Source organism: Nonomuraea basaltis (assembly GCF_005893125.1).
GTDB classification, from domain to species: Bacteria; Actinomycetota; Actinomycetes; order Streptosporangiales; family Streptosporangiaceae; genus Nonomuraea; species Nonomuraea basaltis.
Window position 1 is genome coordinate 1 of record NZ_VCJS01000048.1, and the last position, 57,159, is coordinate 57,159.

At 69.3% G+C, this 57,159-nt stretch carries 49 protein-coding genes, 5 tRNA genes and 1 riboswitch (1 of these 55 only partly in view); of the genes, 23 read left to right on the top strand and 31 right to left on the bottom strand.

The features are described from left to right. Positions 1 to 238 precede the first annotated feature (238 nt). The gene (locus EJK15_RS23140) at positions 239 to 481 is read left to right on the top strand and encodes a hypothetical protein (protein WP_138712557.1); all 243 of its coding nucleotides are present in this window, start codon (positions 239 to 241) and stop codon (positions 479 to 481) included. Further along, entirely contained in the window at positions 478 to 855 is a 378-nt protein-coding gene (locus EJK15_RS23145; RefSeq protein WP_138712558.1) for a hypothetical protein, read from the top strand. The genes EJK15_RS23140 and EJK15_RS23145 overlap by 4 nt, the downstream gene beginning before the upstream one ends. Here EJK15_RS23145 and EJK15_RS72920 read toward each other — a convergent pair. After that, positions 845 to 1,291, bottom strand: a complete 447-nt coding sequence (locus EJK15_RS72920) for a hypothetical protein (RefSeq protein WP_206061055.1) — start codon at positions 1,289 to 1,291, stop codon at positions 845 to 847. The two genes, EJK15_RS23145 and EJK15_RS72920, sit on opposite strands and share 11 nt — an antisense overlap. 578 nt (positions 1,292 to 1,869) lie before the next feature. Here EJK15_RS72920 and EJK15_RS23155 point away from each other — a divergent pair. From EJK15_RS23155 to ligD, 3 genes are all read left to right on the top strand, one after another. Then, the gene (locus EJK15_RS23155) at positions 1,870 to 2,619 is read left to right on the top strand and encodes a crotonase/enoyl-CoA hydratase family protein (RefSeq protein WP_138712559.1); all 750 of its coding nucleotides are present in this window, start codon (positions 1,870 to 1,872) and stop codon (positions 2,617 to 2,619) included. 156 nt (positions 2,620 to 2,775) lie between these two features. Continuing rightward, on the top strand, positions 2,776 to 3,063 hold the full coding sequence (locus EJK15_RS23160; protein WP_138712560.1) for a helix-turn-helix domain-containing protein: 288 nt from the start codon (positions 2,776 to 2,778) through the stop codon (positions 3,061 to 3,063). A gap of 105 nt (positions 3,064 to 3,168) precedes the next feature. Continuing rightward, complete coding sequence (gene ligD / locus EJK15_RS23165) at positions 3,169 to 4,380, top strand: non-homologous end-joining DNA ligase (RefSeq protein WP_138712561.1); 1,212 nt, start codon at positions 3,169 to 3,171, stop codon at positions 4,378 to 4,380. Here the strand turns inward: ligD and EJK15_RS23170 are convergent. Continuing rightward, positions 4,377 to 5,270: an SDR family oxidoreductase gene (locus EJK15_RS23170; RefSeq protein ID WP_138712562.1), complete on the bottom strand. Its 894-nt coding sequence runs from the start codon at positions 5,268 to 5,270 to the stop codon at positions 4,377 to 4,379. The two genes, ligD and EJK15_RS23170, sit on opposite strands and share 4 nt — an antisense overlap. A gap of 67 nt (positions 5,271 to 5,337) precedes the next feature. Between EJK15_RS23170 and EJK15_RS23175 the strand changes: the two genes are divergently transcribed. After that, on the top strand, positions 5,338 to 7,104 hold the full coding sequence (locus tag EJK15_RS23175; protein WP_138712563.1) for a thiamine pyrophosphate-dependent enzyme: 1,767 nt from the start codon (positions 5,338 to 5,340) through the stop codon (positions 7,102 to 7,104). On the opposite strand, the gene EJK15_RS23180 is transcribed toward EJK15_RS23175, so the two are convergent. Next, complete coding sequence (locus EJK15_RS23180; RefSeq protein ID WP_138712564.1) at positions 7,073 to 7,846, bottom strand: IclR family transcriptional regulator; 774 nt, start codon at positions 7,844 to 7,846, stop codon at positions 7,073 to 7,075. The genes EJK15_RS23175 and EJK15_RS23180 overlap by 32 nt on opposite strands. 80 nt (positions 7,847 to 7,926) lie before the next feature. On the opposite strand from EJK15_RS23180, the gene pobA reads away from it, so the two are divergent. Together pobA and EJK15_RS23190 are read left to right on the top strand one after the other, a co-directional pair. After that, entirely contained in the window at positions 7,927 to 9,090 is a 1,164-nt protein-coding gene (gene pobA, locus EJK15_RS23185) for a 4-hydroxybenzoate 3-monooxygenase (protein WP_138712565.1), read from the top strand. A 72-nt stretch (positions 9,091 to 9,162) separates the two neighbouring features. Further along, positions 9,163 to 9,429 (top strand): DUF6401 family natural product biosynthesis protein, encoded by a 267-nt coding sequence (locus EJK15_RS23190; RefSeq protein ID WP_138712566.1) that lies wholly within the window; start codon positions 9,163 to 9,165, stop codon positions 9,427 to 9,429. Between the two features lie 253 nt (positions 9,430 to 9,682). On the opposite strand, the gene EJK15_RS23195 is transcribed toward EJK15_RS23190, so the two are convergent. Then, positions 9,683 to 10,504: a mechanosensitive ion channel family protein gene (locus tag EJK15_RS23195; RefSeq protein WP_420847083.1), complete on the bottom strand. Its 822-nt coding sequence runs from the start codon at positions 10,502 to 10,504 to the stop codon at positions 9,683 to 9,685. A 125-nt stretch (positions 10,505 to 10,629) separates the two neighbouring features. On the opposite strand from EJK15_RS23195, the gene EJK15_RS70800 reads away from it, so the two are divergent. Continuing rightward, positions 10,630 to 10,812, top strand: coding sequence for a hypothetical protein (locus tag EJK15_RS70800; protein ID WP_171074487.1), 183 nt, complete (start codon positions 10,630 to 10,632; stop codon positions 10,810 to 10,812). Between the two features lie 4 nt (positions 10,813 to 10,816). Here EJK15_RS70800 and EJK15_RS23200 read toward each other — a convergent pair whose 3' ends face one another. Both EJK15_RS23200 and EJK15_RS23205 read right to left on the bottom strand, forming a co-directional pair. Then, a complete protein-coding gene (locus tag EJK15_RS23200) occupies positions 10,817 to 11,602 on the bottom strand; it encodes an ABC transporter permease (protein WP_138712567.1) in 786 nt (261 codons plus the stop codon). 45 nt (positions 11,603 to 11,647) lie between these two features. After that, on the bottom strand, positions 11,648 to 12,670 hold the full coding sequence (locus EJK15_RS23205) for an ABC transporter substrate-binding protein (protein WP_138712568.1): 1,023 nt from the start codon (positions 12,668 to 12,670) through the stop codon (positions 11,648 to 11,650). Between the two features lie 94 nt (positions 12,671 to 12,764). Here EJK15_RS23205 and EJK15_RS23210 point away from each other — a divergent pair, with 94 nt between their 5' ends. Together EJK15_RS23210 and EJK15_RS23215 are read left to right on the top strand one after the other, a co-directional pair. Then, positions 12,765 to 13,526: an ABC transporter ATP-binding protein gene (locus EJK15_RS23210; protein WP_138712569.1), complete on the top strand. Its 762-nt coding sequence runs from the start codon at positions 12,765 to 12,767 to the stop codon at positions 13,524 to 13,526. A 239-nt stretch (positions 13,527 to 13,765) separates the two neighbouring features. Continuing rightward, positions 13,766 to 14,965, top strand: a complete 1,200-nt coding sequence (locus EJK15_RS23215; RefSeq protein ID WP_138712570.1) for a cytochrome P450 family protein — start codon at positions 13,766 to 13,768, stop codon at positions 14,963 to 14,965. 159 nt (positions 14,966 to 15,124) lie between these two features. Here the strand turns inward: EJK15_RS23215 and EJK15_RS23220 are convergent, their stop codons facing one another. Beyond that, positions 15,125 to 16,903, bottom strand: coding sequence for a PA14 domain-containing protein (locus EJK15_RS23220; RefSeq protein WP_171074488.1), 1,779 nt, complete (start codon positions 16,901 to 16,903; stop codon positions 15,125 to 15,127). 450 nt (positions 16,904 to 17,353) lie between these two features. On the opposite strand from EJK15_RS23220, the gene EJK15_RS23225 reads away from it, so the two are divergent. Beyond that, positions 17,354 to 17,752, top strand: a complete 399-nt coding sequence (locus EJK15_RS23225; protein ID WP_171074489.1) for an STAS domain-containing protein — start codon at positions 17,354 to 17,356, stop codon at positions 17,750 to 17,752. A 374-nt stretch (positions 17,753 to 18,126) separates the two neighbouring features. On the opposite strand, the gene EJK15_RS23230 is transcribed toward EJK15_RS23225, so the two are convergent. Further along, a complete protein-coding gene (locus tag EJK15_RS23230) occupies positions 18,127 to 18,807 on the bottom strand; it encodes a DUF4142 domain-containing protein (protein WP_138712573.1) in 681 nt (226 codons plus the stop codon). A gap of 175 nt (positions 18,808 to 18,982) precedes the next feature. Next, positions 18,983 to 20,203, bottom strand: a complete 1,221-nt coding sequence (locus EJK15_RS23235) for a BNR-4 repeat-containing protein (protein ID WP_206061056.1) — start codon at positions 20,201 to 20,203, stop codon at positions 18,983 to 18,985. A gap of 304 nt (positions 20,204 to 20,507) precedes the next feature. Here EJK15_RS23235 and EJK15_RS23240 point away from each other — a divergent pair, with 304 nt between their 5' ends. The 3 genes from EJK15_RS23240 to EJK15_RS23250 are packed head-to-tail and all read left to right on the top strand — an operon-like array spanning position 20,508 to position 23,453. After that, the gene (locus tag EJK15_RS23240; RefSeq protein ID WP_171074490.1) at positions 20,508 to 21,767 is read left to right on the top strand and encodes an ABC transporter substrate-binding protein; all 1,260 of its coding nucleotides are present in this window, start codon (positions 20,508 to 20,510) and stop codon (positions 21,765 to 21,767) included. Then, the gene (locus EJK15_RS23245) at positions 21,734 to 22,633 is read left to right on the top strand and encodes a carbohydrate ABC transporter permease (protein ID WP_138712575.1); all 900 of its coding nucleotides are present in this window, start codon (positions 21,734 to 21,736) and stop codon (positions 22,631 to 22,633) included. The genes EJK15_RS23240 and EJK15_RS23245 overlap by 34 nt, the downstream gene beginning before the upstream one ends. Then, the gene (locus EJK15_RS23250; RefSeq protein WP_138712576.1) at positions 22,623 to 23,453 is read left to right on the top strand and encodes a carbohydrate ABC transporter permease; all 831 of its coding nucleotides are present in this window, start codon (positions 22,623 to 22,625) and stop codon (positions 23,451 to 23,453) included. Before EJK15_RS23245 ends, EJK15_RS23250 begins: the two co-directional genes overlap by 11 nt. A gap of 35 nt (positions 23,454 to 23,488) precedes the next feature. Here the strand turns inward: EJK15_RS23250 and EJK15_RS23255 are convergent, their stop codons facing one another. The 6 genes from EJK15_RS23255 to EJK15_RS23280 form a co-directional block, all read right to left on the bottom strand. Further along, the gene (locus EJK15_RS23255) at positions 23,489 to 25,324 is read right to left on the bottom strand and encodes a glycoside hydrolase family 97 protein (protein WP_206061057.1); all 1,836 of its coding nucleotides are present in this window, start codon (positions 25,322 to 25,324) and stop codon (positions 23,489 to 23,491) included. A gap of 224 nt (positions 25,325 to 25,548) precedes the next feature. Next, positions 25,549 to 25,620 (bottom strand) — tRNA-Val (locus EJK15_RS23260). 19 nt (positions 25,621 to 25,639) lie between these two features. After that, a tRNA-Gly gene (locus EJK15_RS23265) sits at positions 25,640 to 25,711 on the bottom strand. A 49-nt stretch (positions 25,712 to 25,760) separates the two neighbouring features. After that, positions 25,761 to 25,831, bottom strand: a tRNA-Cys gene (locus EJK15_RS23270). A gap of 15 nt (positions 25,832 to 25,846) precedes the next feature. Next, a tRNA-Gly gene (locus EJK15_RS23275) sits at positions 25,847 to 25,918 on the bottom strand. 91 nt (positions 25,919 to 26,009) lie between these two features. Beyond that, on the bottom strand, positions 26,010 to 28,376 hold the full coding sequence (locus EJK15_RS23280) for an N-acetylmuramoyl-L-alanine amidase (RefSeq protein ID WP_240777158.1): 2,367 nt from the start codon (positions 28,374 to 28,376) through the stop codon (positions 26,010 to 26,012). A gap of 325 nt (positions 28,377 to 28,701) precedes the next feature. On the opposite strand from EJK15_RS23280, the gene EJK15_RS23290 reads away from it, so the two are divergent. The 8 genes from EJK15_RS23290 (at position 28,702) to EJK15_RS23325 (ending at position 37,676) form a co-directional block, all read left to right on the top strand. Then, entirely contained in the window at positions 28,702 to 28,977 is a 276-nt protein-coding gene (locus EJK15_RS23290) for a hypothetical protein (RefSeq protein ID WP_138712578.1), read from the top strand. Positions 28,978 to 28,991: 14 nt separating this feature from the next. Then, complete coding sequence (gene glmS / locus EJK15_RS23295) at positions 28,992 to 30,812, top strand: glutamine--fructose-6-phosphate transaminase (isomerizing) (RefSeq protein WP_138712579.1); 1,821 nt, start codon at positions 28,992 to 28,994, stop codon at positions 30,810 to 30,812. Positions 30,813 to 30,872: 60 nt separating this feature from the next. Continuing rightward, positions 30,873 to 31,655, top strand: a complete 783-nt coding sequence (locus EJK15_RS23300) for an SAM-dependent methyltransferase (protein ID WP_240777159.1) — start codon at positions 30,873 to 30,875, stop codon at positions 31,653 to 31,655. A gap of 133 nt (positions 31,656 to 31,788) precedes the next feature. Next, positions 31,789 to 32,736, top strand: a complete 948-nt coding sequence (locus EJK15_RS23305; protein ID WP_171074491.1) for a Bug family tripartite tricarboxylate transporter substrate binding protein — start codon at positions 31,789 to 31,791, stop codon at positions 32,734 to 32,736. Positions 32,737 to 32,740: 4 nt separating this feature from the next. Beyond that, positions 32,741 to 32,936: riboswitch (cobalamin riboswitch) on the top strand. Positions 32,937 to 33,048: 112 nt separating this feature from the next. Next, positions 33,049 to 35,241, top strand: a complete 2,193-nt coding sequence (locus EJK15_RS23310) for a ribonucleoside-diphosphate reductase subunit alpha (protein ID WP_240777160.1) — start codon at positions 33,049 to 33,051, stop codon at positions 35,239 to 35,241. Positions 35,242 to 35,292: 51 nt separating this feature from the next. Then, positions 35,293 to 36,288, top strand: a complete 996-nt coding sequence (locus EJK15_RS23315) for a ribonucleotide-diphosphate reductase subunit beta (protein WP_138712582.1) — start codon at positions 35,293 to 35,295, stop codon at positions 36,286 to 36,288. 18 nt (positions 36,289 to 36,306) lie between these two features. Beyond that, the gene (locus EJK15_RS23320; protein ID WP_138712583.1) at positions 36,307 to 37,389 is read left to right on the top strand and encodes a mechanosensitive ion channel family protein; all 1,083 of its coding nucleotides are present in this window, start codon (positions 36,307 to 36,309) and stop codon (positions 37,387 to 37,389) included. A 211-nt stretch (positions 37,390 to 37,600) separates the two neighbouring features. Then, positions 37,601 to 37,676 (top strand) — tRNA-Pro (locus tag EJK15_RS23325). 134 nt (positions 37,677 to 37,810) lie between these two features. Here the strand turns inward: EJK15_RS23325 and EJK15_RS23330 are convergent. From EJK15_RS23330 to EJK15_RS23405, 16 genes are all read right to left on the bottom strand, one after another. Further along, positions 37,811 to 38,524, bottom strand: a complete 714-nt coding sequence (locus EJK15_RS23330; RefSeq protein WP_138712584.1) for an alpha/beta fold hydrolase — start codon at positions 38,522 to 38,524, stop codon at positions 37,811 to 37,813. 144 nt (positions 38,525 to 38,668) lie between these two features. After that, positions 38,669 to 38,902: a LuxR C-terminal-related transcriptional regulator gene (locus EJK15_RS72925; RefSeq protein ID WP_206061063.1), complete on the bottom strand. Its 234-nt coding sequence runs from the start codon at positions 38,900 to 38,902 to the stop codon at positions 38,669 to 38,671. 13 nt (positions 38,903 to 38,915) lie between these two features. Next, complete coding sequence (locus tag EJK15_RS72930; RefSeq protein ID WP_206061058.1) at positions 38,916 to 39,155, bottom strand: hypothetical protein; 240 nt, start codon at positions 39,153 to 39,155, stop codon at positions 38,916 to 38,918. A gap of 546 nt (positions 39,156 to 39,701) precedes the next feature. Then, complete coding sequence (locus EJK15_RS23345; protein ID WP_138712585.1) at positions 39,702 to 42,485, bottom strand: ATP-binding protein; 2,784 nt, start codon at positions 42,483 to 42,485, stop codon at positions 39,702 to 39,704. Between the two features lie 12 nt (positions 42,486 to 42,497). Then, on the bottom strand, positions 42,498 to 45,338 hold the full coding sequence (locus tag EJK15_RS23350) for an AAA family ATPase (protein ID WP_138712586.1): 2,841 nt from the start codon (positions 45,336 to 45,338) through the stop codon (positions 42,498 to 42,500). Continuing rightward, positions 45,263 to 48,157 (bottom strand): helix-turn-helix transcriptional regulator, encoded by a 2,895-nt coding sequence (locus tag EJK15_RS23355; RefSeq protein ID WP_138712587.1) that lies wholly within the window; start codon positions 48,155 to 48,157, stop codon positions 45,263 to 45,265. Before EJK15_RS23355 ends, EJK15_RS23350 begins: the two co-directional genes overlap by 76 nt. A gap of 533 nt (positions 48,158 to 48,690) precedes the next feature. After that, on the bottom strand, positions 48,691 to 49,368 hold the full coding sequence (locus EJK15_RS23360; protein WP_138712588.1) for a response regulator: 678 nt from the start codon (positions 49,366 to 49,368) through the stop codon (positions 48,691 to 48,693). Then, the gene (locus EJK15_RS23365; protein ID WP_138712589.1) at positions 49,365 to 50,525 is read right to left on the bottom strand and encodes a sensor histidine kinase; all 1,161 of its coding nucleotides are present in this window, start codon (positions 50,523 to 50,525) and stop codon (positions 49,365 to 49,367) included. The genes EJK15_RS23360 and EJK15_RS23365 overlap by 4 nt, the downstream gene beginning before the upstream one ends. Positions 50,526 to 50,656: 131 nt before the next feature. Next, positions 50,657 to 50,938, bottom strand: coding sequence for a YciI family protein (locus tag EJK15_RS23370; protein WP_138712590.1), 282 nt, complete (start codon positions 50,936 to 50,938; stop codon positions 50,657 to 50,659). 104 nt (positions 50,939 to 51,042) lie between these two features. After that, the gene (locus EJK15_RS23375) at positions 51,043 to 51,951 is read right to left on the bottom strand and encodes an amidohydrolase family protein (RefSeq protein WP_138712591.1); all 909 of its coding nucleotides are present in this window, start codon (positions 51,949 to 51,951) and stop codon (positions 51,043 to 51,045) included. 5 nt (positions 51,952 to 51,956) lie between these two features. Then, positions 51,957 to 53,072 (bottom strand): vWA domain-containing protein, encoded by a 1,116-nt coding sequence (locus EJK15_RS23380; protein WP_138712592.1) that lies wholly within the window; start codon positions 53,070 to 53,072, stop codon positions 51,957 to 51,959. Further along, positions 53,065 to 53,922 (bottom strand): AAA family ATPase, encoded by an 858-nt coding sequence (locus tag EJK15_RS23385; RefSeq protein WP_138712593.1) that lies wholly within the window; start codon positions 53,920 to 53,922, stop codon positions 53,065 to 53,067. The genes EJK15_RS23380 and EJK15_RS23385 overlap by 8 nt, the downstream gene beginning before the upstream one ends. Then, positions 53,912 to 54,928, bottom strand: a complete 1,017-nt coding sequence (locus EJK15_RS77175) for a xanthine dehydrogenase family protein molybdopterin-binding subunit (protein WP_138712594.1) — start codon at positions 54,926 to 54,928, stop codon at positions 53,912 to 53,914. The genes EJK15_RS23385 and EJK15_RS77175 overlap by 11 nt, the downstream gene beginning before the upstream one ends. Positions 54,929 to 54,931: 3 nt before the next feature. After that, complete coding sequence (locus EJK15_RS77180) at positions 54,932 to 56,311, bottom strand: xanthine dehydrogenase family protein molybdopterin-binding subunit (RefSeq protein WP_138712595.1); 1,380 nt, start codon at positions 56,309 to 56,311, stop codon at positions 54,932 to 54,934. Continuing rightward, the gene (locus tag EJK15_RS23400) at positions 56,311 to 56,814 is read right to left on the bottom strand and encodes a (2Fe-2S)-binding protein (protein ID WP_138712596.1); all 504 of its coding nucleotides are present in this window, start codon (positions 56,812 to 56,814) and stop codon (positions 56,311 to 56,313) included. The genes EJK15_RS77180 and EJK15_RS23400 overlap by 1 nt, the downstream gene beginning before the upstream one ends. A gap of 11 nt (positions 56,815 to 56,825) precedes the next feature. Beyond that, a protein-coding gene (locus EJK15_RS23405) for an FAD binding domain-containing protein (RefSeq protein WP_138712597.1) crosses the window boundary here: on the bottom strand, positions 56,826 to 57,159 show its 3' end. It continues 464 nt past the right edge of the window; the window shows 334 of its 798 coding nt (coding positions 465-798); its start codon lies beyond the right edge, outside the window; the stop codon is at positions 56,826 to 56,828.

The window sequence follows — 57,159 nt, forward strand, 5'->3', positions numbered from 1 at the left end:
TGGCAGAACGGCCGTTCTCACGCGCAACGCGTTACGCGATCGCTACCACCCTCCATGCAGCCCCGGCCTCACTCGCGCCTGGAAGTCGCACTCCGTGACCGCTCCCCGGCAAATGCACCAGACCCACTTATCGCCGAAAGTCACATGCGCGACTATTGGCGACGGCGAGGCAGGAGCTTTGCAGCAGGGCCGTCTACTTCACTAGGAAGGGCCCTCCTAATGGAGTATTCTCATCGACATGACCGACGGCCTTCCTCCGCACCTGCGCCAGCTCGCCGAGGTCGCGGCGATAGTAGCCGCCGCAGGTGCCACGGCTGACTGGCTGTACCACCTCAAGGGCGACATGTGTGCGCTGCGCGTGATAAAGGATGGCATCATCTCGGTTCCCGTTATGATCCCTGCCGACCCGGATCGCGATCCGGAGCTCTTTCGTGAAGCCCTTAAGCGCCTGGAGGCGGTCACAGAAAGGATGGGCCGATGAGTAAGGCGATCACCTATGTCATCACTTACGAGAACGGGCGGTGGGTGTCGCGTTGTCCCACCGGGGAGATCGAGGGTGTCGGCGTGGCCGGATCCTTGTCGCAACTGGAGCGTGACCTGGCGGAGATCCACGTCTGGGCTTGGCCGGAGAACACCCCTGGCGTGGAGGTCATCTTCGACCTGCCCGTGGACGTGGCCGATGTGGTAACCGAATATCGCCGCGAAAAGGAACTGGCCGAGGCTCACGCCAAGCGCGCCGCAGAGCTGGCCGTCAAGGCTGCAAAAGTTCTCACGAGCCACTGGTCGGAGCCGGACACCGCACGTGTCATGGGCCTGTCCAAGCAGCGCGTCCACCAGTTGAAGGTCAGCGCTTGACGGTGGTCACGGCGCGCGACACCTTTGGCGCCGTCGCTGAGGCCAGTGCCGATCCACGCAGACGCGGGGTGGGGCGAGCAGTGAACATCGCGAGATTCTTGCGGTCCTGCGCGATCCGGGCGGAGAGCCCCTGGGAGTCCAGGACGACGGTTTCGACGTGCTCGATCACGCCGCGCTCGCCGGACCGCCGGGGTCCGCCGTCCCGAAGAGCCTGGCGCCCGTCCGGCGGGGCGAAGTGCCATGCCATGGAGTAGACGTCGGTGCTGGCGAGTTTGTGGATGCGCAGGCGTACCGGCCAGGGCACGTGGCCGGCGTGGGCTCCCTGGGCGAGGGCGGGCAAGAAGTGCTTGCAGACCGCTTCTTTGAATGGCGCGTAATGCTCTGAAGGCAGCCGTGAGAGATCCTGCAGAAACGAGTCGGACCGCTCGTACTTCAAGCGGACGTCCCCCCGCGAATGGCGTCGCTCCCGGCGAAGAGGTCATCCATGCTGTCGAAGCGTCGGCTCCGGCCGTCTCGAAAATCCGCGTCGGCCTCGGCTTCGGCTGCCTGCCAGCCGGGCGCCCAGTACCAGGCGTCGTCGGCGGAAACTATGGCGGCCACTCCGCGGCTGTGATCGGTCAGGTAGGGGATCGCGCCATCGCTCGGAGGCGCCACTGATTACCTCGGGCAGGTGGCCGTCGGTGTAGGTCAGGGCATATCCGGGGGGACACACTGCATAGTGTAGCCACTCGATTGCTGAATGTATGCGGTTGGTCGGCCTTTCTCACCTCCTCCACGCTGTGATTGTTAGTCGTGCAGAAACGGTCACATCTCGCACAAGTGAGAAGGGGATCGATCAGGGCGAAGCAGGACACGGCGGGAGGACGTGCGGATCGCGGCCCGCCGCGCGGCATCGCCACCCAGCCGGCGATCGCTCCGGTCTGTCGCTGGCCCGAACCCCGGCGTGAAGCGTACGCTCGGCACGTTCCCCGAGGAGAATTCCGAGTTCCGGCACGTTCCCCCGAGGAGGGTCGCATGACCGTACGCGTGGAGCGCCAGGGCCTCGTCACCACCGTGGTGATCAGCAGGCCGGAGATGCGCAACGCCGTCGATCGCAAGACCGCCGACGCGCTGGCGGACGCGTTCCGTGACTTCGAGGACTCCGACGCCGACGTGGCGGTGCTGTGGGGCGAGGGCGGCACGTTCTGCGCCGGTGCCGACCTCAAGGCGCTCGACAACCACGTCGGCGAGGAGGGCGACGGGCCGATGGGCCCGACCAGGATGCGCCTGGCCAAGCCGGTCATCGCCGCCGTCGCCGGGCACGCCGTCGCGGGCGGGCTGGAGCTCGCCCTCTGGTGCGACCTGCGGGTGGCCGAGGAGGACGCGGTGTTCGGGGTGTTCTGCCGCCGGTGGGGCGTGCCACTGATCGACGGCGGCACGGTACGGCTGCCCCGGCTCATCGGGGAGTCCAGGGCCATGGACATGATCCTCACCGGGCGGCCGGTGGGCGGGCCGGAGGCGTACGGGATGGGGCTGGCCAACCGGCTCGTCCCCACCGGGACGGCGCGGCGGCACGCCGAGGAGCTGGCCAGGGAGATCGCCCGCTTCCCGCAGACCTGCCTGCGCGGCGACCGATTGTCCGCGCTGGAACAGGACGGACTCGACGAGGAGGAGGCGATGCGCAACGAGCTGCGGCACGGGCTGGTGTCGCTGCCCGACGCCGTCGGCGGTGCCGCCAGGTTCGCCGAGGGAGCGGGCCGCCACGGTGACTTCGGCGCGATCTAGGGACTGTTTGGACGAACGATCGAGGAGTCCACGCCCATGTCCCATGTGATGAGTTGACGTACTGGAAAATAGCGCAGCCGCATCAGGAAGGCGCTGGTGTCATCGTACGGCGACAAGTATTCTGATGTCGCCGAACGATGACAAATTTAGGTTTCCATGTACGCGAAAACTCCGATTGAGCTCGGCGCGCTCGTACGCCAGCGGCGCCGCGCGCTTGGCCGGACCCAGCAGGCGGTGGCCGACGAGGTCGGAGTGAGCCGTCAGTGGATCGTCCGGCTTGAGGCCGGCCGGGCCACGCTGGAGCTCGGCCTGGTCATGCGGGCGCTGGGCGTGCTGGGACTCACTATGGAGATCAACGATCCTGCCGCGCCCAGGCGGGCGATGTTCCCCGGCAGTCCCATCGACCTGGATGAGGTCCTCGCCGCCGTACGGAGGAACACCTGATGCCCGGCAGCACGCTGATGGTTTCCCGCCTGCTGCGCCTGCCACGTGCCGCCGGGCGCGGCTGACCGCCGGGGAATGTCAGGGGCGCCGCGTATCGTGACCTCTATGCCTGACATTGAGGTCGCCGGGCGCGAGGTCCACATCACCAGCCCCGACAAGGTGGTCTTCCCACAGGGCGGGCACACCAAGCTCGACCTGATCCGCTTCTACGAGGCCGTGGGCGAGGGGGCGCTGCGGGGCGTACACGGGCGGCCGATGGTGCTCAAGCGGTTCGTGCACGGGATCGAGCAGGAGGCGTTCTTCCAGAAGCGCGCCCCGGCCAAGCGGCCCGATTGGATCGAGGTGGCCGAGCTGAAATACCGGTCGGGGCTCAGCGCCGAGGAGGTGGTGTGCACCGACCTTGCCCAGCTGCTGTGGGTGGTCAACCTCGGGTGCGTCGATCTCAACCCGCATCCGGTCCGCTCCGACGACCTGTCCCGGCCGGACGAGCTGCGCATCGACCTCGACCCGGTGCCGGGCGTCGAGTGGGCGGACGTGCTGAAGACGGCGCAGGTGGCGCGGGAGGTGCTGGCCGACTACGGGCTGGTGGCGTGGCCCAAGACGTCCGGGTCGCGCGGGTTCCACGTCTATGCGCGGATCGAGCGGCGCTGGCCCTTCGCCAAGGTGCGCAAGGCTGCCGAGACGGTGGCGCGGGAGGTCGAGCGGCGGGCGCCCGACCTGGCCACCAGCAAGTGGTGGAAGGAGGAGCGGCACGGCGTGTTCGTGGACTTCAACCAGAACGCCTACGACCGGACCGTGGCGTCCGCCTATTCGGTGCGGGCCGTGCCCGATGCCCGGGTTTCCACGCCGCTGACCTGGGACGAGGTGCCTGGGTGCCGCCCTGAGCTCTTCACGATCGAGACCGTGCCCGGGCGGCTGGCCGAGATCGGCGACCCGTGGGAGGACATGGACCTGCACGCCGGGTCGCTGGACGGGCTGCTGGAGCTGGCCGAGGAGCTCGGGCCGGCGCCGAAGCCGCCCAAGGGGAGCGGGCGACGGCAGCAGACGATGCCGGTCATCGAGATCGCCAAGGCCGAGCACAAGGACGAGGCCATGGCGGGGTTCGAGCGGTGGAAGGCCCGGCATCCCGAGGTCGCGGCCAAGCTGGAGCCCGCCGACGTGCTGGTGGACGGCATGCGCGGGCGCAGCAGCGTCTGGTATCGGATCCGGGTCAATCTGCAGCACGTGCCCGAGGGGGAGCGACCGCCGCAGGAGCCGCTGGAGGTCGACTACGACCCGTGGCGCGGCGCCGGGCCTGCCCCGGGATCGATGGGCTAGCCGCGGGTCGGGCGTTCGTAGCCCTCGTCGCCGCCGTAGACGTGCAGGTCGGGGTCCTGCTCCGGTTGGGTGGCCGGGCTGGTGGGCGAGGCGGTGTGCTCGGAGGCGAAGTCGTCGGAGACGATCGGCGCGGGCGGGGTCAGATATTCCTGCCAGGTGATCTTGCCCTTGGGCGTCGCGTCCGTGGTCAGGTCTCCGGCGCGCTGGGCCGCGTACAGGCGGCCGGGGTAGCGGACGCGCAGACAGGGGCGGCGCTGGTTTCTGGCGCGCAGCCACGCCTTGGCCAGCTCGTCCGTGCCGATCACCTCCGGGCCGCCGAACTCGACGTCCGTGCCCAGCGGCCCGGCGGCGAGCAGGGCGGCCGCCCGCGCGGCGACCTCGCCCGTGTGGACCGGCTGCCAGATGACGGTCGGGTCGACGGGCAGCGCCGGGAGCCCGGCGAAATCGTGCAGCCGCCGGTCGAGCCACTGGTGGAACGGGGTGGCGCGGAGGACCGTCCAGCCCAGTCCGCTCTCGCCGACCAGGCGCTCGGCTTCCAGCTTGTACCTGAGGTAGCCGATGGGCGCGCGGTCCGCGCCGACCACCGAGGTGAGCAGCAGGTGCCCGACCCCGGCCTCGCGGGCGGCGACGATCAGCAGGCGGGTGCCCGGGATGTCCACGGCGCCGCGTCCCCTGCGGCCGCTCGTGGCCAGGTGCGCGACCGCGTCGACGCCGCGCACGGCCTCCGGGAGGCCGTTGCCGGAGCACAGGTCGCCCCACACCCACTCGACGTTGCCGCGGCTCTCCCTCTTGGTACGGCTCAGCGCCCGCACCTGGTGACCCGCCTTGACCAATGCGGGTACCAAGGCGCCGCCCAGCGTCCCCGTGGCTCCCGTAACCAGAATGCGCATACCGGTCCCCTACCCCCGAATCCGGATTGTTGACATGGGCGCGGCGGACCGGGGTAGTGCCGCTCCTATGGCTCGAATCGCATCGGAATCCCTGATCGAACGGCTCGCGGAGTGGGGCGTCGACACTGTCTTCGGCCTGCCGGGCGACGGCATCAACGGCATCATGGAGGGGCTGCGGCGCCACCGCGACCGGGTGCGCTTCGTCCTCGTGCACCATGAGGAGGCCGCGGCGTTCATGGCCACCGGCTACGCCAAGGCCACGGGGCGGATCGGGGTCTGCCTGGCCACCTCGGGGCCCGGCGGGATCCACCTGCTTAACGGGCTCTACGACGCCAAGCTCGACCACGTGCCCGTGCTGGCGATCACGGGGATGCAGGAGACGTCCGTGCTCGGCACCGGCTACCAGCAGGAGGTCCACCTCGACAAGCTCTTCGCCGACGTGGCCGAGTACAACATGATGATCACCAACCCTGCGCAGCTGCCGTCGCTGGTGGACCTGGCCGTCAGGACGGCGTACGCGCGGCGTGGGGTCTCCCATCTCACGCTGCCCAACGACATCCAGGTGGCCGAGGCCGCGGCGGATCCGTACAAACAGGTGGCGCCGGCCCGGGCGCCGCAGACGTCGCCCGTCTACCTTCAGCCGTCCGGGATCCCGCGGCAGGAGGACATCGAGTGGGCGGCTGAGGTGCTCAACCACGCCGAGCGACCGGCCATGCTGGTCGGGCAGGGTGCGCTGAACGCCAGGCAGGAGGTGCTGGCGGTGGCCGAGGCGCTCGGGGCGCCCGTGGTCAAGACGCTGCCCGGCAAGGCGGTCATCCCGGACGACTCCCCGTACACGACCGGCGGGATCGGGCTGCTCGGCACCCGGCCGAGCGAGGAGCTCATGGACGACGCCGACGTGCTGTTCATGGTGGGCACGAACTTCCCGTACTCGAAGTTCCTGCCGGCGCCGGGCAAGGCGCGGGTGGTGCAGTTCGAGGCGGATCCGACCAGGGCGGGGGCGCGGATCGCGACCGACGTGCCGGTGGTGTGCGACGCGAAGGAGGGGCTGGCGGCGCTGCTGCCGCTGCTGAGCCGCCGGGACGGGAGCGCTCATCTGGCGAAATATCAGAACATGATGGCCGAGTGGCGGGCCGACATGGACGCCCTGGAAAACCCGGACCGCGACCCGATCGCGCCGCAGTATCCGGTCTCCATCCTCGACGAGCTCGCGGCCGATGACGCCATCCTGACCTGCGACAGCGGCACCATCGCCACCTGGGCGGCCCGGCACTGGACGATCCGCGGCGGGCGCGAGTTCTACCTGTCGGGGACGCTGGCCACGATGGCGAACGGGCTGCCGTACGCGATCGCGATGCAGCACGCCTTCCCGGAGCGGCAGGTCATCGCGTACGTCGGCGACGGCGGCTTCTCGATGCTCATGGCCGAGTTCCTGACGGCGGTCCAGCACCGGCTGCCGATCAAGGTGATCATCAACAACAACAACTCGCTCGGTCAGATCCTCTGGGAGCAGATGGTGCTCGGCTACCCCGAGCACGGCGTGCGCTACGCCGAGCCCGAGGCCGACTTCTCGGCGTGGGCCCGGTCGTGTGGCGGGTTCGGGGCCAAGGTCAGCAAGTCGGACGACGTGGCCCAGGCGATCGGGCAGGCCCTCGCGCACGACGGCCCGGCGCTGGTGGACGTGGACGTGAACCCGGACGAGCCGCCCATGCCCGGCAAGGTCTCCTACGACCAGGCCAAGAGCTTCGCCCAGGCGTTCCTCAAGGGGCAGCCGCGCCGGGCGGCCATCGCCACCACGCTGTTCAAGGACCGGATCCAGAAGATGGGGGACTAGCGCACGCCCGCGCGATCTGGTCCGCCACGGCCAGCAGCGGCTCCACCAGCCGGGGCAGCTCGCGGGCCCGGCGCGAGGACACCACGATGCCCAGGGCAGCCATGGCCCGCCCGTCCACCAGGATCGGCGCGGCCGCCGAGCACGAGCCCAGCGTCATCTCCTCGTAGGTCAGGGCGTATCCCTGGGTGCGGACCGCCGCCAGCTCCCTGGCCAGCCGGCCGGGCTCGATGATCGTGTGCGGGGTGGGGCGTTCGAGCTTGCGAGCCAGGTAGGACTTGACGAACCAGTCCGGCTCGTACGCCAGCAGCGCCTTGCCCACGCCCGTCGGGTGCATCGGCAGCCGGCCGCCGGTCCTGGAGACGATGGGCACGGCGCGGCGGCCGTACACCTTGTCCACGTACAGCACCTCGAGCCCGTCGCGGACCGCCAGGTGGACGTTCTCGCCCGTGGTCACGAACAGCTCCTGCAGCCACGGACGCGCCACGCCCAGCAGCCTGCCGGGGGCGAGCTGGCCCAGCTCCCACAGCCGCAGCCCCACCCGCAGCCGCCCGTCGGGGTCGCGGCTCAGCGCCTGCCACTCCTCCAGCTCGGCGACCAGCCGGTGCGCCGTGCTCAGCGGCACCCCGCTGCGCCGGGCCAGGTCGGTCAGCGTGAGCTGCGGGTGGGCGGCGTCGAACGCGCCGAGGATGGCCAGCACCTTGGACGTCACGGTGCGGCCGGATTCGCGGGACCCGCCTGCCATGCCCGCAATCCTGCACCTGTTTTCCACTCAGCGGAAGAGCTTCCTCGGCTAAACCCTGTTCGAGGCAGCATGCTTCCGTCATGCGAACTCAGGTCGGGATCATCGGCGCGGGCCCAGCGGGCCTGCTGCTGTCACATCTGCTCCACTTGCGCGGCATCTCCTCCGTGGTGCTGGAGAAGCGCAGCCGCGACTACGTCGAGCGGCGGGTGCGGGCCGGCGTGCTGGAACAGGGCACGGTCGAAACGCTGGTCGAGGCGGGCGTCGGGGAGCGGATGCGGCGCGAGGGCCTGCCGCACCACGGCATCGAGCTCAGGTACGGCGGCGCCGGCCACCGCATCCCGTTCGAGAAGCTCGTCCCCGGCCGGTCCATCACCGTGTACGGGCAGCAGGAGGTGGTCAAGGACCTGATCGCGGCCAGGCTCGCGGCCGGCGGCGACGTGCGGTTCGACGTCGAGGACGTGGCCGTGCACTCGCTGGAGTCCGAGCCGTACGTCACGTTCGGCGGGGAGCGGCTCGACTGCGACGTCATCGCGGGCTGCGACGGCTTCCACGGCGTGTCCAGGCCGGCCATCCCCGAGGGCGTCCTGACCGTTTTCGAGCGCGAATATCCCTTCGCCTGGCTCGGCATCCTGGCCGATGTCGAGCCGTCGTCGGAGGAGCTGATCTACACCAGGACCGATCGCGGCTTCGCGCTGCACAGCATGCGCTCACCCACTGTCAGCCGCTTCTACCTGCAGGTCCCGGCCGACACGCGGGTGGAGGAGTGGCCCGACGACCGGATCTGGGACGAGCTGCGGGCCCGGCTGGAGAGCGTGCCCGGCTTCACGCTGACCACCGGCGAGATCACGGAGAAGGGCGTCACGCCGATGCGGTCCTTCGTGGTCGAGCCCATGCAGTACGGGCGGCTCTACCTGGCCGGGGACGCCGCCCACATCGTGCCGCCCACCGGCGCCAAGGGGCTCAACCTGGCCGTGGCCGACGTCCGCGTCCTGACCGAGGCGCTGGCCGCGTACTTCGAGGGAGGGTCGACGGAGCTGCTGGACGGGTACTCCGAGGCGTGCCTGAAGCGGGTGTGGCGGGCGCAGCACTTCTCGTGGTGGATGACGATGCTGCTGCACACGTTCGAGGACGACGACGCGTACGGGCGGAAGCTCCAGCTGTCCTACCTCGACTACGTCACCTCGTCGGAGGCGGCCGCCACGACGCTGGCGGAGAACTACGTGGGGCTGCCGTACGCCACCTGACCTTGGAAAATGCTTTAAGGTTGGCTGGTGGTCTTCGAGGATGGATGGGCGGCTTCGCCCCTGAGGTGGTTGATGAGCGCGCTGGGCGACGACCAGCTCGCCAGGATGGACGGCGACCCCGGGCTGGTGGCCGCCGTAGACCAGCACGCGGCGGTGCTGCGCGACGCGATCCCGCTGGATCGCGAGACCCTGGGCGACTACCTGCTGGGTTTTCTCGACGAGTTGCGCTACCGCGGTTGGATCTTCAACGGCGAGCCGGACGCGGCCGCGCTGCGGCTGACGGCGGTGTGCTGGCTGGCCCGCGAACTGGGCTACCTGAGCGACGGCCTACCCGCCTGACGGCGGTGTGCTGGCCGGCCCGCGCACAGGGCTGCCCGGGCGACGGCCTGACTTGCTGCCTCGCCCCGGGCCGTCGGCGAGTCGCCGCCTGACCCGCTGACGATCGGCACGCGGGCTCGGCGCGCCGGCCGGGCCTACCGGCCGAGAGGCCGCGTCGGCCCTGCCGACCGCGCCGGCCGAACGGACCTTGCCGGACGGAGATGTCCCGCGTGGCGGACCTGTTCGTGCCAGGGTCCGAGCGGGAGCGGGTGGCTCACTCCGGCGGCATCTCCGACCTGGGTGGCATCTCCGACCGGGGAGGCATCTCCGACCTGGGCGGCGGGCCGCCCTGGGGCGTGGTGCGGACGGGCGTCGTCTGGTCGGTCATCGCCGCGGCGTCCTCGCGCCCCCGCTGGTACGCCTCCGCATGCGCCCTGGCCTGCGGTGCCTCCTCCTCGATGCGGCCCAGCCAGCGGTCCCAGCGCTGCTGCATCGGCCTTATGAGCCCGCCGCCGATCCCGATGGCGGCGATCGCGCCGGCGGTGGCCAGCACAGTGATCAGCACCGGAGTCGTGACGGTGGTCGCCACGCCGATCTGGTTGAGCGCGGCGATGATGCCCAATGCCCAGATGAAGACCGCCGCGGCGGTCGCCACCCAGCGGCCGTACGACAGCCCGCCCAGCGCGCCGCGAAGGATGTCGCTGACGCCCTTGGCAATGGCGCCGGCCACCACGATGATCACGACGGCGACCGCGGCCATGGGAAGCCACGCCACCACGCCGGTCAGCAGCGCCGAGATCGGGTTCGGCCCGAAGACGCTGAAGGCTATCTGCAGGGTGATCAGGATGATCGCGTAGAAGACGAGCCTGGCCAGCAGGCCGCTGGCGTCGTACTTGCTCCGATCCAGCCAGCGGCGCACGCCGCTGCGCTCCACTGCGCGGTCGAACCCGACCCGTTCGAGGATCTTGTCGACGAGCTTCTGCAGCAACTTGGCCACGATCCATCCGATGATGAGAATCACCAGGAACGCGACCAGCCTGGGAACGAACGTCGCTATCATCCGCCAGGCGTCCTGGATGCCTTGGCCTAGGTTGATTTCCACGGTTTCCTCCTCCGAGGAGTGAATGCAACGGCGCTACCCGTACCGAATGGGTATATGCACGCAGCGCCACCCAAAGTTCGCACTCGGCGACATTTTGCAGAGCGGCTAGGGTGGCTGCCGTGCATCGCAGCCGCGTCTACGCCCTCCTGATCGACACACCCGCGGACGAGGCCGCCCAGGCGGCGCTCTTCCGGGCGGCGGCGCGTCCTGCGCGCTCCGGGCGGGCACCTGGTGTGCGTGGTGCCCGTGGCGAGCGATCGGAAGGCGTTCGAGGCCGCGGCCGGCACCTGGCCGTGACCTGATGGCTCATCGGATCGCGGCCGTCTCCCTGACCCACGGCAGCAGCAGGCGCTCGGCCAGCACCAGCGCGTAGAACAGCCCGATGCTCATGACTCCGAGCAGCCCGATGGCCGCGAACGCCAGCGCCGTGTCCGCGCTGCCCCCGGCCTGTACGATCACGAACCCGAGCCCGGCATCCCCCGCGCTGAACTCCCCGATCACCGCGCCGATCGACGCCAGCGGCATGGCGACCTTCAACCCCACGAAGATCTGTGGCAGGGCGCCGGGAAACCGGATCTTGACGAACGTCTGCCACCGGGGCGTGTCCAGTGATCTCGCCAGCTCCACGAGCTCCGGTGGCGTGGAGGTCAGCCCGCTCGCCACCGACAGCACGACGGGGAAGAAGCACACCAGCAACGCCATGACGACCTTGGGCTGCTGCCCGAAACCCATCCACACGACCAGCAGCGGCGCCAGGGCCACCTTGGGGACCGCGTTGAAGGCCACCAGCAGCGGATAGAACATGAGCTCCACGACCCGCCAGGCCGCGATCGCCATGCCGATCACCAGCCCGCAGCACACTGAGAGGGCGAAGCCCACCACGGTCTCACCCAGCGTGATGGACGCCTGCTCCAGCAGGTAGCCGGGGATCCGCAGGAAGGCCGCGACCACGTCCGCCGGCGAGGGCAGGATGATCTCCGGGATCGCGAACGCCGACACCACCAGCGCCCACCCGCCCAGCGCGACGGCCAGGCCCAGCGTGGACCACCCCGCCACGGCCGCCGAGCCCCGGCCCCGCGTCCCTGCGTCCACGGCCGCTCAGCCCTTCGGCGCCAGGCCGGACACGTCCATGGCCGCTCAGCTCTTCGGCGTCAGGTCGAACGACACCACCGACTCCGGCGTCACGTCGTTGGTGAACGCCCCGGCCTCCCGTAGCACGGAGATGGCCCGCGCGACCCGCTCCCGGTCCATGGCTCCGATCGGCGTGCCGCTCCCGGACGCGCGGACGTACGGCGCCATCAGCGTCAACTCCGCGGCGGCCGCGTCCACGTTCTGGGTGGGATGGTGCTTCACCAGCAGCTCCGCCGCCTCGCGCGGATGGTCCGCCGCGTACGCCAGCCCCTTGAGCAGCGCGCCGGTGAACCGCTTGACCAGGTCCGGCTTCTGGGTCGCGAGCGTGGACGTGGTCGACAGGCCCAAGCCGTACAGGTCGGTGATGACGTCGCCGAACGGCAGGACGGTGACCTCCTTGCCCTTGGCGGCGTTCTGCACGGTGGGCCGGCCCACCACGTACTGGCCGATGGCGTCGACCTGGCCCGAGGCAAGGTTGGCGCCCAGCTGGGCGGGCTCCAGGCTGACCATCTTGACCTTCGCCGGGTCCACTCCGGTGAGCTTGGCGTACGTCGGGAACATGGCGGTGATCACCGAGCCCGGCGCGTCCCCGAAGGTCTTGCCCTCGAGATCTCCGGGCTTGCTGATGCCGCTGCCGGCGAGCGTCATGATCGCGGCCAGCGTCTGCTGGTGGATCGCCGCCACCGTGGTGACGCCGGCAGTCTTGCCGCCGGCCGCGCTGATCAGCGTGTACGTGAAGTCGATGGGCGCGAAGTGGGCCCGGTTGCCGGCGAGCGCGGCCAGGTTCTTGCCGCTGCCCTGGCCGGGCTGCACGGCGACCGAGATCCCGGCCTCGCGGAAGTAGCCCTTCTCCTGGGCGACGTAGACGTACGCCTCACGGCCGAAGGTGCCGAACGCGGTCAGGTACGTGACCTGGTCGGCCTCCGCCCGGGCCTCCGGCGGCTCCTGGGCACCCGAACCGCAGCCGGCGGGGAGGGCGATCGTCAGGGCGAGGGCCATGACCGTGATGGTGCGAGGCAGTCTCCTCATGACACCGATCATGACTGCCGGATGATAACGGTCAATAGCCATCCTGACGGATCCCGTGGTTCTCTCTTACGATCGAGGCCAGGGAGGTCGCCAGGTGATCCGGCTGCGTGGGGTGTCCCAGGTGTTCGGCGGGCGCCGGGGAGCGGTGGAGGCGCTGCGCGACGTCGATCTCGACGTGGCCGAGCGGGAGTTCGTGGCGGTCGTGGGGCGTTCGGGCTGCGGGAAGTCCACTCTGCTGCGGCTGATTGCGGGGCTGCTGAGGTGCTCGTCGGGGGAGGTCAGCGTCGGGGGAGACCCGGTGACCAAGCCGCGGCGCGACGTCGCGATCATGTTCCAGCGACCGGCCCTGCTGCCCTGGCGCACCGTGCTCGACAACGTGCTGCTGCCGGTCGAGGTGTTCGGCTGGCCCCGCGCCGAGCACCGCGCCCGCGCTTCCGAGCTGCTGGAGCTGGTCGGCCTGGAGGGATTCCACCGGCGCCTGCCGCACGAGCTGTCGGGCGGGATGCAGCAGCGGGTGGCCCTGTGCCGGGCGCTGATCCAGCGGCCGCGCGTGATGCTGATGGACGAGCCGTTCTCCGCCCTCGACGCGCTGACCCGCGAGGAGCTGTCGGTCGAGCTCCAGCACATCCACATGGAGCATGCGGCCACGGTCGTGCTCGTCACCCACTCGATCGAGGAGGCGGTGCTGCTTGCCGACCGGGTCGTGGTGCTCACCCCGCGCCCGGGGCGGATCCTCACCGTCGTGGACGTCGGCATTCCCCGGCCGCGCACGCTCGGGCGGGGCGCGCACCGGGCGGACCTGGCCCGCTGCTCGGCCGAGCTGCACGAGGTGCTCGGCACCGGCTCTCACCGGTAGGCATCCCCGGAGTCGACCTGAGCTCCTTCTCGTGAGCCGGCTGAAGTGTCCTATCAATTGCCGCCCTCCTTTCGCGCCGAGAAGGCGCAATAGGCCGCGATTCCTTGCCGCATTTTCGGACTGCCTGAATTCGGCCATACGGAGCGAAATGGCGAGCGCTGGTTCCCGAACGTGTGTTTCTGTCTCCGTTGCCGCTCGATAAGGTGAAGCCCTGCCATTCCGTATGCGAAAGGGCGACGATGATCGAGACATTGTTCGATCAGGACTATTTGCGTGACCCGCATCCAGTCTTCGCACGACTCCGCGCAGAACGGCCCGTCTTCCGCACCGCCACCCCGCAAGGCGTACGGGTCTGGGTGGTGAGCCGCTACGAGGACGTCAAGGCGGCATGCACCGATCCGCGCCTCAGCAAGGACTTCACGAACAATCCGCATCTGATCAAGGCGAACGAGCTGGAGGGCGGCGACAGCAGCGGCTACGAAGCCGTGGTGCCGCACAACATGCTCTTCGTCGACCCACCCGACCACGCACGGCTACGCCGGCTCGTGGGAAAGGTGTTCACCTCCGGCCGCGTCCAGGCACTGCGTCCCCGCATCGAGCACATCAGCTCCGGTCTCCTCGACAAGGTGGGAGCGGAGTTCGACCTGCTGCGCGACTACGCCACGCCCCTGCCCGCCATGGTGATCGGCGAGCTGCTCGGCATCCCGGAGAACGACTGGCCGCAACTCATCAAATGGTCCAACACCACCATCGAGGGCGCCGTGCTGGACCCCCAGGAGGTCGTACAGGCCGCCACCGATTTCACCGCCTACCTCGCCGAGCTCTGCGAGGCCAGGCGGGCCGAGCCGGCCGGCGACCTGCTCAGCGCCATGGTGCAGGCCCAGGACGAGGCGGGTGCGCTGAGCCGGAGAGAGCTCGTCGACACCGCGTTCCTGCTCACGGTCGCCGGCCACGAGACGACCGTGCACCTGATCTGCAACGGCATGCTCGCGCTCCTGCGCCATCCGGAGCAGTTCGCCAAGCTTCGCGAAGATCCGGGGTCGCTGCCGGCCGCGATCGAGGAGTTCCTGCGCTTCGATGGGCCGGTCAGCACGTCCACCCTCAGGTTCACCACCGAGCCCGTCACCATCGGTGGTGTGGAGATCCCGGAGGGCCAGCTCGTGCTCGTGTCCTTCCTGTCCGCCAACCGGGACGCGGCGCAGTTCGCCGACCCCGATCGCTTCGACGTCACCCGGGCTCCGGGACAGCACGTCGCGTTCGGCCACGGAATCCACTACTGCCTGGGCGCCCCCCTGGCCAGGACCGAAGGCGTGGTCGCCTTCGGCCACTTGCTCCAGCGCTTCCCCGGCCTCCAGCTCGCCGTCCCCGAGGGGCGGCTCACCCGGCGTCCGGGCCTGCTCATGCACGGGCTGACCAGCCTTCCCGTACGGAGCTCCTGAAGATCTTGTGTCCTGGCCCCGTTCTTCCCTGAACGGGGCCAGGGTCCTGATCGTTGGTGCTCCTTCGCCCGGCTTATCTCACCGTCACGAACGCCTTCGCCGCGCTGCGACCGCCCCGCGAGGCAGGGCGTCGGCTGCTCGTCCGCTCGGTCTCCTCGCTCACCCGGTGATCAGCTTCTCGGCTGGGATGATCTGGCGGGGGAGGGTGGGGCTGGACCAGTGGAGCTGGGCGATGGCGTCGTACCCGTTGTCGTAGAACTCCATCCTGATGTCGTGCGCCCCCGCGGTGAGCGCGACCTCGCCGCTGTCGTCGCGCTTGGAGTGGTCCGTCCAGTTGTCGACGACCAGCGAGCCGTCCACCCAGAGCCGGACGCCGTCGTCGCTCGTGGTGATGAAGGTGTACGTTTCCGCCCGATCGGCGATCACCTTCCCCGTCCAGCGCACGCTGAAGGTGTCGGGGGACACCGCCGGGTCCGGTGCGTTCGCGCCCCAGTCGAAGTTCACGCCGGGGTCGACCCGGGTGAGCTTGGGAGCGGTCAGATCGGCGTTGTCGAAGTAGGTCGCGGACAGGCCCTGCTGGTCGATCACCAGGGTGGTGGCCGAGCCGGGCGGGAGGGTGACGGTGGCGGTGCCGTTCGCGACGGCGGCGGTGCCGGCGCGGTGCGGGGCCCACTCCGTGGCGGTGCTCTGCCAGATCGCGGCCGTGCCCGCGGTCAGGCCGGTGAAGGCGAGGGTGGTGTCGAGCGGCTCGGCACCCACGTTGACGAGAACGACGTTCTTGACCGCGTCTGAGGCGAACACGTGCAGCCGGTCGTCGTCGGCCGTCGCCTCCACCATGGTGCTGCCGAACGGCCTGAACAGGCCTTCGCCGGTGAACATGCCGATCCCGTGATAGATGGGCAGCGGTTCGCTGCGCGGCACGCCGCCTTCGCCCTTTTCGCTGGTCAGGCCGAGCTGGCCGTTCTTGTCGCCGTACTGGTAGGCGGCGGCTCCCGCGTGCAGCATCTGGCCGAGCGCCGCCGCGCTCCAGATGGTGTTGAAATGGGTCAGCGTACGGTGGCCGTCGGTGTCCCGGTGGTCGGAGTTGAACTCCCCGATCTGAATGTCGATCTTCCGGCCCAGCACGGACTCGGCGAGGGCGCCGACCTCCTTCAGGTCGGTCTCGTAGCCGCGGACGACGTCGCCGAGCAGGTACTCGTCGGTGACCTCCTCATCGCCGTTGCCGTAGTCGTGGTAGTCGAGGAAGTCGACCCGATCGCGCGAGCCCTCCAGGAACGTCTTGATGTAGGGAAGGTCGTTCCAGGCCGTGGCGGGGCCGCCGGCCTTCACCGCCGCGTCCTTCGCGCGGAGAGCGTCGGTGATCAGGTTGAACCGCCTGCTGTACTCCGATGCCGACATTTCCGGCTTCTCCGGCGTGCAGGTGCAGTTGAGCTCGTTGCCGAGGATGAACCGCCGTACCGGCTCACCTGTGGCGGCGAAGTGCTCGTAGAGGGCCACCGCGTCGTCGCGGTTCACCTCGGCGGTCTGGCGGGCGTCCACCTGGAGGATGACGACCGGTTCGGCGCCCAGGTCGCGGATGGCCGCGATCCAGGCGTCGCCCGAGACGGTCGTGTCGCACTTGTAGCCGCCGCAGATGATCGGGCCGGCATGGTTTCCCGGCTCCTGGTAGTGCAGCTCTATGCGGATCCGGCCCGCCTTCAGGTTGCGCAGGTGCTCGCGGTGCCGAGGGTCGTTGGTGATGTACGAGCCCTCGCCGTACCCCGTGATGCCGATGCCGTAGTCGGCGGGGGACAGCGTGCGAATCGTCCGGGTGAAGTCCACCGAGACGGTCGTGGCCGCGGCAGCCCGCGCCGGTGCGCCGGTCGGCCAGAGCGCCACGGTGGCGGCCAGACCGGCCGCGAGAGCGGCATGGAGCGCGCGACGCGCTAATAAAGTCATCCTTCTCCTGTCACAGGGTTCAAGATCCAAGGGATCATGACATGACCGCATGACAACGGAGTGAACTGCCATCCGACCGGCGATGCCAAACCCACTTCCTCACCCCGCCGGAGGGACTGCTCGGGACTCGCCGACGGCGCGCGGCCTCCACCTCGGATCCGACCTCTGCCGGCACCCTGTCCGGGCTGTCCCGCAGCAGCCCTTCGGTGGAGCAGACGAGCGGCTCGGCGTTGTTGCGGGTCTCGGCGGCCTCGCGCCTGCGGCGGTCGTGTCCCTCTGGGTCACCTCGATTACCTGAGGGGACCGTGGTCCGCGCGAGCCCGGGACGTCGAGGCGAATATTTGGTACAGGGTTTACCCTGGAGTGGATGACGAGGTGCCCCGGCGTGTGCTGGTGTTTGGGTGATGGACGCACTCCGGTTTTGACCTTCGATCCGTCGTGGAGATGGCTATGGATCGGCTGGACGTCAACGTGGAGATCGCGGACGGGCGTGCCGTGGTGCGGGCGCGCGGCGAGATCGATCTGGAGACCGCCGGGCTGCTCGGGAGCGTGCTGGAGAACATTTCCCGCCGCTGCGATGGTCGCCGGGTCGAGGTAGACCTTGGACAGGTGCCGTTCATGGACTGTTCCGGGCTGCGCGAGCTGATCAGAGCCAACCGGTGCCTTCGGCGCCAGGGCGAGACGCTCACGCTCGTCAACTGCTCACGCCAGGTTGATCGGCTGCTGGAGATCGCCGGGCTCGACCACCGACTCGGCGCGCCCCGCAGGGCCTCCCCGCCTCAGTGCTCGCCGTTTGTCCGTGGTGGCGCTCTGGCCGGATCCTCCTCCTCGCTGCCGTCCGGGGCGTGATCCTCAGGTTCGCCGAAGAGGGCGGCTTCGATCTCCGCCATGCCCAGGAGCAGCACCATGGCCGCAATCGGGATCGCCAAGAGAGCCACGAACGCCATGGTCAGCACTCGCCTCACCCCTCCATGCCGAGACGTTCGCACCGATTGCCCTACCCACATAAAGGTGAGATTTCCGGCATAACGGTAGATATCTCTCCATGGCTGGAGACTCCCGGGACCCGTCATCGCTTGGTCACCGATGGGGTCCCGTGTCCGGTCGATCGCGCGCCGGGTGGCGCCGCTGACTTCGTGCTCGACGTTCAGTTACGGTGATGCGGCCGCGCGGCGGAACGTGTCATGGAGGAGGGGCACCGCGCGGTTCGGGCCCTCTGGCCGTCAGGCGGACGGGCTGGGGAAGCTCTCGGGTGTGGTCAGTCCCGTGCTTTCCAGGAGACGCTGGTGGTTGAGCACCGCGGCGTTGGCCTGCTCGGAGAAGCGCCGGACCAAGGTGTTCTGCGTGCTGCCGCGGACGGTGCCGATCAGGACGAAGACCTTGCCGTGGGCCAGACGCAGCCATTTGACGTACGTGGCGTCGTAGGCGGACCCGGACTTGCTGGAGATGTCGCTCATCCAGAACTCCTGCTCGTCGGTGGGTTTCACCGGCAGCTTGACCTTCAATTTTGCGGCCAGGTCGCGGACCTGCTTGTCGAGCGTGTGGTGCTGTTGCGCGATCTCCTCGCTGATCTCGCGGACCTTGGCGTTGCTGGCCCGCTGCATCGCGTCCTGGGCTATGGGCATCTCCCACAGGCTGGCGAGCCGGACTCCGTTGATGAGCTTGCGGTCGGTCTCCGACAGCGGCCCCCACTTGGTCTGCCAGGTGCCCGACTCGGGTTCCTGCTCCGGCTCGGGCTGCGCCGAAGCGGAGTCGCTGGGCTCGATGTCGACGGTGGCCGGCACGGTGCTGACGTCGGCCACCTCGGTGCTGGGCGGTGCCGAGTAAGGGGCACAGGCGGCGAGTGAGAGGAGCGCGGCAATGCCGCAGACGATGTGAACGCGACGGCCCTGGCGGAATCGCATATGCCGTCATCCCTTCTGGATCCTTGGGTGCGGCCTCGATGAGAGTGGCGACGGTCAGTAAGGGGTACGCGGCGGAGCCAGGGGGCGTTCATAGCAGTGTGCAAGATTTGCAGTGCGCAAGTGTGACGGAGACCCACCCTCGGTCAGTGTGCAGGGGGAGGCCCGGACAGCCCGCTCAGGCAACGCCCGCCACGTAGACGTCGCCATCGGCCACGGTGACCTCCCGCGCACTGGACGCTCCCGTGGCCAGAATCCTGGCCGGGTCACGGAAGCCGGTGATGAGCTCGATTCGCTGGACTGGTTTGGGGATGGGGATCACGGTCTCGGCCTCCCACCGCCGGCCATGCTCGAGCCGATGGGTCGCGATACCGGGCTGGCCGTCGACCGTGGTGTAGACCCGCCATGTGTGCGGCCCGATCGGCTCCATCTCCCGGGTCCGCAGCCCGGTGGCCACCTGGCTGGTCTGCCAGCCACGTGGGGTCCACACCGAGGAGAAATCGTGGAATCCCAGGGACGCGTCCCTGGTGAACCAGACCACGAACGGCCGTCCGTTCTCCAGCCAGCCGACCAGCTGAATATAGTCGGGCGAGACGACGTCGCCCGGGCGCTCGAGCGGCGTGACCGCCACCTTGCAGGGGCCCTCCATCTCGTCGTTGGCGAGTTGCGGCCCCAGGTCGGTCCCGTCGGCGGCGTGGAAGGTCAGCGCGTTCGGGTCGAACCAGGCGTAGTGGATGTCCTTGTGGTAGTAGTCGTGCCTGTGCTGCGTCGGACCGCCCCCGGCCAGCGTCCACACCAGGTGCACGCGCTCGGGCCGTCGCTGATACCTCAGCTGCCCGACGTAGATCTCGTTGAGGTTGTCCGGCCTGTCGGTCGAGCCGAGAGCGTACGGCAGGCCGGTGAGCTGCTTGGAGCTCTGCCACGTGACCCCGTGGTCGGTGGACCTGATGTACAGCATCGGCCGGGTGTCCGTCGGCGTGCTCGGCACCAGGGTCCTGGTGGTCTCGCGGAAGAACACGAAGAGGTGCCCGTTGGCCGCCTTGAACGGCATCGGATAGCTGGCCGCCGCCCCTTCCGCGACCACTTGGACGTTCCACGCGCCGTCGATCGCGTGCGGCCGCGGCGACCTGGCGACCACGGTCTCGCCGTTGTGCATCCCGACGACCACCACGAGATGCCCGTCGTCCGCCTGCAGCATGGTCGGGTAGTTGTGGGAGTCGCCGCGCCCATCGATGATCTTCAGCGGTGCCGACCACGTTCCGTCCCGGAACGCCTGCACGTAGCTGTCCTCGTTCATCCCGCCCCACGAGATGAACGTCGCCCCGGTTCGCCGATCACGTACGCCACCCGCGACCGGTCGCCTGTCGGTCCTCGCCGCCACGCCGGTCGCGGCAGTCATCACTTGGTAGTTCACGGCCTGCGCCGATGCCCGTCCCGGTAAGCCGGCCACCAGTGCGCCCCCCGCCAGAACACCCCCGGCCTTCAGTAGATCTCGCCGCTCCATAGAGTGCCCCTCACCGTGGATAGGTCGGATGTGTTAGGCACCAAAGACGGTATTTCGGGCATGGATCACGGTCAAGACCCCCTAGAGATCCGAGCGTCTCGATGCCGCAACCGTTTGCCGGAAGTCGTTGACGCGATGTTGCGGCCGAATTAACGTCCCAAGTTAAATATTTTACGGTTCAATGGACGGACACTCCCGCATGAGTGATCTCAGCAGACGAGGATTCCTCCAGGCCGGCGCGGCCGCGGCCACTCTTGCCCTGGCCGGTTGCGCCGGGGGCGGAAGCTCGGGCGCCGGCCTCCAGTTCGCCTGGTGGGGCAGTACGGCACGCCATACCGCAACGCAGAAGGCCATCGACGCCTACAAGAAGAAGAAGCCCGGCGTACAGATCAAGACCCAGTTCTCCGGCTGGGACGGCTACTGGGAGAAGCTGGCCACCCAGACCGCGGGCGGCAACGCCCCCGACGTGATCCAGATGGACTACTCCTACCTCGGCGAGTACGCCAGGCGCGGCAGCCTGCTGGACCTGAGCCCGTACGTCGGCAAGGGACTGGACCTGTCCGGCTTCGACCCCGACGTGGTGAACGCGGGGAAGATCGACGGCAAGCAGTACGCCGTGAACTTCGGCATCAACTCCATGGCCCTCATCGTCAACAAGACCCTGGCGGCCGAGCGCGGGGTGGAGATCCCCGACACCTTCACCTGGCCCGAGTACGGCGAACTGGCCGGGAAGCTCGCGGGCAAGGGCGTCTTCGGCACCGAGGACGGCGCCCAGGACGGCGGCGCGCTGGAGAACTGGCTGCTGGAGCGGGGCAAGATGTTCTTCACCGCCGACGGCGGGCTGGCCTACGACGAGGACGACCTGAAGGAGTGGTTCACGTTCTGGGACGGCCTGCGCAAGGCAGGCGCGGCCACGCCGCCGGACGTCCAGGCCACCGCGACGGGCGACGTGCAGAACAGCCTGGTCGCCACCCGCAAGGCGGTCATGGACTTCGCCTGGTCGAACCAGCTCACCGCCTACGCGTCGCTCACCAAGGACGAGATCGGCCTCCACACCTTCCCGACGGGCGACAAGCCTGGCCAGTACTACAAGCCGTCCATGCTCTTGACCGTCAGCTCCGGGACTGCGGCCAAGGACGACGCGGTGGCCCTGGTCAACGCGCTCGTCGCGGACGCGGACGTGGCCGCCCAGCTCGGATCCGAGCGCGGTATCCCGCCCGCGGCCGCGATCCGCGCCGCGCTGCGGCCCAAGGCGTCGCCGTCCGAGCAATTGGTCTACGGCTACATCGACTCCATCAAGGACGAGGTCGGCCCGCTCCCTCCACCGCAGCCGCTCGGCGCCGGTGAGCTGCACAACAAGGTGCTCACCAACATCAACCAGGAGATCGGCTTCGGCAGGCTCACGATCGATCAGGGGGTGTCCCGATTCTTCGAAGAAGCCCGACGAGTGCTCAAGTAGAGAGGCGTTCGGCCTACCTGTTCCTGCTGCCGTGGTTCGCCGGTCTGCTCCTGCTGACCGGCGGGCCGATCCTTGCCTCGCTGGCGCTCTCGTTCACCGACTTCGACCTGCTCACCGCCCCGTCCTTCGTGGGGCTGGACAACTACGCCAGAATGCTCACCAACGACCCGCACTTCGGCAACGCCGTGCGGGTCACGCTGATCTACGTCGTCCTCTCCGTGCCGCTGTCCGGCGCGTTCGCGCTCCTGGTCGCCGTGCTGCTGAACCGGCCCATGCGGGGCGTGGGGCTGTACCGCGCCGCCTACTACCTGCCGTCGCTGCTGGGCGGCAGCGTCGCGGTGGCGATCCTCTGGCGGCAGATCTTCGGGGCGGACGGCCTGATCAACGATGGCCTGCGATATTTCGGGATCGTGGGACCGAGCTGGATCTCCACCCCCCAGTACGCGATCTACACGCTGATCGTGCTGCACGTCTGGCAGTTCGGCTCACCCATGCTGATCTTCCTGGCCGGGTTGAAGCAGATCCCCGCCGAGCTCTACGACGCCGCCGCGGTGGACGGCGCCGGGCGGATGCGCGCGTTCTTCCGTATCACGCTGCCCATGCTCAGCCCGATCATCTTCTTCAACCTGGTGCTGCAGACGGTGAACGCCTTCAAGGCGTTCACCCCCGCCTTCATCATCAGCGGCGGCACCGGGGGACCGGCGGACTCCACGCTGTTCTACACCTTGTTCATCTACCAGGAGGGCTTCGGGAACTTCCGGATGGGCTACGCCTCGGCGCTGGCCTGGGTGCTCCTCCTGGTGACCGCGGCCTTCACCGCGCTGGCCTTCCGTTCCGCGAGGTACTGGGTTCACTATGCCGACTAGCCGTCGCTGGGCCGTCCATCTGCTGGTCGTGGCAGGCGCACTTGCCATGCTCTACCCGCTGTTCTGGCTGATCAGCTCCTCGTTCAAACCCAACGACGAGATCTTCACCGATCCCGGGCTGGTGCCGGAGACAGTGGTCGCGGACAACTACGCCACGGGGTGGACCGCGCTGGGTGTGCCCTTCAGCGGGTTCTTCGCGAACTCGTTCCTCATCGCGGCGGCGGCCGTGGCCGGGAACGTGATGTCGTGCTCGATGGCGGCCTACGCCTTCGCCCGGCTGAGTTTCCGGTTCAGGAGGCTCTGGTTCGCGATCATGATGATGTCGATCATGCTGCCGATCCACGTGCTGATCGTGCCGCAGTACACGCTGTTCAAGTACCTCGGCTGGGTGGACACGTTCCTGCCGCTGATCGTTCCGAAGTTCCTGGCCGTGGACGGGTTCTTCATCTTCCTGATGGTGCAGTTCATCCGGTCGCTGCCGCGCGAGCTGGACGACGCGGCCCGCATCGACGGGTGCGGGCCCGTCCAGGTGTACTGGCGGATCATCCTGCCGCTGTCGCGGCCCGCACTGATCACGACCGCCATCTTCACCTTCATCTGGACGTGGGACGACTTCTTCAGCCAGCTCGTCTATTTGAGCGATGTGTCCACCTACACGGTGCCCCTCGCGCTCCGGGCGTTCCTCGATTCCAGCGGCGGCTCCACCTGGGGCCCGATGCTCGCGATGGCGGTGCTGTCGCTGATCCCGATCCTGGGCTTCTTCCTGATCTTCCAGCGTCGCATCACCGAGGGCATCTCGACCACGGGCCTCAAGGGCTGACCAGCGCCCCGGTACGGCGCGTACCGGGGCCCTGCTCAGCGTGCGCAGGTCGTCAGGCCGGGCCGCCAGCGGCAGGCGATGGCGGCGAAACCGCCCTCGGCTCCGACCTCCACCGATAGCGTGCCGCCGGGCACCACGTGCGCCTCACGAACGAGACCGCCGGCGCCGTCCCCGGTCACCTCGACCAGCCACCGCCCCCGCAGGAAGCCCATCGGCACCTTGAGGGTCCGGGCCGCCCCGGAGACTCCGGCGCCGATGAACCAGCGGTCGCCGCTGCGTCTGGCCATCACCGTGTGGTCTGCGGGCCTGCCGGACAGCAGCCGCGTCTCGTCCCACACACTGGGCACCTGGTCGAGGAAGCGCTCGGCCTCGGGCCGCGCCCGATAGGCGTCCAGCGACCCGGCCAGGTTCTGCAGCCCCGACTCGAACACCACCGACAGCGCCAGCTCGTGAGCGTCGGAGGTAGGCCGGCTCGGCCGCTGGAAGGCCATCGGCGTGTAGTCCATCGAGCCGATCTCGTTCCTCGTGTACGGCAAGGCCGCCAGGTGGCTGGTGGTCAGGTTCGACGACTTCTCCGCACCGTGCACCCCTTCCATGGTCATGACATGGGGCCACGTCCGGTTGATCCCCTTGGGCACGCTCGAGCCGTGGAAGTTGACCATGAGGTGGTTGCCGGCCAAGTCCCGCAGCGTCTCGTCGTACCACTGCAGTCGCTCCTGAGCCTCTGAGTCGATGAAGTCCAGCTTGACGCCTTTGACACCCCATTGGCGCAGCAATCCGAAGCGCTGGACGCGCTCGTCGTGGGTGTCGAAGTCGGAGAATCGCAGCCACACCATGATCCCGACCCCGCGGGCCCTGCCGTACTCGACGAGCTGGGGTATCCAGGTGAATTCGGCCGTCCGATCCGTCCAGGCCCGCTCGCCGGTGACCGGATCGTCGTACCAGCCGGCGTCGACCAGCACGTACGGCCAGCGGTGCTGCGAGGCGTAGTCGACGAACTCCTTCTGACGCTCCAGGCTCTGCTGCACGGGCCGGCCACCGGCCAGCCAGCTCCACAGCACCTTGCCCGGCTTGATCCACGAAGTGTCGGCGACCTCGGAGTCCGGCGCGAGGTCATCGACGAGGGTGGACTCGGTGACGGTCGCGAGGTCGCCCGTGACCATGACCCGCCAGGGTGTGGTCAAGCCGTCGTCGTAGGGAACCCGCGCGTCCCAGAGGGCGATCTTGTAGGTGTTCTGGTCGCGTACCAGGCGGGGGCCGGTATAGGAGCCGTTCAACGCCGACTCGGCCAGCAGGAGGTGGTTCTTGCCGACCCCGAACAGCGCGGGCATCTGGTACTCGGCCAAGGGGACGTCGGTGTACTCGATGAACGGGTTCTCGTAGTCGCGGCGATGCTTGGCCAGCCAGGCGGTGGACCCGCTCGGAACGGCGAACGCCGAGGCCTCGCCAAGGACGACTCCCGCGCCGGGCAGTTCGTAGCGGTAGGCGACGCCGTCGCGGGCGGCCCTGACGACCAGATCGAGTCCGGTATCGCCGCGGGTGAAGCGGAAGCGGGTCTCCTTCATCACGGACATGCGATCGAGGCGCTTGCCCGCCGTGGTGGAGTACTTCTCGGCGATCGCGCGGCTGGAGCGGCCCGTCAGACTCAGGCCGGTGGTGATGTCGGTCTGTTCCGTGATGACGCCAAGCGGGCTGGGGTCGAGCACGGTCACTCCACCCCTCGACACGGCCACGGACGGGCGGCCCTGCTCGTCGAGGTGGACGGTGGCGACGGGCCCGCCCGCGGGGGCCTCGACGGTCCAGGTGCCGGCAGGGGTGGTGGGAGCTGTCAGCAGTCCGGCGATCAAAGCGCCGCTGAGTAACCAGTTCAACGGGTGCCTCCCGAGGGCTGGAGATTGCAACCGATTGTAGCCCTAATTAACTTCGTTAAGAATTGAAATCGGGCACGAGGTGCCTGGCTGACCCGGGCTTCTGCCAGGGGACGACCGTCTGACGGTGCGGACAACAAGAAGCCCCAGGCTCTCGGCATGTGCCGTGAGCTGGGGCTTTGTCTCCTGTCTGATCAGGTCGGACCTGATCTGCCATGGAGCGGGGGTGGACGATACTGGGATTGAACCAGTGACCTCTTCCGTGTCAGGGAAGCGCTCTCCCGCTGAGCTAATCGTCCGTATTGAGTTGTTACTCAGAGCGGAAGACGGGATTCGAACCCGCGACCCTCACCTTGGCAAGGTGATGCTCTACCACTGAGCCACTTCCGCATAGCGCTGCACTTACTTTAGCGGATCCTGGAGGGTCCGCCGGTCGCCGAGGTGGAGACGGGATTTGAACCCGTGTAGACGGCTTTGCAGGCCGCTGCCTCGCCTCTCGGCCACTCCACCAGGAGTTTGACTCCGAGCGGAAGACGGGATTCGAACCCGCGACCCTCACCTTGGCAAGGTGATGCTCTACCACTGAGCCACTTCCGCGTTAACCCCGCGCGACATGCGCCAGGCCACGGGAAAACCATATCGTCTCCGCGGAGTGCCCGTGTGCACTGAGCGGCCGGTGGGGCGAAATTCAACCGACCATGCGTACGTCCTTCGCCATGACGAACATCACCCGGTGGCCGAGCTGGATCTGGTAGTAGCGGAGCTTGCCCGTAATCGTCATGTGCTTGGACGGATTGAAGGTTTCCGCGGAGTAATAGGAGCCGGTGATCGTGTCGCCCACCGTGTACGTCTGCCCCGGCCCGATCTTGTACTGGAGCGGGACCAGGGGTTCATGCGAGGCCTGCGCGTGCGAGGCCGGCGTGTAGGTGGATTTTTCGGGGTACGCGCGGCCGTACACCTTGGTGTTGGGCCTCAAGGGCGTGACAAGCGGGCCCTTGGCGGGGACGGCGGTGGGGTTCGAGGGCGGGTTGTGGAACCAGGCCTTCTGGCCCAGGTACCAGATGGCCGTCCAGTCGCCCTGCCGGCCCGCGACGGCGAAACGCTGGCCCGTCGAGGCGCGCGCGGCGTGGTCGTACACGCTGTACGAGCTGGGCTTGCCCCCGTGCTTGCCGATGTCGCTGACCAGCGGGGCGGTCTCGCTCGGCGCCGTGTGCAGCCACACGGTGGCGGCGCCGTGCGGCGGGCAGGGCTTGCCGGCCTTGGCGGCGACGCAGCCGGTGAATCGGGGGCGGTTGGCGTTGTACGACGGGCGGATCATGACGGAGTCGCCGCCCTCCGCCGCCATGAGCGGCTTCTTCAGCAGGTCGAAGTAATGGGCCCAGTCCCAGTACGGGCCGGGGTCATTGTGCATGCCGGGGACGGCCTTAGGGGTGCTGCCCGGTACGTTGTCGTGGCCGAGGATGTGGGCACGATTGAGCGGGATGCCGTACTTGTCGGCCAGATACCTGACGAGCGTGGCCGACGATCGGTACATCGCCTCCGTGTACCACGTGCCGCCCTTGGCCAGGTAACCCTCGTGCTCGATGCCGATCGAACGGGTGTTGAAGTCCCAGTTGCCCGCGTGCCAGGCGATGTCATTCGTCGCCACGTGCTGGGCGACATGTCCGTCACGGGAGCGGATCGTGTAGTGCCAGCTCACGTACTTCGGGTTGCGGACCATGGCGGGGATCCCCTGGTAGGTGCCCTCGGTGTCGTGGATGACGATGTAGTCGACGGATCGGGGGCGGATCAGGCGGTCGTGGTTGCCGTAGTCCTTGTTCTGGTTCTTGCCGCCGAAGCGTTCGTGGGCGGCGGGCATCCATTCGCAGGCTAGGGAGGCGGGGCATTCCACGGTCGTCGTGGTGTCGGGATCCGCGCCTGCGTTAGGGACCATGGTGGCGTCATTGGTCGCGCTGGCGTTAGGGACCATGGTGGCGTCATTGGTCGCGCTGGCGTTAGGGACCATGCTGGCGTCAGGGGCCACGCTGGCGTCAGGGGCCACGCTGGCGTCAGGGGTCGCGCTGGCGTTGGGGACCGCGCTGGCGTCAGGGGTCGCGCTGGCGTTGGGGGCTGCACCAGTGTGGGAGGCATCGACGGCGCGAGGCTTTCCTTCAGCGGACAGGTGCGGGTCCACGCCGGTCTGTGCACCGATGTCGGCTGGCGCGTCAGTGCCGGTCTGGGTGTCGCTTGGCGGCGGCTCGGCAGGGGTGCCGTTCCCGGCGGTCTTCCAGGCGTCCGGGGCAGCGCCTGGCGGACGCAGATCCGGTATGGGGTCGAGCCGTACCTGGTGGCCGTCGTCGGTACGGCGCTCCATCCCCTCCCGGATCACCGTGAACACCTCGTCGGCGAACCCCCGCGCCGCGACCGGATCCTCCGCCCCCGAGTAGCGGGCGATCGCGTCGTACCAGCCGGCGGGGTCGGCGCTGGGACGGTTCTGGTAGGAGGCGAGGAGGGCGGCGCCGGCGCGGATGTTCGCCGCCGGATCGTCCCGCAGCCGGGCGGGCTCGGCACCGATCAGCCGCGCGGCCTCGGGGAGCGTCGTCCGTGGCGTCGCCTGCGAGATCCGCGGTGCCGAGCCCGGGGGAGGCGCGGCGAGCGCATGACGCATGGGGCGGGCCTCGTCCCCCCTGGCGTCCCCGAGTGCGTCGCCGAGCTCGTGACCGTGCGCATCCCCGGCGGCCCGCGTCTCGGCGGGGATCGTGTCGACCAGGTGCATCGGCCCGTAACCGCCGGCGGTGCTCGGCCGCCCTCCGTTCGCGTCCCAGCGGGACCCCAGATAGGCGACCCCGAGCAACACGCTCACCGGCACCCCATGCTCACGGGCGGCGGCGGCGAAATCAGCCTGCCGTCCAGAGCCGGCCGTCCCCGAGACGGCGGCTCGCTGCTCCCGAACGAGACCGCCCGCGCGTCCCGAGTCATCCTGTACTGCGGATCCGGCCACGGACTCCGATGCGAGATCATCCCCCGGTGCGGTGAGCGCGCCGGCGGTCAAGATGGCGGCGAGCCAGAGCTGCATGGCATCTCCCCGTAACGTCACGACGTGATTACCCACCGTAACTGTTCTCTGAAAGGGATGTGACAGACGGGGTGGATGATGCACATGAGATCAGTCGAATCAGCGGCGAAATCGGCATCCCAGTCATCCGGCGCGAGATGCTCGGCCGGCCGCCGATGGAGGGGGCATCGGCGATCTCATCCCGACTTCTGAGATCGCTGTGTCATGGCGATCTCAGTCAAAAAACACCCACCAGGGCGCGTCAGTCAAAGGTTGGCGTTAATTCCTGCCCGATATCGGGCAGGATGTTGGCGTGTCTCGTTCCAGAGCCGTAGTGTCCTCCTCTGTGTCCACGGCACGCCATCCCTACGAAGATCTCATCGCCCACCTCACCAGGACGAGCCCGCTCGATCCCGGCGAGGCGGCCCGCGTGGTCGCCGATGTGCTGGCGTACTTCTCCGAGTCCGTCGAGGAGTTCGTACGCCGCCGCCACGGCGAGCTGAAGACTCGCGGCCACACCAACGACGAGATCTTCCCCAGGATCGCCGCCGAATTACGCGGCCGCCGGGTGGCCGCGCCAGAGCTGTCGCTCCGACAGCTACGCAGGATCGTCTACGGATAACAGAGGAGACCTCGATGTGCGGAATCGTGGCCTACGTCGGCCCCAAGGACGCCGCGCCCATCCTGCTGGAGGGCCTGCAGCGGCTTGAATACCGGGGCTACGACTCGGCCGGGGTCGTGGTGTCCAACAAGGGGCTGAAACTACGCAAGGTCAAGGGCCGGGTGGCTGACCTGGCCAAGGTCGTGCCGGTCAGGTTCAAGGGCGGCCTCGGCATCGGGCACACCCGGTGGGCCACGCACGGCGTGCCCAGCGACGAGAACGCCCACCCGCACCTGTCGGCGGACCAGCGCATCGCAGTCGTGCACAACGGCATCATCGAGAACGCCGACGAGCTGCGCGCCAAGCTGGCGGCCGACGGCGTCCAGTTCGCCTCGGAGACCGACACCGAGGTGCTCGCCCACATGATCGCCCACGCCGTCGACGAGAACGACTCGCTCGAGGAGGCGGTCAGGAAGACGCTCAAGAGCATCGTCGGCACGTACGGCATCGCGGTCATCGACGCCGAGCGGCCCGGCGAGGTGGTCGTGGCGCGCAACGGCAGCCCGATCGTGCTCGGCATCGGCGAGAAGGAGATGTTCGCCGCGTCCGACGTGGCCGCCCTGGTCCGCTACACGCGCCAGGTCGTGCACCTGGAGGACGGCGAGCTGGCCGTGCTCAAGGCCGACGGCTTCCACACCTTCGCCAGCGACGCGCGCGAGACGGCCAAGCAGCCGCTGACCGTCGACTGGGACGCCGGCCACTACGACTCCGGCGGCTACGAGCACTACCTGCTCAAGGAGATCTCCGAGCAGCCCGAGACGATCACCCGTACCATGAGCGGCCGGCTCGACGAGCGCTTCCACGTCGCGCACCTCGGCGGGCTCAACATGGACGCCCGCGAGACCCGCTCGTTCCGCCAGGTGAAGATCATCGGGTGCGGGTCCGCCTACTACTCAGGGCAGATCGGTGCGCAGCTCATCGAGGAGCTGGCGCGCATCCCGGCCGACGCCGAGCCGGCCAGCGAGTTCCGCTACCGCAACCCGGTCGTCGACCCCGACACGCTCTACGTGGCGATCAGCCAGTCGGGGGAGACGTACGACACGCTCGCCGCCGTACAGGAGCTCAAGCGCAAGGGTGGCCGGGTCATCGGCATCGTCAACGCCGTGGGCAGCGCCATCGCCCGCGAGGTGGACGGCGGCATCTACCTGCACGCGGGACCCGAGGTCTCGGTGGCCTCGACCAAGGCGTTCAGCTCGACCGCGGTGGCGTTCGCGCTGCTCGCGCTGCACCTGGGCCGGGTGCGCGACCTGTCGCCGGCCGACGGGCGGCGCATCGTCGCGGGCCTGCGCCGGCTGCCCGGGCAGATCGAGGACATCCTCTCCCAGGGCGACAAGATCGCCGAGCTGGCGCGGAAGTACGCCGATCACGCGAGCATGATGTTCGTCGGCCGCGTACGCGGCTACCCGGTGGCCAGGGAGGGCGCGCAGAAGCTCAAGGAGATCTCGTACGTGCACGCCGAGGCGTACCCGGCCAGCGAGCTCAAGCACGGCCCGCTCGCGCTGATCGGCCCCGACATGCCGACGGTCGCGATCGTCCCCGACGACGAGCTGCTCGACAAGAACCTCACCACGCTCGGTGAGATCCGCGCCCGCGGCGGCCGGGTCCTCATGGTCGGGCACCGCGAGCCCGACGCCAAGCTGGCCGACGACGTGATCGTGATCCCCAAGAACGAGATCGAGCTCGACCCGATCCTGCTCACGATCCCGCTCCAGCTGCTCGCCTACCACGCCGCGGTCGCGCTCGGCCGCGACGTGGACAAGCCGCGCAATCTTGCCAAGAGCGTTACGGTCGAGTAATTGATGGCTAATTCCGCCGCAAACCTCGTTATCCCGCTGCGGACGACATAAATTCGATATGTGCGGCAGTTCGACCAACAGCGGCCCAATCTCGCACGCATGTACGACTACATGCTCGGCGGGAAGGACAACTTCGCGGTCGACCGCCAGGCCATCGACCAGCTCGCGGAGCTGATCCCGGAGGCGGTCCCGCTGGCCCGCGCCAACCGGGCCTTCCTCCAGCGTGCCGTGCGCTACGTGGCCGCCGCCGGTGTCCGCCAGTTTCTCGACCTGGGCAGCGGGCTGCCGACCCAGGGCAGCGCACACGAGGTCGCTCCCGAGGCCCGGGTCGTCTACGTCGATCACGACCCCGTCGTGGCCGCACACGCGAGAGCCCTGCTCGGCGGAGCTCGAGGTTCGGGCAGGGCTGTTTGCGTCGAGGCCGACTTCCTCGACGCCGACGACGTGCTGGACCAGGCCGGGAGGTTCCTCGACCTGGACCGGCCGGTCGGGGTGCTCCTGGTGTCGATCCTGCACTTCGTGCCCGACTCGGCGCGGCCGCAGCAGGCGGTGGCCGCGTTCCGCGCGCGGGTGGCGCCGGGCAGCTACCTGGTGATCAGCCACGCCACCACGCTGGGGCGGCTGGAGGACGAGGAGCGGGCCAGGGGCGTCTCCCGCGGCTCTGCCACGAACGGCGGCGCGGACCGCACGCCCGCCGAGATCCGCGCGTTCTTCGGTGACTTCCCGCTGGATCCGCCGGGGCTCGTGCAGGCCGTCGACTGGCGGCCCGACCGGCCCAAACTCGTGGGGGACTGGTCATTGCCGTCGTCGCTCATGGCAGGGGTCGCGAAAAAAGCATCCTGACCATTTCGATCACCCTTTGATCGAATAAATCACGACATTTCGGGAGTACCGCCTCGGGGTAAATGTGTATCTCTGCGTAATGTGTCAATAACTTGAAGTAATGGGGGTACGCGAGGTTCGGGGGAGAGGCAACATGCGCCGTCGGCGGTTCTTCGCATGGGGGCTGGGCGTGGCCGCATGTGCGGCCGGGTGCGGCACGGAGCGCGTCACCACCGGCACGGCGGGGATGCGTGCCAAGTTCCTGATCAACCCCGGCGGGGCCCGCTGGAGCCGGGTCGGGCAGGCGTTCGTCAGCGCGGCCCGCGCGTCCGGGTACGAAACAGGCATCGGCACGAGGATCACCGTGACCGGCCTGCCCGCGCTGGCCGCGGCCGAGCTGAACAACGGCCAGACGCTCCTCGACTCCGCCACCCCGCTGTCCAGGCTGGCCGGCGACGTCGAGGTCGTGGTCGTGCCCGCGAACTCGCGCTTCAAGGACTTCGACGAGTTCGGCGCCCACCTGCTCACCCGCCCCGGCCAGACGCTGCTGGCGGGCGGCCCCCAGGGGGAGCCCGACCACCTGCTGTTCGGCCTGATCGCCAAGGGGCTCGGCGCCGACACCAGGCAGGTCGACTACACCGGCTACCCCAGCAGCAGGGAGGCCGTCATCGCGCTGCTGTCGGGCAAGGCCGCGGCCGCCGCCGGCCTGCTCGGCGACTGGCGCGCGAGCATCCGCCAGCGCCGGGTGCGGGCGCTGGCGGTCTCCTCGGCCGGCCGGGTGCCCGGTCTCGACGTGCCGACGCTGCTGGAGTGCGGCGTACGCGTCGACTTCGCCGACTGGAGCGCGGCCTTCGGCCCCGACGGCATGCCGGACGAGAGCCGCGAGCCGGCCATCCGCATGTGCGAGGAGGTGACCGGCTCGCCCGGCTGGCGGGCCGCCTGCCGCGCCGCCGGGTGGGTCTCGATCCCGCTCAGCGGCGACGACTTCGAGCTGTGGCTCGGCACCGAGGTCGAGCGCATCCGTGCCGTGCTGCGGGACTTCGGACTGCTCGACACGATCAAATCCACAACATGCGGTGCCGGTTGCGGAAACGGCCACTAGATGTAGGATCCTGCTCGTCGCTGGTTCGCCTCCCCGGAGGCGGAGCAAAAGGGAACCCGGTGCGATTCCGGGGCTGCCCCGCAGCGGTGAGCGGGAACGACCGCCGTCATGTGCACTGGAGCGATCTGGGAAGCGACGGCCAGTAGGAGCTGTTGAGCGCGCCCGCGAGCCCGAAGACCTGCCGGCGACATGCCGGGCCACGGCCCGGCATGAAGTGTCCATGGCCTCGAGGGAGGGTCAGGGAGCTACGGGGCCCATGCCACCGTGCTCTCGCGTGCCCTCACTGGGGAAGATCTCGCGAGGAGAGAGCACGTGACACAGATCGTCGAGGAGCCGCAGGTCGAGGCCGCCCGTGAGCCGAGTGCCGATCGGCGGCTGGCCATCGAGGAGGCCGCCGCCCGGGTGATCGTCGATCCGGCCAACTCCCGGGTCGCCGCCCGGCTGCTGGCCGAGGAGATCGCCGACGAGGCGGCCGGCCACGGGGTGCGGTCGTTCTCCGAGTCCATCGCCGCCACCCACGCGGCAGGCCTGATCCAGGACGGTCTGGCCGAGTTCGTCGCGGCGCACGCCGCCGAGCTCGACGCGCTGGTCTCGGAGGAGGCCGACGGCCGGTTCGAGTACTTCGGCCTGCGTACCGTCTACGACCGCTACCTGCTGCGCCACCCCGAGACGCGGGCGGTGCTCGAGCGGCCGCAGCACTTCTTCCTGCGCGTGGCCTGCGGCCTGTCGGAGTCGGTCGACGAGGTCGCCGAGCTGTACGCGCTGATGTCCACGCTGTCCTACCTGCCCAGCTCGCCCACGCTGTTCAACGCGGGCGCGCGCCGCCCGCAGCTGTCGTCGTGCTTCCTGCTCGACTCGCCGCGCGACGAGCTGGAGGCGATCTACGACAGGTACGGGCAGGTCGCGCGGCTGTCCAAGTACGCCGGCGGCATCGGCGTCTCCTGGACCCGGGTGCGCTCGCGCGGCTCCCTGATCCGCGGCACGAACGGCCACTCCAACGGCATCGTGCCGTGGCTGCGTACCCTCGACTCCTCGGTGGCGGCGGTCAACCAGGGCGGGCGGCGCAAGGGCGCGGCCTGCGTCTACCTGGAGACCTGGCATGCCGACATCGAGGAGTTCCTGGAGCTGCGCGACAACACGGGCGAGGACGCCCGCCGCACCCACAACCTCAACCTGGCCAACTGGGTGCCCGACGAGTTCATGCGCCGGGTGGAGGCGGACGAGGTCTGGTCGCTGTTCGACCCGAAGGAGGTGCCCGACCTCACGGACCTGTACGGAGACGCGTTCACCGCCGCGTACCGCGCCTACGAGGCCGCCGGGCGATATGCCCGGCAGCTCCCGGCGCGGACCCTGTACGGCCGCATGATGCGCACCCTTGCCCAGACCGGCAACGGCTGGATGACCTTCAAGGACGCCGCCAACCGCACCTCCAACCAGACCGCCCGCCCCGAGAACGTCATCCACCTCTCGAACCTGTGCACCGAGATCCTCGAGGTCACCAGCGACGCCGAGACGGCCGTGTGCAACCTGGGCTCGGTCAACCTGGCCGCCTGCCTGGCCGGCGGGGACGTGGACTGGGAGCGGCTGCGCCGCACCGTCCGCACGGCGGTGCGCTTCCTGGACCGCACCATCGACCTCGGCTTCTACCCGACGCCCGAGGCCGAGGCGGCCAACAAGCGCTGGCGGCCGATCGGGCTCGGCGTGATGGGCCTGGCCGACGTGTTCTTCACGCTGCGCCTGCCGTTCGACTCGCCGCGGGCCCTGGAGCTGTCCACGCGGATCGCCGAGGAGATCGCGCTGGTCGCGTACGACACCTCGGCCGACCTGGCGGCCGAGCGCGGCAGGCACCCGTCGTACGCCGACACCCGGGCGGCCGGGGGAGTGCTGCACCCTGACCATTACGGCGCGGCGGGTTCGGCGCGCTGGGACGCGCTGCGCGCGAAGATCGCGGCCACCGGCCTGCGCAACTCGCTCTTGATCGCGATCGCGCCGACCGCCACGATCGCCTCCATCGCCGGCTGCTACGAGTGCATCGAGCCGCAGGTGTCCAACGTGTTCAAGCGCGAGACCCTGTCCGGCGAGTTCCTGCAGGTCAACCGCTACCTGGTGGCCGACCTGCAGGCCCGCGGGCTGTGGACGCAGCGGATGCGCGACGACATCAAGCGCGCCGACGGCTCGGTCCAGACGGTGCCCGGCATCCCTGACGACCTGAAGGTGCTCTACCGGACCGCCTGGGAGCTGCCGCAGAAGGCGCTGATCGACCTGGCGGCCGCGCGGCAGCCGTACATCGATCAGTCGCAGTCGCTCAACCTCTTCATGGCCAGCCCGACCATCGGCAAGCTCTCGTCGATGTACGCCTACGCCTGGAAGCAGGGCCTCAAGACCACCTACTACCTGCGCTCGCGCCCGGCCACCCGCATCTCCCAGACCACGGTCGCCGCGCCCGTGGAGGAGGCCGTGGCGTGCTCGCTGGAGAACCCCGAGGTCTGCGAGGCCTGCCAGTGACCGATTCACCGAAGCTCGTAACGGCGCTTTGTGATCTTGGAGGAGACGGCTTTGCTGCTTGACCCCGGAATGGACCTCACCCTGCGCCCGATGCGCTATCCGGACTTCTACGAGCGCTACCGCGCCGCCATCCGGAACACGTGGACGGTCGAGGAGGTGGACCTGCACTCCGACCTGGCCGACCTGGCCAAGATGACGCCGCAGGAGCGGCACCTGATCCACCGGCTGGTCGCGTTCTTCGCCACCGGCGACTCCATCGTGGCCAACAACCTCGTGCTCAACCTCTACCAGCACGTCAACGCCCCCGAGGCGCGCCTGTATCTGAGCAGGCAGCTGTTCGAGGAGGCGGTGCACGTGCAGTTCTACCTGACCCTGCTCGACACCTACCTCCCCGACCTGGACGAGCGGGTCAAGGCGTTCGCCGCGATCGAGCACATCCCTTCCATCCGGGACAAGGCCGAGTTCTGCTTCAAGTGGATCGACTCGATCAACGGGGTGGACCGGCTGGAGACCGCGGACCAGCGCCGCCAGTTCCTGCTGAACCTCATCTGCTTCGCCGCCTGCATCGAGGGCCTGTTCTTCTACGGCGCGTTCGCGTACGTCTACTGGTTCCGCTCCCGCGGCCTGTTCGGCGGCCTGGCCACCGGGACGAACTGGGTGTTCAGGGACGAGTCCATGCACATGGAGTTCGCCTTCAGCGTGGTGGACACGGTCCGGGCCGAGGAGCCGTCGCTGTTCGACGACGAGCTGGCCAAGCAGGTCACCGGCATGCTGGAGGAGGCCGTGGCCGCCGAGCTGGCCTTCGCCGCGGACCTGTGCGGCGACGGCATGCCCGGCATGGGCGTGGACCAGATGCGTCACTACCTCGAATACGTCGCCGACCAGCGGCTCGCCCGCCTGGGCATGCCCCGGCGGTACGGCTCCGCCAACCCCTTCGCGTTCATGGAGTTGCAGGACGTGCAGGAGCTGGCGAACTTCTTCGAACGGCGCGTCTCCGCTTACCAAGTGGCGGTTGAGGGCAATGTGACCTTTGACGAGACGTTCTAATACAAAGGGGGCATAGGGGTGCAGTCTCCCGCGGACTGGCCGATCCTTGTCATCTCGGTGATCGGGTCGATCGTCCTGGTCGAGGTGCTGCGGCGGACACTGAACAGGGCCGGGCGCAAGTGGGCGCTGGCCCGGCATCTGGTGGAGCACTGCACGTGGCCGGGGTTCACGATGGCCGCGGTGCTGGCGTTCAACCTGGTGTTCGGGCCGGGCATGTTCGGCGACTCGCCGACCGAGCGGGGGATCGCGGGCTCGGTGGAGCGGGCCCTCGGGCTCGCCACGATCGCCGCGGTCACCTGGCTGATCGTGCAGGCCACGTTCGCCCTGACGGACATCGTGCTCGAGCGGCTGGTGCAGATCGAGGGCGAGCGCAACCGCCGGGCACGGCGGATCATGACGCAGATCGCGCTCGTCCGCCGCATCGCCGCCGCGGTCATCATCGTGATCGCGCTCGGCGCCATGCTCTTCTCCTTCCCCCAGGTGCGCGCCCTCGGCGCCGGCCTGCTCGCCTCGGCCGGCATCGCGGGCGCCATCGTCGGCATCGCCGCCCAGCCCACCATCGGCAACGCGCTCGCCGGGCTCCAGCTCGCCTTCAGCGACGCGCTCCGCCTCGACGACGTGGTCGTGGTCGAGAAGGAATGGGGCAGGGTCGAGGAGCTCACCCTCACGTACGTCGTGCTGCGCCTGTGGGACGAGCGGCGGCTGGTCCTGCCGGTGTCGTACTTCACGCAGAATCCGTTCGAGAACTGGACGAGGCACGGCAGCCGGGTGCTCGCCGTGGTCTTCCTGCGCGTGGACTGGTCGGTGCCCGTGAAGGTGCTGCGGGAAGCGCTGTACGAGTACCTGCAGGGCAACCCACTGTGGGACCAGAAGGACTGGACGCTCCAGGTCACCGACGTGCTGCCGAACGGGCTGGTCGAGCTGCGTGCCCTCATGAGCGCCGCCGACTCGGCGTCCGCCTGGGACCTTAAGTGCGACGTCCGCGAGTTCCTGGTCGACTACGTCCGGGACAACCACCCGGAGGCTCTGCCCCGCTTCCGCGTCGAGACCCCGGAGACCCGCGCCGGCTTGCCCCTGGATCGCGGATTCGCGGCTACATAAATAGGTGGCACGCGCGCCGATCATCCGTTTACCGTAGACATTGTCCGGCAATGAGGAAACGACGCGGAGGAAGGCGGCGAAGTGCGCGACCTGAGCATCCCCCGACCGCTCGCGGCCTGCCCTGAGTTGCCGCGGAGGCTTTCCGGATAATCCCAGGATTTGCACCGGAAAGCCGTCTCGGCCACATCCGAGGCGGCTTTTTCGTGAACGACCGAGTGTGGGGGAGTTTGGCCACCCCGCCTGCCTTGGGAGCAGGAGAATCGCAGGTTCGAATCCTGCCACTCGGACGACGGCCCTGAAAGAAAAGGGCCGCGGGCACGGCCTGGCCGACGGGAATGGCGCCCCCCGGCCGGACCACGCCCCCACCCCGGGCCGGCCCACGCCAGCCAAGCCCGGGGTCCAGCCGCTCCAGACCGGCCGTTCACCTCGGGCTGTTCCACGAGGTGCTCAGCGGGCCGCGAGCGACCAGCACGGCGAAGATGGACAGGTCGCTGCCGAACAGCTCCGGGTCCTCGCAGTGCAGCGCGTCCCCGACCCCGGAGTAGATCACCGGTATCGCCTCAGGCGTGGTATCGCAGATGCGCTGGATCTCGGCGGCATGCGGATCGGCGTCCCCCCACATGAGCATCATGGGCGATGTGATGGCGTTCAGCTCCGCGCTGATCTCGCGCACGGCGACCTCGTGGTGGGTGCCGCCGTGTTCCCGGCTGTGTTCGAGGCTGTGTTCGGTCGCCGAACGATGCTCCGGTGCGATGCTGGGAAGCCCCACGAACACGGTGCCGGCGACGCGGTCCCGGTGCCGCACCGCCAGCTGCCGGGCGACCACCGCGCCATGCGAATGTCCCACGATCACGGCTTGGTGGATGCCGAGGGTATCCAGGAGCGCCATCGAGTCGGCGGCGAAGTCGCCGACGTGATGGCTGGCCGGCGGGTGATCGGGGGCGCCGTGGCCCGGCCGGGTGACGGCGATCGCATGGATGGATTTCGACAATAACGGCAGTACGTGTTCGAACGACCGCCATGAATCGGCGAGGCCGGGCAGGAAGAGCAGCGGTATTCCGGCGGGATCGCCATACTGCACGAAGTCGAGCCGCACCCCAGTGGCAAGCCGGGCGGATTGGATTATGGGAGCCATTTGATCACCTGTTCGCCGACACGTGGTCGTCTCATTGCTCGACCCGGTGACGGTGGATCGAAGCGTACGTGAGGGGAAAATGTCTACGGGGCGGGAAATGTCCCGGCAGGCCTTTCCAGACGGGTCGGCGATGCGCGGGCGAGCTCACTTGATGAAGTCTTCGAGGACTTTCGGGGGCCAGGCGCCCACGTTCAGCACGCCCATCGCATAGGCGCGGGAGATCAGCGCGGTGCGGCTGGGTGCCTTGAGCTTGCTGAGCAGGCTGGTCACGTGGTACTCGACGCCCTGCCGGCCGAGGTTGAGCCGCAAGGCCACCGGAACAGTGGAGAGTCCGGCGGCGATGCCTTCGATGATCTGCGCATCGATCTTGGTGAGGATCTTCTTGCGTTGGTCACGACGCCGCGCCCTCGTGGTTCCGCGCGGGGAGTCTCAGGACGAGGATCGCGCTCACCCCATCCGAATCGCTTCCGATGGCGATGGCGGTAAGGGTGCCAATCGTAAGGTTCGGATCGAGATGGGCCATGCACAGTTCGGGATCACGAAGAAGCGGGTGGACTTCGGCGTCATCGGTCTCGCCGTGCCGCTCGTGGGTCGTGGCAGGTGCAATGTCCGGGAGTTCGAGGATGGCCAAAGGATTCCCCCTTCATTCGCAGTAACGTTCGCGATCACTGCGCGGTTCGCAGTGGAATGGGATCCCCCATTGAAACGGCCGAATTGTAGGCGCGCATCTAATTTATTACAGATTTGGATCAATTTAGTCAACAAGTTCCCTCGCGTTCTCGCTAACCTTGTGGGCGGCCGCCGGAAAGGTTCGGTCGCCGGTCATCGCTTCGGTGCTCGGTACGGTTCGGCGGATCCGACCAGCCGTAAGGGGACGACATCTGCGGATTTAAGGTTCCCTTGATGTTCTCCGGCCGGCGGCGGCCGAAGCCTTCGGAACCGCACCACCCGTACGCACCGAACCGTCCGCGGACGCCCGGAGGAACAGGCATCCACCGCCGGATGCGGCCGGGCGTTCCGGCCGGTCTCGTCGCGCAGCACGTCGGCTTCGGCGGTGATGTCCAGTGCGGGAGGCAGGCCGGTCAGCCGTTCGACGGTGGCCCGCACCGGCGACGCGCTCTGCGCCGACGCCGTACGACCCGCGCCAACGCCGTCTGCGTCAGCGACGCGGCCGGCATCAGGCGAGGGCCGTCAGCGCCTCGATGAGCTTGCTCCGGCCCGAGACCCCCAGCTTCCGGTAGGAATTCGTGAGGTGCTTCTCGATGGCACGAGAGGTGACGCCCAGCTCGTCGGCGATCTCCTGATTGGTCAGGCCACGGGCGGCGAGGTCGCCTACCCGACGTTCCGCCCTGGTCAGTACGGCCGTGCGCGTGGCGGGTGCCCGATGACCTTGCTGGGCGCGTTCCGTCAGCCAGGGCGCACCGCAGGCCACGGCGTGCTGGCCGCCCTCCCGGATGACCGCCGCCGCCTCGGCGTCATCGGCCGACATCCTGCCCAGCAGGACGAGCGCCCGGGCGAGTTCGAGCTGGTTGTCCGAGTTCCGCAGCACGTCGACCGCCTCTCGCAGCAGCGCGACGCCCTCGATGCCGCCGAACACCATGCCCTTCAACCGCAGGGCACGACCCAGCATGGCGGGTGCTCCCCACGCCATCGCGTGCGCGTGCTCCTCCTCCGCGAGTGCCCGAGCGGCGTGGGAAGTGCCCAGGCGGTGGTTCAGGCTGATCGCCCAGGGGCGCCACGGGAGCAGCACCGAGTTGCGCCAGCCGCTGCGTTCCACCTGCCGCCCGCAGGCGAGCAGCCCGTCGAGGGCGCTGGCCAGGTCGCCCCGCTGGACATCCGTGGACGCTTTGAGGATCTGCAGGATCGCCGACACGCTCAAGCTCCTCGACGGCTGCCGGTCGGCGGCGGTGAGGATCTGCTCGCTCAGTCTGAGATCGCGGATTTCGAGCGCGACTGTGGCGAGGGCGATGGCGAAATTCGCCCTGACCTCGGGCGAATCCGCCTCGGTGAGGTGTACGGCACGCTCGGCGTGCTCGCGGGCCAGGCGCACTTGACCGCGGGCGGTGAGCACCATCGCCTGCAGGGCGTGGAGCGGTTCGCCGTCGATGCCGCTTTTCTCGCGGCCGAGCCGTTGCCCGAGGGACAGCCAGGAGTCGATGTCCTGCAACGAGTCCGCCGCGATCAAGGTCGTCGCCAGGAGCGGCAGCATGTAGGGCGGGCGCGCCGACGTGGCGGGTTCCCGATCGAGGATGCGGCCCGCGAGCAGGGCCGCATCGGCTGCGGGCAACCGGCAGGTCAGCGTCCCTGCGTGGAGCAGCACGGCGAGCAACTCGCGCTCGGCGCCCGACTGGAGCGGCGGCTCCTTGCCCAGCCCGTGCAGCCGCTCGACCGCTGACGAGAGCGCGGACGGACACTCGTGGTCGTAGTAGCGCAGCCGTGCCTCCAGCCGCAGGCCGATCTCGCGGGCGGATCCGGCGAGCGAGTCCAGTGGACCGAGCTCCTCGGCGACCTCCCGGAGCAGCTGGACGAACGACGGGGATGTCGTCCCCCAGAATGTCGGCGCTGCCCGTAACGTCGCGACGGCCCTGTCCCTGGCCGTGGTCAGCAAAGGGACCGCCTGCGAGATGTGCCGCTCGCACGCCGCCGGGTCGAACGCGCGTTCCGCGGTGGCGAGCTCGATCAGCAGCCAGGCCCGGTCCTCGCTCTGCGCCGGGCTGTTCAGCAAGGCGCGCCGCAGGTAGCGGGCCGCGGTGTCCGGCGCGCCTCGCCGAAGTGCCGTGTCCGCCGCGGCACGCAGCACCGATACCGACCACGGTCGGCTTGAGGTCCCTACGGTCATCAGCTGGGCGGCCACATGCTCCGCGGGATGGCCCTGGCCGTACAGCAGGGCCGCTGCCCGGTCGTGCAGCTGCTCGCGCTCCACCATCGTCAGTGAGGATTCCACCGCGTCGCGGACGACGAAGTGGGAGAAGCACGGCCGATGCTCACCCGCCAGCACCCCGAACTGGTACAGCGTGCGCATCCCCGCGGCGTACCCGATCTCGTCCAGACCCGCCAGCCGTGCGACGAGCCGGGGATCCTCATGCTCGCCCACCGCGGCGATGGCCGCCGCCAGGGCCTGGATCGGCTGAGGTTGAGAGTGCAGGCAAGCCGCCAGCCGATCGCGCAGCTGCGCGGGAAGCAGCGAACGCACCACGTCGGCCGCGTCGGCGGTCGGCCGGGTCCCGGGCGGCATGGAGAACAGCACCGACATCAGGAACAGCGGATTGCCCGTGGAGGTCTCGTGGCAGGCGCGGACGAACTCCTCATCCCCGGGCTCGCCGAACCGGTTGAGGATCACGGTGCTGGTGCCGTCCAGCGACAGCGGTCCGGGTAGCAGCACATGCGCCGAAAAATCCGTAATCTGCTGGATCAGTGGATGCTGCGCGCCGGGATCGCCCTCACGAACCGTGCCCACGAGCACGACCCGTAGCCCGCGCAGCCGTTTGGCGAGATAGGCGAACCAGCGGAGTGACGGGGTGTCGGCCCACTGCAGATCGTCGACCAGGATCAGCAGCGGGGTGTCCGCGCTGGCATTGACGAACAGCGTCCGCAGGTCGTGCAGCACCACCTGGGAGTCGGCGGCGGGGAGTCCACCGGGCATGTCGTCGTCGGCGAACAACCGCTCCAGCACCGCGTACTCTCGCACCGAGCGCTCGCGGGCTTGCTCCGGTAGACCGGCGAGGAGGTCGTCGCACAGCTGGCGTACCACGCCGAAGGCGAAGTCCTGCTCCATGGGACCCGCGTTCGCGCGCAGCACCCGCAGGTCCTGGCCGGTGACCAGGCCCGGTAACCGCCGCAGCAGAGCCGTCCGGCCGATGCCGACCGGGCCGCTCAGCAGGATCAGCGAGGACGTGCCCTCGACGGCCGTGTGGAGAGCGGTCTCCACCAGGGCCAGCTGGGCGTCCCGTTCAAGCAACATCTGTTCGCCCCTTCATCGCGGGCCCAGCGCGCGCAGGTCTTCGCGCGTGCTGATCCGCAGTTTCTCGTACACGCGGCTCAGACGCTGTTCCACGGTGCGTGTGGTCACCGACAGCAGCCGCGCGATGTCCCTGTTGCTGTGCCCCTGCCCGGCGAGGATCGCGGCCCGTCGCTCGACCTCCGTCAACAGGGTCCAGTCCGTCGGCTGCCGGCCGGGAGCCTGTGCCGGTGACGTGCGCAGTCGCTCGGCGATTTTGCGCGCCAGGCGCGCGGCGCGGCACGACGGATGCGTCGCGGTGACCGTCAACGCCTCACCCAGCAGGGAGGCGGCCGCCTGCTCGTTTCCCGCCTCGTGCTCCGCGACCGCCAGCTCCACGAGAGCCCAGGCGAGGTAGGTCATCCCCGCGGAGGAGCCGCGAAGGAGGTTCATCGCCGGGCGGGCCCTGGCTGGCTGTGCTTCGCCGGCCAGGAGCCCAACGGTCAGCTCGGCCCAGCCGAGCGCGCTGGGCGCGCCCCAGCGGCGGGCCAGTGACAGCTCCTCCTGGCTCAGCCGCATGGCCTGGTCGACGTCGCCGAGCCGCTGGCAGGCCCGGGCGGCCATGGACCGCCAGGGCATGATCGCCGGGTTGACCCGGTTCTGCTGTGACAGCCATCGACCGCACTCGCGGAACAGCTCGATCGCCTTGGCGAGGTCACCGTCGACCGTGGCGACCAGCCCTTTGGCGTACAGCAGGTAGGGCCAGTAAGCACTGTCCGCCGCCGCGGCGGGAGCCGGCGTGGCGGCGAGCTCCCGGGCCTGGTCGTACAGGCCCATTTCGAGGTCGACGGCGATTCGTATCCCCATCAGGTACGGCACGACGCCCGGGTGCCGGCTCGCCGGCGGCAACGCGTGCTCGGCGGCGGCGAGGTCCCGCGCCGCCGCGTCGAGCCTGCCGCTGCGCAGGTGCAGTTCGGCGCGCGTGGCCAGCACGCGGCCGGAGGCAACGTCGACGTGTGCCCGCACGGTCTCCGTGAGCAAGGCGTCGAGCAGCGCCTCGGCCTCTTCGCTCTCATCGGCCAGCCGCAGCGCCATGCAGGCCGCCAGACGCGGGAGGATCAGCCCGCCATCGTGTGCCCTGCTCAGGGCGCCTCGGGCCAGCGCCCGGCTCGAATCCAGGTCCTCGCCCCGCAGCGCGAGCTGCCAGGCACGCACGCCCATCTGCACTGCGGCCGGAGGATGCTCCGGAAGTTCCGGGACTTCGGGCAGCGTTTGCTCGCCGTCGTCCTGTAGCGCCTGATCGGCGAGCCAGAACAGCGCGATCAGGTCATCCCGCTCGGCCCCGTGGGCGGTAGGCAGCACTTCGGCAACCATCTGGCGCACACCACGCGCGTTTCCCCAGGCCAGCCGCAGCTCGGTGGCACGGATACGGACCCCGGCCCGGTCGTCGGCGGTGCGGGCGATCCGACTGAGCCGGCGGTCGCCCGCTTCCGGCGCGGCCAGCACTTCGGCGGTGGCCAGTTCCAGGTTCAGGCGCAGGCGTTCCACGTCGTCCAGCGGTTCGTCCAACGCGCGTGCGGCGTAGGAGACCGCCTGGCGGTGCTCGCCCTTGTGGAGCGCCGCGGCGAAGCCGCGGCGCAGTGCGTGGGTCACCCATCCCGCGCCGATCGGCGGCGCCAGGAGCAGGATCCGCGCGAGGTCGTCGTCGCTCACGGCCGCCCGGTGTGCCAGATCCGCCGCTCGGGCGTGCAGGTCGGCCCGCTCGTCGGCGGAGAGGGACGAAAACACGCGAGCCATCACGACCGGGTCCCGAAGCCGCAGACCCGTCCCGCTCGGGATGGTCAGCCCGGTCGCCTCCAGCATGGTCCGCACCTTCCACTCGGGCTCCGTGCGCAGCCCGGCGATGCGGCACACGAGAGGGAAGTCCACCAGGTCGCCGCAGATGGCCAGCGCGCCCAGGACCGCCACCGCCTCCCGGGGCAGCCCGTCCAGCACCCGGGTGACATGATCGCCGGCCACGGTCGCCGCGATCGCACGCAGCTCCGATAGGTGAGCGGTGATCGGCTTGCGGCCCTCGTCCACGAAACGGCGCAGCGTCTCGTGCAACACGGAGGGATTGCCGGCACTGATCTTCACCGCCGCCTCAGTGAACAGGTCCTCCCCTTCCGTGCCGCAGATCAGTTCCACGGCGGCGGCGGCGTTCCGGCCACTGAGCGGGGACAGCGCGAGTTCGGTGATCGCTGGGGAGCCGGGGGAGGATCGGGGTTCGAGAAGCGGGTCCGAGCCTTCGAACCAGGTGCCGCTCCGGCTCGTCAGGAGCGCGACGGATGCGCCGGGCAGCCGCCGTACCAGTGCGTGCAGCCAGCGCGACGAGGCCGCGTCCACCCACTGGACATCCGCCACGACCACCAGCGTGGGCACCTCTCGTGCGCTGCTCAGCAGTTCGGCCAGGCCCGGCGGCCGGCCCCGCCGTTCCTGGTCGAGCACTGCCTGCGGCGAACGCTCCAGGTCGGCGTCCGTCGTCGCCAGCACCTGCAGGGCGACGCCGTACGGCAGGTCGCGTTCGGCGAGGGTCGCCGCCGCGTGCAGCACCCGTATCCCGCGCTCCGTGGCGAGCTCGGCCGCCCATCGCAGAAGGGCGTTCTGCCCGTCACCCGGCCGGCCGATCAGTGTCACCACGCCCGGACGGTTCGCAAGCAACCCACTGATCAAGGAACTCAGCGTTTCACGCTCACGATCGCGGCCGAGCAGCAGGAGTTCGCGCCGGCCACGATCATCCGGTCCGCTCGTCGTGTGCATGGTCATGTCTCCGCTCGTCGCCGGCCGAGCGAGACGAACACCCACTCGGGTATCTGCGGATCGCCGTCCTGCGCCCATGGCACCGAGCGGAGTTCCGCCCGGCCGTTGACGCCGAGCTTCCGGTACACGCTGGTCAGGTGCATCTCGACGGTGCGTATCGTGACGAACAGCGATTGTGCGATCGCCTGGTTGCTCATCCCCGATGTGGCGAGGCCGGCGATCTTCCGCTCGGTCCCGGTCAATATGTCCACCATCGAGGAAGTGATCTCCGGCATCCGCCCGCCGGCGTCGATGAGCGACCGCCGGGCGGCCTTGGCGAGGGCCAGCGCACCACAGCGCCGCGCCAGGTCAGCGGCGGCACGGAGATGCCTGCGTGCGGCGTTCTGGTCGCCGGCCGCGAAGAGCGCCCGTCCGAGCAGGTGTTCGGCTCTGGCGTGCTCGCCTCGGGCAGGCGAGCGGGACAGCATCTCGACCGATTCGGTGAGGAGGCCGACGCTCGCTCGTCCTGACGCGCTCACTCCACGGGCCAGGGCCGCGAGTCCGAGCGTGCGGGCGGTCCCCCAGCGGCGCGCCACCTCGGTTCCGCGTTCAGCGACCTGCCCGGCCTCATCCCTGCGGTCCATCTCCGCGAGCAGGCAGGCCGTGTCGGCCCACCAGGGAAGGAACGCCGGGTTGGCGGAGCCCGTCTCGTCGATCGACTCGGCACACGCGGTCAGCAGGCGAAGCGCACCGTCGTGGTCGCCGAGCGCCCGCCGGGCACGCGACTGGACCATCAGGAACCATGGGTGACCCCAGACCGATCTGTCCAGGGCGAGCGGCTCGATCTGGGCGAGCAACGTCTCCGCGTGCTCCGGTTCATCACGGTCGATCAGCAGGCCCGCCAGGGTGATCCGGGTCGTCCGCGAGCTCTTGCCCCGCGGCTGCATGTCGGCGATCTTGGCTGCCAGCCGGGCGTCCGCCATCGCATCGGGGATCATGCCGAGGCCGTACAGCACGCTCGCACGGCTGGACAGCGCGAGCGCGTAGGTGTGCACGGCGCCCTTTTCCTCGGCGTACCGCAGGACGCCGTCGAGTGCGCCCAGCGACTCCTCGACCTCGTCGGCGAAGCCGAGGACCAGCGCCGAGACCATCTGAGGCCAACCGGCCAGGGCGTCTCCGGGGAGGAGCAGCGCCTGGCGGGCCTGTTCGACCGCCTCCTTCGCCGAGCAGTCTCCCGTCACCGTCAGCAGAGATGTCACCGCGAGCAGCCGGTGTCGCTCCAGGGTGTGACCCGGCAGGGTGCCCATCCGATCGATATGGTCCCGGATCGAGGCGATCGTCGACCGCTCGGCGGACCCGGTGATGAACAACGCCGATTCGGCAAGGGTGCGCAGCTCCTGGTCGACATCGGCGGAACCGGGCCCCAGGGTCAGGTCCAGATCGTCCAGGACCTCGATGAGCACCGGAACGGCGGCCGCCGGCTCGTCCACGGCGATGCAGGCCATGGCGAACTCCACGGCCGCCTCCGCCCGCTTCCGCACATCGAGGGTCAGCGTGAGGGCCTCCTTGATCAGCAAGGTGGCCTCCGACGGGTCGGTCTCGACGAGCAACCGGGCGAGGTGGACGCGTACCGGCACGTCGTCCGGCTTCACCTCCAGCAGGTGGCGCAGGTAGCGCACCGCTGCCGCGGGCGCCCCCTCACGCTCTGCCAGGCAGGCCGCGTCGCGCAGCATCGGGACCATCCATGGTCGAGTGCCGTAGGACATCCGGATCAGCTGTTCGGCGACCTTGTCAGCGGGCCGGCCGGCGTCGCTGAGCAGTATCGCCGCCGTGTTCCGCAGGTCGGCCAGCACGTGGGCGCCGATCGTCTGGAGCACCGCCGAGCGCACCACGTCGTGAACCAGATCGGGTCGGTCGCGCGCCACCAGGCCGGCGCGGCGCAGCACCGCCACGGCGCTCTCGGTGAGTACGGCGGGCACACGGGCCAGCGCGCCGACGAGGTCGGGGGACTCCTCGCCGAGGACCGCGACCGCCCTGGCCACATCCCGGACATGATCGGGCAGATGACCGAGCACCTCCCGCACCGACGCCGCGACCACCGCCCGCCCGATCTCGACGACCCTCCCCTCGCCCTCACCGGGCCGCACGCCGGCGGTGCGCAGCGCGCGCAGCAGCCGGGTGAGCACGAGCGGATGCCCGCCGGACATGGCCGCGACGGTCCAGGTGAAGGACGGCTCGGCGGGCCCGGGAAGGACCCGCCCCACCATCTCCGCGACCTCAGCGGCGGTGAAAGAGTCGAGGGCGATGGTCGTGACCGGGTGGCGGGCGGCGATCGCGGTCGCGGCGCCTGAAACGACCGGGCGGGCCTCGGTGCGCTGGGCCAGCACCACCAGCAGCGGCAGCTCGGACGCCCGGCGGAGCAGGAAGTCCAGCCACCGCAGTGACTGCTCGTCGCACCATTGGACGTCGTCCAGCACGAGGACGAGAGGACCGTCGGCCATGAGGTTCGCCGCGAGCACGCGCAGCGCGTGCAGGACGGGATGGGTCGGCGCGGGCGGCTGCTCGCCGGCCGTACCCGGAAGGAGTGCCGGGAGGGCATGCTGAGCGCCGCGGAACAGCGGGGACGCCGGTGCCCGATCAGCTGCCGGGACGACGGGGCGAAACAGCGCTTGTACGGTGCTCCAGGCAGTGCCGACCTGAGCGGGACGACACGATGCGTCCAGGATCGTCATGCCCCGGCAGGCGTCGCCGGCCAGGAACGCGCCCAGCAAACTCGTCTTCCCGCTGCCTGCGCCACCGGTCAGGTGGACCAGCCCGGGCTGTCCGGCACGGGCGGCCGCGACGTGTGCGCCCAGCGACTCCAGTTCGGTGGTCCGGCCGATGAAGGTGTCCTGTGAAACGGAAACGTCGTCCACCATGGCCCGCTCCTCGTGACGTGAAGCGTGCGATCGAGTAACGGCCGGAGCCGGCTTCCCCGGACAAGGGCCGCTACGGTACAAGATCAAGCTATCCGGGCGAAACGCGTTCGGGTTGCTTTTCGTGACTTGAGTTCGCAGTTTGATCACCAGTCAGGGGTGAGCGTGTACCTCGGGCAGCACGGCGATCATGCCAGAAGTACGGCGGCCATCGGGCCGGCACCCCAGCGAGCCGGAGGCTTCACCACGAGGTTCCCGCGCCGGGGGAAGCGGTGCGGGGCGCCGGTCGTGGTGGTCTTCGTGCTTGCGGGGCGGCGGCGGGCGTGTGTCAGGAAGGGCTGCCGTGACCATGGAGTCACCATGCTGTACCGCGATCCAGGGCACCATCGGTCAAAAGGTCGATACATCACTAAAGCCCAGCCGATGCCGGTCCGCCGCACAGCATCGGAACGGTCCCATTCCGTTGGTCCCACGCCGTGGGCCATGCGGTTGGTCCCGTGCGGTTGGTCCCATGCCGTTGGTTTGCGGCCGGAAGGTCAGAGCGATGAGCCGGCGATCCCGATCGCCCAGGCCCATGCGGCGATCTCCACGCGGTTGCGGACCTTGAGCCGCTTATGGATGCTCTCGAGATGCGTCTTGACCGTCGACAGCGAGAGGCTGAGCTCGGCGGAGATCTCCTGGTTGGTACGGCCGATCGCCACCAGCCGCGCGACCTCCGTCTCGCGCGTGGTCAGCTGGTCGTCCGGATGGGCGCCGCCTCTGCGCGGTGCCGGCTGTTGGATGCCCAGATGCTGGAGCAGCCGTACTGTGACGGCAGGTGAGACGAGCGCGTCCCCGCGGGCGGCGGCGCGGATGGCCTCGACGAGCAGACCGCGGCCCGAATGTTTCAGCAGGAACCCGCACGCACCGTTGCGCAGCGCCCGGTACACGTAGTCGTCCTGGTCGAAGGTGGTCACGACCACGACCCGCATGGGGTCCGCCGCGTCGGGACCGGCGAGGAGCCGGGTCACCTCCAGGCCGTCCAGCTTCGGCATCTGGATGTCCACGAGGCACACGTCCGGACGCAACCGCCGGGCCAGCTCGACGCACTCCACACCGTCGGCGGCTTCGCCGACGGTCTCGATGCCGGGCTGCGCGTCGATGATCAGCCGGAATCCGGTGCGGACCATCTCCACGTCGTCGGCGATGAGAACGCGTATGGTCGAGTCGCTCACGCGTCCGATGGTGTCACAATCACGGTCGGAAAGATCCCGGCCACGCGCCAGCCGCCGTCGGCCGCCGTGCCGGCGAGGAGCTCGCCGCCGACCCCTGCCACGCGCTCACGCATGCCCACCAGACCGAAGCCTCCGCCGCCGGCGGCCAGGACCCTGGGGCGCTCGACCGGCGCCTTGTTGCTCACCTCGACGCACAGCCGACCCTTTCGCACGGTGACGGAAACGGTCACCGGGGCGCCAGGCGCGTGGCGGCGCGCATTCGTCAAGGCCTCCAGGATCACGCGCTGGATGGCCAGCTGGACCTTTGACGTGAGCAGCACCTGGCGGGCCGGCGCGGTGACCCGCAAGATGGCGTCGGAGTCGCCCGATCTGGAGAAGTCGGCGACCAGTTTGGTCAAGTGGGCGATGAACTCGCCGGGTTGAACGGGTGGGGGTGTGTCCTCGCGGAGCAGGGATACCAGGTGGTTCATCGATTCCATCGTTTCCACGCCGGCCCGCTCGATGTTTTCCAGGATCCCGTCGATCTGTTCGGGGGCGGTCTCGCGGATCGTGCGGGCCGCCTGCGCCTGGATCACTATCGCGGTCGCGTGGTGCGCGACGAAGTCGTGGAGCTCGCGGGCGAGTTCCAGTCGCTCGTTGTGGCGCGCGGCCGCGATCGCGGCGGTCCTGCGGCCGTCGAGCATCCGAAGGTAGAACCCCAATCCGATCGCCGCGCTGGCGAGCAACCCGGAAAAGGCGGCGCCATCGTAGACGTCGTGCGGCTCGAGCGCCTGTCGGACGGGTAGGGCGGTCAGGGCGGCACACAGCGCGGCGCACAGCGCGACGACGGCGGCCGGCCGTGGCACCCGGTAGATCACGCGCACGAGAAGGATCAGCAGGCAGCTCGTCTCCAACATGCTCACCCATGCCGGGTGGGTCAGGCCCAGAGCCGTGGTCAGCAGCAGGGAGCCGCCGACGGCGATGCCGGTGGACCACTCCAGAGCCCCTCGCCGGAAGCTCAACCAGAGCAGCAGGACCGCGATGGGCCCGGAGACGAGCGGGTGGACCGGAAGGTGATCAACTAACTCGGCATCCCGGTACATCTGCAGGTCAGACAGCCCCGCCAGACCGAGGCCCACACACAGCACGCAGCGGGTGAGCCGGGCGCGATACTCCATCCCGCGAGATTACGCCTTCGAAGCCCTTCGGGTTCCGCCATGCGTGTGCCTCGCCGACCTCGCATCCGGCAATGTGCCCCACCGTGAACGCCCGGCGACGTGTCCTCGGGGCGGCACAGAAGAGGTGAACTCTAGCCAGAGCCGAGCGAGCCGACCGTCACGCGCCACTCCCGCAGCTCGCGATCCTTGGTGACCTGTAGCTGTGTGTAGGGGTCCTGGTCGACGAGCGCCTGCGCCGCGGTCTCGTCCTCCGCCTGCAGGACGATCATGCCGGCCGTCAGGTCCGTGTAAGGGCCGGCCGCGACGAGGCTGCCCTGCTCCCAGAGCTTGTTCAGGTGTGCGAGATGGTCTTCGCGGCGCTCCGCTCTCAGCGGGGTGTCGTTGTAGCCGTAGGTCAGGACGAACAGTGCCATGTCGAGATACTCCTTTTCACTTCTACCGTTGGACGACCGGGACCGTCTGACGTCGCCGGTCAAAGCCCTCCGGGCCCCGCGGCCCCAGCTCCAGCAGTTCCAGGTCAGCCCTCCAGTCCGTACACCCGTCGTGCGTTGCCGGCGAAGACGTCGCGTCGGTCGGCGGGCGAGAGGTGGGCCAGTGCGTCCTTCCACGCGCCGACCAGCTGCGGCATGGTGGTCCAGATCTTCTCGACCGGGAAGTTGGTGCCGAACATGGCCCGGTCGGCGCCGAACCAGCCGATCACCTCGTCGGCGACGAAGGAGATGAGGTCGGGATCCACCCGGTGGACGAAGGTGCCCTGCCCAGTGAGCTTGACGACGATGTTCTGCCGCTCGGCCAGCGCGGCCATCCCGGCCCGCCACGACTCGAGGCGCTCGTGCCCGATGAGCATGCCCGCGTGCACGAGGACGAAGGTGACGTCAGGGAAGGCCGCCGCCAGCTCGACCGCATCCGGCATCTGTTCGGGAAAGACCTGCAGCTCGAACAGCCAGCCGAGGTCGGCGAGTGCGCCGATGTTCTTGCGGAAGACCGGATCCTTCATGCGGTCGGGCGCAGTGGCGAACCGGAACTCCGGGCGCTCGTGCCAGTGCAGCTGCTGCCGGATCCCCCGGATCAGTGGCGTGAGCGCGGCCTGCCGTCGCATGATCTCCGGAGCGCCCTCGTCGAACATGTCGGCCGATGCGATGACGGCCATCGGCCAGCCCGTCTCCTGATGAACCTCGCGAAGCCATCGCACCTCGTCCACGACCCGGTCGAGCGGCCAGTTCGTCTGCACGTAGACCGACGCGCTGATGCCCGAGGCCGTGGCGTCGGCGACGTATTCGTCGATCAGGTAGTCCCGCCTGATCGGCTCGTACGGGCCGAAGATCCGCGGCACCATCGGTCCGGACAGCCAAGGCAGGTCCCCGGCCCGCCAGATGTGGTGGTGCGAGTCGACGATGTCGCCCGTGTAGCGGGTCGCCTCCGACATGACGATCACTCCCTGGTCAAGGTCTGTACCTGCTCGTACGCCGTACGCAGGTCGCGTACGCCCGTGAGCGCGTCCACACTGCCGAGCACGGCCGACATGCCGCGGGTGATCGGCCGGTACGCCGGGTCGCAGGCAAGCGGCGACCACCACAGCAACCGGTGGCTCAGCAGCGACAACCGCCGTACCGCCGCCTGCATGGGCCGGCAGTCGCCGCGTTCCAGGCCGTCTGAGAGCACGATCACCAGGGCGCCGCGCGCCACGGTGACATATCGGGCGTTGCCGAGGAACTCCTGCAGCGAGGCGCCGATCCGCGTCCCGCCCTCGGCGTCCAGGACGACGTCACTCAGCGAGCCGACGGCCGCGTCGACATCCCGGGCGCGCAGCGGCTCGGTGACGCGGGTCAGCCGGGTGCCGAAGGTGAACACCTCGACGCGGTCGAGGCGGCCGACCGCGGCGTGGGCGAAGCGGAGGTAGTCGGCGCTGTGCTGCTTCATCGATCCGGACACGTCGATGAGCAGCAGCACACGGCGCTGCCGCCGCGGACGGTTCCGCCGCCGCAACGTCACGATCTCGCCGTGGCTGCGCCAGGACTCACGGCAGACCCTGGCGACGTCGATCCACGGACCTCGCCGGCCGGGCCGCCGGCGGCGCGACAGGACCGTCGGCACCGCGCGGGGCAGTTCCCGCCGCAGCAGCGAGAGCACCGCCCGGTCGTCCTCGCCCGCCGGGCCGAATACCGGGCGTCTCTCGCGCTCCGAGGAGCCGGCCTTCATGCCCGCCTCCCCGCCGAACGTCGCCGTGAGAGGAGCCTCGTCTCCCTGCCCGCGCGGCGCGAGGGCCTCGTCGTCGGGGAACTCCTGATCGGGGACGCGCTGTACCGCGGCCTCCCCGAACCAGCGCTCGAACGTGGGGGAGTAGACCTCCAGGTCCTCGTGGGCGGTGGTGAGCGTGGCCGCCCCGATCCAGTAGAGGTGCGTGGCGTCGCGCGGGCCGACGGCCTCGATCGCTTGAAGGAAGACCCGCTGTTTGGGAACCGGTACGCGAAGGCCCTGATCGTGCAGGTCCCGCAGGAACCCGTGCACGTGATCGCCGATGCGCACGACGAGGGACCGCTCAGTCACGGAACACCTCCGCGGCGTGGCGGCCGAGGAGTGCGAGATCCTCCTCGTGCTTGACGAGCAGCCCTGCGGACCGGCGCATCGCCTCCAGCCAGCTCGACCCCTCGCGGGCCAGCGTCTGCACGCCGCGGGCCCAGGAGACCGACTCCGCGATGCCCGGGCGCTTCAGCAAAGCCAATCCGCGGATCCGATGCACGGCGGCCACGAGGCGGGCCGCGCTTCTCTCGTCCAGACCCGGGGCCTGCGCCCGGATGATCGCTCGCTCCCGTTCGGTATCGGGAAAGGGGATCCAGTGGTAAAGGCACCGGCGCTTGAGCGCGTCGTGCAGTTCGCGGGTCCGGTTCGAGGTGAGGACGACGAACGGAACGCTCGCCGCCCTGATGATGCCGATCTCCGGGATGGTGATCTGAAAGTCGCCGAGGAACTCCAGAAGAAAGGCCTCGAACTCACTGTCCGCACGATCGATCTCGTCGATCAGCAGCACCGCACCGGATGCCGCCCGCAGAGACCGCAGCAGCGGGCGCTGCAGCAGGAACTCCTCGCGATAAAGGTCGCCGACGCCGCGCCCCTCCACCTCGGCGGCCCGCAGGGACAGCAGCTGCTTCGGGTAGTCCCACTCGTACAGGGCCTGGGAGGCGTCCAGCCCTTCGTAGCACTGCAGCCGGATCAGCTCGCGGTCGAGGACCCGGGCCAGAACGTTCGCGACCTCGGTCTTGCCGACCCCTGGCTCACCCTCCAGCAGCAGCGGGAGCCCGAGCGTGCCGGCCAGGTGGACGGCGGTGAGCAAACCCTCATCGGCGAGGTAGCCCTCCGCACCCAGCCGCCGATCCAGCGCGTCCTGATCAACCAGCACGGTCGCCCCGCAGCTCGTCGAGTCCGCGCAGCACCTTCTCCGGGGTGAACGGCATGCTCGTCAGCCGTACGCCGACCGCGTCGTACACGGCGTTGGCGATCGCGGGGATCGGCGCGTTCGCCGTCATCTCGCCGATTCCCTTGGCCCCGAACGGCCCGTTGCCGGCGGGCCGTTCGAGGAACACGCTCGTCTGCGCCGGGAGGTCGGCCGGCCCCGGCATCAGGTACTCGGTGAAATCGACCGGGCCGTGCTCGCGCGACTCCGGATAGTACGGCTCGGTCGACTCGAACAGCGCGTGCGACAGGCCCATCCAGGCGCCGCCCTCGACCTGCTGCGTCGCGAGGGCCGGGTTGAGCGCCCGGCCGATCTCGTAGGTGTTGTAGAGCCGCAGCACCTCGATCACGCCGGTCTCGTCGTCGACCGCGACCTCGGCCACCGTGCACGCGTGCGCCTGGCAGGAGTCCGGGTCCATCTCGCCGGTCTCCGGCACCGGGGTGCTCGGTTCCTTGAGGAAGATGCCCCGGCCGGAGATGGTCCGGCCCTGCCGGAAGTGCGCGGCGAGCGCGACGTCGCTGATGTGGATCTTCTTTTCCGACGATCCTTTGAGGCGGATGAAGCCCGTGCCGTCGGTCTCCAGATCCTCCGCGTCGACCTCCAGCTCGTCGGCGGCCACCTGGAGCATGACGTCCCGGGCCTCGCGCGCTGCCATGATCACGGCGTTGCCGACACGGTGGGTGCCGCGGCTGGCGAACGTCCCCATGCAGTGCGGGCCGGTGTCCGTGTCGGCGGTGTCGACGATGATGTTCTCGATCGGGATGCCGAGCGTCTCTGCCGCGCATTGGGCGACTATCGTCCGCAGCCCCTGGCCGAGATCCACCGAGGAGAGCGTGACGACGAATCCGCCCATCGTGGTGGCGTGGACGAGTGCCTGCGACGGGTCGCCGCCGAGGTTCATCCCGGTCGGGTAGTTGACCGCCGCATATCCGCGCCCGTGCCGTAACGCCATCGCTCAGCCCTCCGATCGCTCGGTCGACGACATCGCCCGGTACTCCGGCGGAAGGTCGTGCCCCACCAGGTCGGCGGCGCTCTGGATCACCTCGACCAGCGCCGTGCCGGACGCGATCTTGCGATGCGCCTTCATGTCGCCGTCCCGGTAGGCGTTCTTGAGCCGAAGCTGCAGCGGGTCCATGTTCAGCTCCCGGGCGATGCGGTCCATGTGCGACTCCAGCGCGAAGTCGCCGATCGTGACGCCGAACCCGCGCATGGCGCTGGACGGTGTCCGGTTCGTGTAGACGCAGTAGGCGTCGACGTGGACGTTCGGGATCGTGTACGGGCCGGGCATGTGCGCCGCCGCCTTGGTGGTGCCGTACGGGCTGTGCCGGGAGTACGCGCCCGCGTCCACGTAGAGCGTGATGTTGCGGGCGACGATCCGGCCGTCGTCCATGATGCCGTCCTTGATGGAGATGCGCTCGGCCGCGCGCGGGGACGACACCTGCATCTCCTCGGCGCGGCTGTAGACATACTTGGCGGGCCGGCCGGTGAGCGTGGCGGCGATGCAGGCGAGCGGCTCGACGATGACGTCGACCTTGCCGCCGAAGCCGCCCCCCACGGTGCCCCCGACGACGCGCAGGCTGGTGGGCGGGACACCGAGGATGAGCGCGGTGTTGTCGAGGGTGAAGAAGGCGGCCTGGGTGTTGGTGTGTATCCGGAGCCGGCCGTCGCCCTGGGGGACGACGATGCAGCCGGTCGGCTCGGTCGGCGCGTGTTCGATCGGCGAGGAGCTGTAGCGGCCCTCGATGATGTGGTCCGCCTCCGCGAAGCCCCGGTCGACGTCGCCGAAACGGATCCGGCGGCAGTGATGTCCCTCGTACACGAAGTGGTTGGCGCCCGCCTGCTTGATGATCGGGGCGCCGTCGGCCAGCGCCTCCTCGACGTCGAGGACGGCGGGCAGGTCGGTGTAGTCGACCGCGACCCGGGCCGCGCCCTCGCGGGCGGCGTCCTCGGTCTCGGCGACCACGGCGACGATCGGCTCGCCGCGGTAGAGGACCCGATCCACGGCCAGCACCGGCTCGTCGTCGGGCCCCACGCCGATCAGGCGCAGGACGGTGTACCAGTTGTTCGGCACATCCTCGTGGGTGATGACACGAAGCACGCCCGGGACCCCGAGGGCGCCGGAGACGTCGACCCGGTTGATGAGGGCGTGGTGCCGCGTGGACCGGTGGATCTTGACGTGCGTCATCTCCGGCAGCGTCATGTCCTCGAAGAAGACCGTGCGGCCGGTGACGTGACCGCGGGCGTCCGAGCGCGGGACGGCGGAGCCGATGACGGTGAAGTCGCCCGCACGCTCGTCCTTGAAGTACGCGGTGTCGATCGGGGTGACGCGCGCCATCAGACCTCGGCCTCCGCGTTCGCGAGCGGGGTGCCGCGGCGGCGTTCCGCGGCGGCGAGGACGGCGGCTATGATCGGCTCGTATCCCGTGCAGCGGCAGACGTTGCCGCAGATCGCCTCGGTGACATCCTGACGGGTCGGATTCTGCTTCCGGTTGAGCAGTGCCGTGGCGGACATGATCATCCCGGGGGTGCAGAACCCACATTGCGTCGCGAAGAGGTCGACGAACGCCTGCTGTACGTCGCCGAGCCGGTCGCCGTCGGCCAAGCCCTCGATCGTCTCCACGGTAGAGCCGTCGATCGTCACGACGGGGATCAGGCACGAGACCACGGGCCGGCCGTCCAGTAGCACCGTGCAACTGCCGCAGCCTCCTTGCGCGCAGCCGCGCTTGGCCCCCATCAGCCCGAACGTTTCGCGCAGTGCGCTCAGCAGCGTCGTCGACGGCCGGGCGATCAGCTCCCGCTCGGTGCCGTTCAGCTTGAGCGTGACGATTCTCGAGGGCATGCGATCCCCTTTCAGGCCCCGAGCAGGGCGCGACGCAGGTGGACGGGGTAGACCCGGGCGCGGTACCAGGCGGAGGCGTAGGCGTCGTCGAACGGCTTGATGACGTCGGCTTCGGCCGCCTGGGCGACGACTTCGGCGTTCAGCGGCGCGCCCAGCAGAACGCGTTCTGCGCCGACCGCACGCACCAAGCGGCGCGCCACGCCGCCGAGCACGAGACGGATGTCGCCGACCAGGCCGTCCTCGATCGTGATCCGGGCCGCCACCGTCACGATGGATCCTGAGTTGAGCCGCCGCCGGCTCGCCTTGTAAAACCGGAACGCGTCCTTGGCCGGAGCGGTGAACCGG

What these genes read in the sequence shown, in the direction of transcription:
- EJK15_RS23305 (WP_171074491.1), top strand. Translation starts at nt 31,789, where the DNA reads ATGCGCCGTCGGCGGTTCTTCGCATGGGGGCTGGGCGTGGCCGCATGT.
- EJK15_RS23215 (WP_138712570.1), top strand. Translation starts at nt 13,766, where the DNA reads ATGATCGAGACATTGTTCGATCAGGACTATTTGCGTGACCCGCATCCA.
- ligD (WP_138712561.1), top strand. Translation starts at nt 3,169, where the DNA reads ATGCCTGACATTGAGGTCGCCGGGCGCGAGGTCCACATCACCAGCCCC.
- EJK15_RS77180 (WP_138712595.1), bottom strand. Translation starts at nt 56,311, where the DNA reads ATGGCGCGCGTCACCCCGATCGACACCGCGTACTTCAAGGACGAGCGT.
- EJK15_RS23350 (WP_138712586.1), bottom strand. Translation starts at nt 45,338, where the DNA reads ATGGGCGCAGGACGGCGATCCGCAGATACCCGAGTGGGTGTTCGTCTC.
- EJK15_RS23240 (WP_171074490.1), top strand. Translation starts at nt 20,508, where the DNA reads ATGAGTGATCTCAGCAGACGAGGATTCCTCCAGGCCGGCGCGGCCGCG.
- EJK15_RS23155 (WP_138712559.1), top strand. Translation starts at nt 1,870, where the DNA reads ATGACCGTACGCGTGGAGCGCCAGGGCCTCGTCACCACCGTGGTGATC.
- pobA (WP_138712565.1), top strand. Translation starts at nt 7,927, where the DNA reads ATGCGAACTCAGGTCGGGATCATCGGCGCGGGCCCAGCGGGCCTGCTG.
- EJK15_RS23160 (WP_138712560.1), top strand. Translation starts at nt 2,776, where the DNA reads ATGTACGCGAAAACTCCGATTGAGCTCGGCGCGCTCGTACGCCAGCGG.
- EJK15_RS23140 (WP_138712557.1), top strand. Translation starts at nt 239, where the DNA reads ATGACCGACGGCCTTCCTCCGCACCTGCGCCAGCTCGCCGAGGTCGCG.
- EJK15_RS23365 (WP_138712589.1), bottom strand. Translation starts at nt 50,525, where the DNA reads ATGGAGTATCGCGCCCGGCTCACCCGCTGCGTGCTGTGTGTGGGCCTC.
- EJK15_RS23180 (WP_138712564.1), bottom strand. Translation starts at nt 7,846, where the DNA reads ATGGCAGGCGGGTCCCGCGAATCCGGCCGCACCGTGACGTCCAAGGTG.
- EJK15_RS23175 (WP_138712563.1), top strand. Translation starts at nt 5,338, where the DNA reads ATGGCTCGAATCGCATCGGAATCCCTGATCGAACGGCTCGCGGAGTGG.
- EJK15_RS23145 (WP_138712558.1), top strand. Translation starts at nt 478, where the DNA reads ATGAGTAAGGCGATCACCTATGTCATCACTTACGAGAACGGGCGGTGG.
- EJK15_RS23250 (WP_138712576.1), top strand. Translation starts at nt 22,623, where the DNA reads ATGCCGACTAGCCGTCGCTGGGCCGTCCATCTGCTGGTCGTGGCAGGC.
- EJK15_RS23355 (WP_138712587.1), bottom strand. Translation starts at nt 48,157, where the DNA reads ATGGTGGACGACGTTTCCGTTTCACAGGACACCTTCATCGGCCGGACC.
- glmS (WP_138712579.1), top strand. Translation starts at nt 28,992, where the DNA reads ATGTGCGGAATCGTGGCCTACGTCGGCCCCAAGGACGCCGCGCCCATC.
- EJK15_RS23235 (WP_206061056.1), bottom strand. Translation starts at nt 20,203, where the DNA reads ATGACTGCCGCGACCGGCGTGGCGGCGAGGACCGACAGGCGACCGGTC.
- EJK15_RS23375 (WP_138712591.1), bottom strand. Translation starts at nt 51,951, where the DNA reads ATGTCGGAGGCGACCCGCTACACGGGCGACATCGTCGACTCGCACCAC.
- EJK15_RS77175 (WP_138712594.1), bottom strand. Translation starts at nt 54,928, where the DNA reads ATGGCGTTACGGCACGGGCGCGGATATGCGGCGGTCAACTACCCGACC.
- EJK15_RS23205 (WP_138712568.1), bottom strand. Translation starts at nt 12,670, where the DNA reads ATGAGGAGACTGCCTCGCACCATCACGGTCATGGCCCTCGCCCTGACG.
- EJK15_RS23230 (WP_138712573.1), bottom strand. Translation starts at nt 18,807, where the DNA reads ATGCGATTCCGCCAGGGCCGTCGCGTTCACATCGTCTGCGGCATTGCC.
- EJK15_RS23280 (WP_240777158.1), bottom strand. Translation starts at nt 28,376, where the DNA reads ATGCAGCTCTGGCTCGCCGCCATCTTGACCGCCGGCGCGCTCACCGCA.
- EJK15_RS23225 (WP_171074489.1), top strand. Translation starts at nt 17,354, where the DNA reads ATGGATCGGCTGGACGTCAACGTGGAGATCGCGGACGGGCGTGCCGTG.
- EJK15_RS23400 (WP_138712596.1), bottom strand. Translation starts at nt 56,814, where the DNA reads ATGCCCTCGAGAATCGTCACGCTCAAGCTGAACGGCACCGAGCGGGAG.
- EJK15_RS23190 (WP_138712566.1), top strand. Translation starts at nt 9,163, where the DNA reads ATGAGCGCGCTGGGCGACGACCAGCTCGCCAGGATGGACGGCGACCCC.
- EJK15_RS23170 (WP_138712562.1), bottom strand. Translation starts at nt 5,270, where the DNA reads ATGCGCATTCTGGTTACGGGAGCCACGGGGACGCTGGGCGGCGCCTTG.
- EJK15_RS23330 (WP_138712584.1), bottom strand. Translation starts at nt 38,524, where the DNA reads ATGGCTCCCATAATCCAATCCGCCCGGCTTGCCACTGGGGTGCGGCTC.
- EJK15_RS23220 (WP_171074488.1), bottom strand. Translation starts at nt 16,903, where the DNA reads ATGACTTTATTAGCGCGTCGCGCGCTCCATGCCGCTCTCGCGGCCGGT.
- EJK15_RS23345 (WP_138712585.1), bottom strand. Translation starts at nt 42,485, where the DNA reads ATGTTGCTTGAACGGGACGCCCAGCTGGCCCTGGTGGAGACCGCTCTC.
- EJK15_RS23370 (WP_138712590.1), bottom strand. Translation starts at nt 50,938, where the DNA reads ATGGCACTGTTCGTCCTGACCTACGGCTACAACGACACCCCGCTGAGA.